This window comes from Cerasicoccus sp. TK19100, assembly GCF_027257155.1.
In the GTDB taxonomy this organism is placed as follows: Bacteria; Verrucomicrobiota; Verrucomicrobiia; order Opitutales; family Cerasicoccaceae; genus Cerasicoccus; species Cerasicoccus fimbriatus.
This window is the reverse complement of record NZ_JAPWDU010000005.1, coordinates 228,645-286,315: the sequence shown is the minus strand read 5'-3', so window position 1 is coordinate 286,315 and position 57,671 is coordinate 228,645. Positions and strand designations below refer to the sequence as shown.

Annotated in this window: 33 protein-coding genes and 1 tRNA gene (1 of these 34 only partly in view); 18 read left to right on the top strand and 16 right to left on the bottom strand. The window is 53.9% G+C overall.

All coding sequences use genetic code 11. The features are described from left to right. The first annotated feature begins 199 nt into the window (after positions 1-199). Positions 200-2,140, top strand: a complete 1,941-nt coding sequence (locus tag O3S85_RS13840; RefSeq protein WP_269541072.1) for a SwmB domain-containing protein — start codon at positions 200-202, stop codon at positions 2,138-2,140. A 507-nt stretch (positions 2,141-2,647) separates the two neighbouring features. On the opposite strand, the gene O3S85_RS13835 is transcribed toward O3S85_RS13840, so the two are convergent. From O3S85_RS13835 to O3S85_RS13825, 3 genes are all read right to left on the bottom strand, one after another. Continuing rightward, on the bottom strand, positions 2,648-3,370 hold the full coding sequence (locus O3S85_RS13835; protein ID WP_269541071.1) for a PEP-CTERM sorting domain-containing protein: 723 nt from the start codon (positions 3,368-3,370) through the stop codon (positions 2,648-2,650). Between the two features lie 176 nt (positions 3,371-3,546). Further along, positions 3,547-5,028, bottom strand: coding sequence for an autotransporter-associated beta strand repeat-containing protein (locus O3S85_RS13830; RefSeq protein ID WP_269541069.1), 1,482 nt, complete (start codon positions 5,026-5,028; stop codon positions 3,547-3,549). Positions 5,029-5,171: 143 nt separating this feature from the next. After that, complete coding sequence (locus tag O3S85_RS13825) at positions 5,172-8,222, bottom strand: glucuronyl esterase domain-containing protein (RefSeq protein ID WP_269541067.1); 3,051 nt, start codon at positions 8,220-8,222, stop codon at positions 5,172-5,174. 145 nt (positions 8,223-8,367) lie between these two features. On the opposite strand from O3S85_RS13825, the gene O3S85_RS13820 reads away from it, so the two are divergent. The 5 genes from O3S85_RS13820 to O3S85_RS13800 all read left to right on the top strand — a co-directional run bounded on the left by O3S85_RS13820 (position 8,368) and on the right by O3S85_RS13800 (position 21,933). Further along, positions 8,368-10,794 (top strand): glycoside hydrolase domain-containing protein, encoded by a 2,427-nt coding sequence (locus O3S85_RS13820; RefSeq protein ID WP_269541065.1) that lies wholly within the window; start codon positions 8,368-8,370, stop codon positions 10,792-10,794. 261 nt (positions 10,795-11,055) lie between these two features. Further along, on the top strand, positions 11,056-12,714 hold the full coding sequence (locus tag O3S85_RS13815; RefSeq protein ID WP_269541063.1) for a carbohydrate-binding protein: 1,659 nt from the start codon (positions 11,056-11,058) through the stop codon (positions 12,712-12,714). A gap of 26 nt (positions 12,715-12,740) precedes the next feature. Further along, positions 12,741-14,282 carry an MFS transporter gene (locus O3S85_RS13810; protein ID WP_269541061.1) on the top strand — a complete coding sequence of 514 codons (1,542 nt, stop codon included), beginning with the start codon at positions 12,741-12,743 and terminating at the stop codon, positions 14,280-14,282. A 515-nt stretch (positions 14,283-14,797) separates the two neighbouring features. Continuing rightward, on the top strand, positions 14,798-17,488 hold the full coding sequence (locus tag O3S85_RS13805) for a carbohydrate-binding protein (RefSeq protein ID WP_269541060.1): 2,691 nt from the start codon (positions 14,798-14,800) through the stop codon (positions 17,486-17,488). 251 nt (positions 17,489-17,739) lie between these two features. After that, positions 17,740-21,933 (top strand): alginate lyase family protein, encoded by a 4,194-nt coding sequence (locus tag O3S85_RS13800; protein ID WP_269541059.1) that lies wholly within the window; start codon positions 17,740-17,742, stop codon positions 21,931-21,933. Positions 21,934-21,999: 66 nt separating this feature from the next. On the opposite strand, the gene O3S85_RS13795 is transcribed toward O3S85_RS13800, so the two are convergent. Beyond that, on the bottom strand, positions 22,000-24,135 hold the full coding sequence (locus O3S85_RS13795) for a TIM-barrel domain-containing protein (RefSeq protein WP_425499855.1): 2,136 nt from the start codon (positions 24,133-24,135) through the stop codon (positions 22,000-22,002). Positions 24,136-24,364: 229 nt separating this feature from the next. Between O3S85_RS13795 and O3S85_RS13790 the strand changes: the two genes are divergently transcribed. After that, complete coding sequence (locus tag O3S85_RS13790) at positions 24,365-25,912, top strand: MGH1-like glycoside hydrolase domain-containing protein (protein WP_269541057.1); 1,548 nt, start codon at positions 24,365-24,367, stop codon at positions 25,910-25,912. A gap of 424 nt (positions 25,913-26,336) precedes the next feature. Here the strand turns inward: O3S85_RS13790 and O3S85_RS13785 are convergent, their stop codons facing one another. Then, positions 26,337-27,473 carry an alginate lyase family protein gene (locus O3S85_RS13785; protein WP_269541056.1) on the bottom strand — a complete coding sequence of 379 codons (1,137 nt, stop codon included), beginning with the start codon at positions 27,471-27,473 and terminating at the stop codon, positions 26,337-26,339. 147 nt (positions 27,474-27,620) lie between these two features. On the opposite strand from O3S85_RS13785, the gene O3S85_RS13780 reads away from it, so the two are divergent. From O3S85_RS13780 to O3S85_RS13760, 5 genes are all read left to right on the top strand, one after another. After that, positions 27,621-29,183 (top strand): GH39 family glycosyl hydrolase, encoded by a 1,563-nt coding sequence (locus O3S85_RS13780; protein ID WP_269541055.1) that lies wholly within the window; start codon positions 27,621-27,623, stop codon positions 29,181-29,183. 413 nt (positions 29,184-29,596) lie between these two features. After that, positions 29,597-33,661: a hypothetical protein gene (locus O3S85_RS13775; protein ID WP_269541054.1), complete on the top strand. Its 4,065-nt coding sequence runs from the start codon at positions 29,597-29,599 to the stop codon at positions 33,659-33,661. A 58-nt stretch (positions 33,662-33,719) separates the two neighbouring features. Continuing rightward, complete coding sequence (locus tag O3S85_RS13770; protein WP_269541053.1) at positions 33,720-34,490, top strand: hypothetical protein; 771 nt, start codon at positions 33,720-33,722, stop codon at positions 34,488-34,490. 398 nt (positions 34,491-34,888) lie between these two features. After that, positions 34,889-35,611: a DOMON domain-containing protein gene (locus O3S85_RS13765; protein ID WP_269541052.1), complete on the top strand. Its 723-nt coding sequence runs from the start codon at positions 34,889-34,891 to the stop codon at positions 35,609-35,611. A 5-nt stretch (positions 35,612-35,616) separates the two neighbouring features. Beyond that, positions 35,617-37,764 (top strand): sodium:solute symporter family protein, encoded by a 2,148-nt coding sequence (locus tag O3S85_RS13760; protein WP_269541051.1) that lies wholly within the window; start codon positions 35,617-35,619, stop codon positions 37,762-37,764. A 198-nt stretch (positions 37,765-37,962) separates the two neighbouring features. Here O3S85_RS13760 and O3S85_RS13755 read toward each other — a convergent pair whose 3' ends face one another. From O3S85_RS13755 to O3S85_RS13715, 9 genes are all read right to left on the bottom strand, one after another. Continuing rightward, on the bottom strand, positions 37,963-39,114 hold the full coding sequence (locus O3S85_RS13755) for a DUF3322 domain-containing protein (protein WP_269541050.1): 1,152 nt from the start codon (positions 39,112-39,114) through the stop codon (positions 37,963-37,965). Then, the gene (locus tag O3S85_RS13750) at positions 39,111-42,458 is read right to left on the bottom strand and encodes an ATP-binding protein (RefSeq protein WP_269541049.1); all 3,348 of its coding nucleotides are present in this window, start codon (positions 42,456-42,458) and stop codon (positions 39,111-39,113) included. The genes O3S85_RS13755 and O3S85_RS13750 overlap by 4 nt, the downstream gene beginning before the upstream one ends. Then, a complete protein-coding gene (locus tag O3S85_RS13745) occupies positions 42,455-43,198 on the bottom strand; it encodes a DUF4194 domain-containing protein (RefSeq protein ID WP_269541048.1) in 744 nt (247 codons plus the stop codon). The genes O3S85_RS13750 and O3S85_RS13745 overlap by 4 nt, the downstream gene beginning before the upstream one ends. Further along, a complete protein-coding gene (locus O3S85_RS13740) occupies positions 43,195-44,703 on the bottom strand; it encodes a DUF3375 domain-containing protein (protein WP_269541046.1) in 1,509 nt (502 codons plus the stop codon). Before O3S85_RS13740 ends, O3S85_RS13745 begins: the two co-directional genes overlap by 4 nt. 286 nt (positions 44,704-44,989) lie before the next feature. Further along, positions 44,990-45,154, bottom strand: a complete 165-nt coding sequence (locus O3S85_RS13735; RefSeq protein ID WP_269541045.1) for a hypothetical protein — start codon at positions 45,152-45,154, stop codon at positions 44,990-44,992. Between the two features lie 997 nt (positions 45,155-46,151). Further along, a tRNA-Arg gene (locus O3S85_RS13730) sits at positions 46,152-46,228 on the bottom strand. Positions 46,229-46,351: 123 nt separating this feature from the next. Beyond that, positions 46,352-47,626, bottom strand: coding sequence for a valine--pyruvate transaminase (locus O3S85_RS13725; protein ID WP_269541043.1), 1,275 nt, complete (start codon positions 47,624-47,626; stop codon positions 46,352-46,354). A gap of 214 nt (positions 47,627-47,840) precedes the next feature. Next, complete coding sequence (locus tag O3S85_RS13720; RefSeq protein ID WP_269541041.1) at positions 47,841-48,674, bottom strand: PP2C family protein-serine/threonine phosphatase; 834 nt, start codon at positions 48,672-48,674, stop codon at positions 47,841-47,843. Then, positions 48,674-49,117: a BUD32 family EKC/KEOPS complex subunit gene (locus tag O3S85_RS13715; RefSeq protein ID WP_269541038.1), complete on the bottom strand. Its 444-nt coding sequence runs from the start codon at positions 49,115-49,117 to the stop codon at positions 48,674-48,676. The genes O3S85_RS13720 and O3S85_RS13715 overlap by 1 nt, the downstream gene beginning before the upstream one ends. A gap of 294 nt (positions 49,118-49,411) precedes the next feature. Between O3S85_RS13715 and O3S85_RS13710 the strand changes: the two genes are divergently transcribed. The 6 genes from O3S85_RS13710 to O3S85_RS13685 all read left to right on the top strand — a co-directional run bounded on the left by O3S85_RS13710 (position 49,412) and on the right by O3S85_RS13685 (position 55,491). Next, on the top strand, positions 49,412-50,434 hold the full coding sequence (locus O3S85_RS13710) for a glutamine synthetase beta-grasp domain-containing protein (protein ID WP_269541035.1): 1,023 nt from the start codon (positions 49,412-49,414) through the stop codon (positions 50,432-50,434). A gap of 192 nt (positions 50,435-50,626) precedes the next feature. Beyond that, on the top strand, positions 50,627-51,670 hold the full coding sequence (locus O3S85_RS13705) for a Gfo/Idh/MocA family protein (RefSeq protein WP_269541032.1): 1,044 nt from the start codon (positions 50,627-50,629) through the stop codon (positions 51,668-51,670). A 97-nt stretch (positions 51,671-51,767) separates the two neighbouring features. Continuing rightward, positions 51,768-53,114 carry a tetraacyldisaccharide 4'-kinase gene (gene lpxK / locus O3S85_RS13700; RefSeq protein ID WP_269541028.1) on the top strand — a complete coding sequence of 449 codons (1,347 nt, stop codon included), beginning with the start codon at positions 51,768-51,770 and terminating at the stop codon, positions 53,112-53,114. Positions 53,115-53,160: 46 nt separating this feature from the next. Continuing rightward, complete coding sequence (locus O3S85_RS13695; protein WP_269541026.1) at positions 53,161-54,282, top strand: calcium:cation antiporter; 1,122 nt, start codon at positions 53,161-53,163, stop codon at positions 54,280-54,282. 80 nt (positions 54,283-54,362) lie between these two features. Continuing rightward, positions 54,363-54,890 carry a gamma carbonic anhydrase family protein gene (locus O3S85_RS13690; protein ID WP_269541023.1) on the top strand — a complete coding sequence of 176 codons (528 nt, stop codon included), beginning with the start codon at positions 54,363-54,365 and terminating at the stop codon, positions 54,888-54,890. Positions 54,891-54,984: 94 nt separating this feature from the next. Beyond that, positions 54,985-55,491: an LURP-one-related/scramblase family protein gene (locus tag O3S85_RS13685; protein ID WP_269541021.1), complete on the top strand. Its 507-nt coding sequence runs from the start codon at positions 54,985-54,987 to the stop codon at positions 55,489-55,491. A gap of 7 nt (positions 55,492-55,498) precedes the next feature. Here the strand turns inward: O3S85_RS13685 and O3S85_RS13680 are convergent, their stop codons facing one another. Together O3S85_RS13680 and O3S85_RS13675 are read right to left on the bottom strand one after the other, a co-directional pair. Continuing rightward, positions 55,499-56,878 (bottom strand): sigma-54 interaction domain-containing protein, encoded by a 1,380-nt coding sequence (locus O3S85_RS13680; protein WP_269541018.1) that lies wholly within the window; start codon positions 56,876-56,878, stop codon positions 55,499-55,501. A gap of 48 nt (positions 56,879-56,926) precedes the next feature. Continuing rightward, positions 56,927-57,671, bottom strand: partial view of a hypothetical protein gene (locus O3S85_RS13675; RefSeq protein WP_269541016.1) — the 3' portion only. Its footprint extends 329 nt past the window's final position; 745 of the gene's 1,074 nt are visible here — the last part of the coding sequence; its start codon lies beyond the right edge, outside the window — the gene reads right to left on this strand; the stop codon is at positions 56,927-56,929.

Below are 57,671 nucleotides of genomic sequence, written 5' to 3'. Positions count from 1 at the left end.
TTTAATGAAACATGAATATATGTTGCATTATTTCCAGCTAGGCTGTTAGATAAAATCTTAACTTCGATTATCGATATTAAGAATAGTCGGCACTGAATTCTCTATTGAAACACAATAGATGAACCCGCCGATACACCTCCAAGCTGGGCCGATGACTCAACCCATCTTCGGGGACTCTAAAATGCAATGCCCCAACGACATGAAAGCGTTATATAACCACCTCGCGACCACGATATTGGCCCTAGTGACACTCACGAACTTTGCTGGTGCAGAAAACAAGGTGTTGTTCCTGGGCAACAGCTTCACACTCGGTAGTGGCGGAGCCCGGAATGTTCCGGACATCTTCGACGCCCTCGCACGAGCGGCGGGGCAGGAAGATCCGACTACTGCGATAGCCGCTGTCCGCGGTAAGGATTTTCAATATCACTACGAAAACCATCAGACCGAAATTGCCTCGCAGCCATGGACCCACGTGGTGATGCAAAATTATTCCACCGAGCCCACCCATATCGGCAATGTCTCGGAGCACATGACTTACGGCACACTGCTGTATGGTTCGATTTTGGCCAACAACCCCGATACGCAAGTGCACCTTTACCAGACTTGGGCACGTGCGGCGATCCACTCCCTGATCACCGGGACATCCACTTCCAGCACCTTTGAGTCGACCGATGAAATGCTCAACGAGTTGGTCACGAATTATCAAGCACTCGCAGACTCACTCAACACTGACAATCCGTCGAACCCGGCAGTCAAGGTCAACCCAGTGGGCCAAGCTTGGGATCATGCGGGCGGCAATCTTCACCCGAGCGATCCCAATTATATCGATCTTTTCGATAGCGACGATTACCATGGCAACTCGCTCGGCTACTATCTTTCCGCCTGCGTGCACTACGCAGCGATCTACCAGGACAGCCCGGTAGATCTCTACAACACTGCAGAAGTTACTGCCCTGAACCTGAATCTCAAACCGTCGGAGGCCGCATTCGTCGAGAACATCGCGTGGCAGACCGTCGTCGCCGCGGGCCTTGCAGAAGACTTATCCGATACGACACCTCCCACATGGACAGGCCTCACCCAAGCTGACGCAAAAACACTGGTTCTCCGATTTGATGATCGACTCGACGAAACCACTGCCCGCGATCCGGCCAACTACACTATCATCAACCGGGGCAACCGCATCGCGATCGAAAGCGTGGCCCTCGCAAACCTGAACAGCAGCGTCACTCTCACGACGGCCACCGAACTCGTCGGCAACGTTCTGGTTGAAGTTTCCGCCGCCCTCCGGGATAACGCCGGCAATACCCAGGTCAGTTCAAGACGCATAAGCCTTCAAGCAACCCAATCGCCACCGAATCTGATCTACGTAGATTTCGGCGGAGCTAACACCGTTTCCGGCTCGAGCGACGTCTGGAACCAAGTGGCGCTGGAAGAATCGGTTCGCAACGCCGTCGGTAATAGCACGGCCACTCCCGCAGAGCTACTCGGCAACTTGCGCGACTCGCGCGGAATGCCAACGGGGATCAGTCTAAGCTTAGCAGACGCGCCCACGGGGACGAATGGCGAGGGTGCCACTTCCGGCCCCTACCCTAGCGGTGCCACAGCGGACAGTCTTTACGGTCAAAATGGCACCTTCGCTGGTTTCACCGATAACGGTAAGGCCGTCTTTCTTTTTTCGAATCTCGATCCCGAAACCGCCTACGACTTCACATTCTACGCCTCCAGAACCTCGGTCTCGGACAACCGCGAAACGAAATACACTTTAACGGGTGCGACTAGTCAATCGGCCACTCTTAATGCGGCCAACAATGTTTCCTCAACAGCGAAGATCACCGACATGCAGCCAAACGCTTCCGGTGAGATTACACTGACCATAAGTAAAGGTGCTAATAACACGAACAGCAATGGTTTTTACTATATCGGCACCGTCGTGATTGGCAACCAGGCGTCCAGGGCACCCGTGCTTTATCGACCAGTCAGCCTCGGCAACGACTACATCATCGACTGGTCAGGTACCGGACAACTATGGACCAGTGAAAATCTCAGTAATTGGTCCCTCGTATCCCCACAACCGATACCTCCGTATGAAGACCCAATTTCTCCCGAAGGGTGCCGCTTCTACCTGATTCAATATGATTGATTCAACGATGACTACATGACGAATAAATCCCGCCCGGGATATCCATAAACATTCGCAGTCGACTCATTTACCAACGTTAAGCTAATCCACGTTAAGCTTCGGCTAAATGGAAAGCTCTTCATAGCACCCTCCTATTGCCCTCATTACTGAGATGCAATTTTCAGCGGACTTTCAACATCCCGCACCCAACAAATGAGGCCCTGCAATAGACACTTGCTCAGAAGAACTGGCGCTCATCGGCTGTCCATATTCGGGCAAGCGCAACGCAGCTTTCCAATCGATTCATATTAGTTGCCAGCGACTCGCAATCTTACCCGCCGAAGTTTCCTGAGAGACGTATTTCCAACCATGCTCGACTCAACAACAAGACTGAGCTGAGCAATACCAGTTAAGATGTCGCGCAACTTTGAGGGGGTATCAATCTGAGCGATTTCCGGCATAGAGTCTAGAATGCAATAAAGGCCGTCGGGGAAACCGACGGCCTTTATGAAAGTTTGTTTTTCTTTATTACCTGCGCATTTTGCGGCGCACAAAAATCAACATCAAACCAATACCTCCAAGGATCATAGCAAACGAGGCCGGCTCAGGAATCACATGAATCTCCATGGCGTTCAGATAAGAAAAATCTGATGGGTTAGTAAAACTAACGGTAATCACGTTGCTTCCATTTGCTGAGATATCGGAGAATACGGCAACGTTACTAATATTATGATTGATACCAGCGCCACCTACATTTGCTCCCGATGTTTGCAAAGATAAAGTGGATCCAGTCCCTGAACCCGTGACCGTGTAATTCGTTGTTCTATTAGTAGTGGTATCGCGGGACGCAAAGAGCGTCAGTGTATAGGTGTCCGTGGGCGACAAATTCCGAAGTTCAAAGGTGGTAATTACACCAGAGCCACCGAAAAGGCCATCATTATAAGCGGCGGACGTGTCAAACGGACTTGGAGCCCCAGTAACGCCCCATAAACCGCTCTCTGATGGCGTACCGGGAGCAGTAAATACCAAGTCAATCCCAGTGGCGTTTCCATTCGAATCCACCATATCAGTGATATTGAAACTGGCGGTGTTGGAAAGATTCCAGTTCGGCGACGCAACGCCACTGTTTTCACTGAAGTCGACCAAAATGGTCTGAGCAGATGCGAGGGTTGCCAGCGAGAGAAATGCAGCGGAGATGCTCACAGCGGTGCGCATCGTGGATTTTGCAAAATAAAGAGTCATTGGCTTCATGTTGTTTTGGGAATTAAGACTTTTGGGTTTAAGTAACAAGAGATATTGTTACTCGAATAGTTGATATGTCAACGATTTTTAGTGCCATATCGTCTTTTACGGCACCAAATATTTGGGGCCCATAAAAAGGCCGCCAGTTTCACTGACGGCCTTGATGAAAGCTTTCATTGCGGTGATTATCCGCGAGCTTTGCGCCGCCGTGCGACGATCAGCGCCAGACTCAATCCTCCGAGGATCATGGCGTAAGAGCTCACCTCGGGGATGACCATGAGTTGACCGGTGCCGCCGAAGTAAGTGTCATTGATGTTGTCTGCGCCACTGCCAGACGCCCCCCAGGTTCCCTGAGCCATGGCGATGCCGTCCAAGTAGAGCCCTGTTATCGTGTCAGTGCCGGCGAAATTCAGATTAAGAAATCCGAATTCCTCGATATACACTTCCGACGAGTCTGCAAGGAACGCGCTATTGATACTGAGCACACTCAGGTTGGCTGCATCAGTGCCGCCAAGAATGGTGGTATTCCCAGTATATGCCTGGACGCCATTAAGCGTCAAAGTGCCAACGCCCTGCTTCGTCAGTCCACCGTCAGCCGTCGCGCCGAGGTTAACATCATGAGTTAAGATTTGATTGATGGTAATACTCTGACCATTGGTATCAATAATCGCGCCGCCTTCCTGAACAACCACATTAGTGATCCCCGATAAATAGTTGGCGGTTATGGCATTCGTTGAAGAAACCTCAAGGACACCACCGTTAAAGTTCAGGGTGCTGGTCACGCCACCATTGTTGTTCTGCGCTCTAACCTGAGGAGCGTAAAGCACGCCGCCGTTGAGATTAATAGTCGCAGATGTGCCGGAAGCTTGGTTATCACCGAGCAAAACGGCAGTATTATAGCTCTCAACTCGACCACCATCGATGTTGACTTCACCACCACCACCAGCGCCGACACCAACGATCAGGCCGCGAAATTGAGTACTTCCCCCGGAAGAATTGCCGACTTGAACACGGCCACCCGAATCGACGTTAAGCGTAGAAAACGAATTCCTGAAAAAGATTTGCGTTCCTCCTTGGGCATCACCGCCCAAAACACCACCATTGATGACATTCACGGTGACATTGCTAAGGTTCAAAACGCTCGAACTGTTCTTAAGAACCGTACCGCCATCAATGTTCAGGATGCTCTGGGCGCTGCTATCCCCTTCGATGTGAAGATTGGTATCGCTACCGGAGAAGATTGCGGTAACCCCACTACCAATAGTCGCCTGATTCCCATCGTTGATGCTAATTCTGTTCGTATACCCCAAATTAACTCCATCAACGACATCACTCGTGAAGACGTAGTTGAGACCGATAGTACCACCGCTTTGACCAATTTCTTGATAATTAGTAGTGAGATCCTCTGTTAAATTGAGATTTCCGCCACTATAATAAAAGAACGTATTGTCACCATTCGTAAAAGTCGTGTCAACACCACCTGGTGAACCCAAGGCCCAGTTTGCGGTTGTGGTGTCCCAGACACCATTACCATTTATGTCGCCGAGCCAGTAAACGTTCTCTGCATGCGCAGCACTACATGCCATCGCAGTAAGGGCACCCAACATCAAGAGTTTGTGCCGGGGTATGAGTCTATTCGACGATGTCGATACTAATAGAGTATTCATTTTCTTGGGTATATTTGTTAGTGGACTGAGAGTTAGGCTAGGTGCACTGATTACGGCTTAACCTAACGGAAAATTATTGTGACATTATCCACCTGCCAGTTATTGTATCCAAACTCCTCAATAGCGTTTCTATAAAATGGACTTCAGAAGGAGTCTCGAAGGATACGGAGACGGTAAAACTTCTTAGCTTCGCTTGCCAGCGGTGCGAGTTGATACGTAATCCGCTCCCAGTTGGCATCGATGGTGACGGCTTGACCTGAAGGTGTCCATGGAGTCCAAAATTTGAGGTCGGGACTTTCTTCGAAGCGATACTCGATCCCGGGATTTGAATCAGGAGACCTGCGCAAATGCTCAAAAGTCAGGTTCCCGCTTTGCGAGGAGAACCGAGGCAAACCAGAGGTGCCTCCTGGCTCCATGACTTGGGCGACTTCGTCCACCGGATAATTGAACGCATACTTAAGCAAATTCGGTGTGCCGTCTCCGGAAAAGTCCTTAAGATCATCCATACCATGGATGTTTAGGCTGTTGTCGCTCCGCCAATTGCGAATTGAACTGCCGTAGTTACTGAGATGCCGATCCGCATAGTCGAGGTATTGATCCCAGTCATACCTCCGGAGGCTGTGTGAGCCACCGGTCCCCGTGTCACCGGGAAACCCCTCGCCGCGGGCATGATAGCCAATATCTCCCGCATGCTTCGGATCATTCGCCCAGGGACGCCAACGGGCATCCACAATGTTCAGCCCAAAGAGATCATAGACTGGCCCCGCGCGAAGCGCCGATTCGAATTCAGCGACCGGATCAGCCCAGTAATCGGTAAAGGAGCTCTGGACATACAGATGCCGCGGGGCGATCAGCGCCATCAACATATGTTGATCGACAGGAAGCTCCGTTTCGCGTTCATTATAATTTTTGTAGTTATCCGCGAACCAGTGGGCGAAGTCATCATTGATCCTCTTGATGCTCTCGCCGCCTTTGGTTCGCGCCATGGCTGCTCCGGTCGAGCCTGAGGAATTACTGATCGTCAAATCCACACGCTCATCCTGAGCGCCAGTCCAGAGCGCCGCCTTGCCGCCACGAGAATGGCCGACAACGGCGATCGGAATATCCTGAAGCAAAGGTACCGATTTGAAGTAATCGATGGATCGGCTTGCACCCCAGGACCATGCGCCAATCGTGCCCCAAGCATTGGAGGGGCGCTCTGGATACCGATCATTCACCGGGCTCCCGGTCGGACCAAAGACCTCGAAGACACCCGAGTTGAAGGCATCATCCTCGTTATCGATCGAAAGGTTGTTTTTATAAAAACTTGCCGCGACATAACCACGGTTAATGATGTCAACGCCTGGAAGTATCCGGCCATTATTCTCCGGATGCGTGGTGTTGCCCTCAGAGTTGATGTTGATCAGCAAGAAAATGCCTTTCGGCTTATCGAGCCAGGTGGGAGTCAGGATATACAATGGGAAACTTCCCTCCTTGCCGTCCTTGCGGTAGGTAATGGTAATTCTGCTTTTGGTCGCCCGCCCTGCTGCGTCGCCACCAACCGACCACGGACCTTCGACAGTGAAGCTAAGATCCTCCGGCCGCTCGACTGCATTGTGCCCATAGACATGCTCACGGAATAATTCCAAAATTTCTCCACGCCGACTTTCCATCCATTGCTCTGCGGAGGTGACAGGTTGGCCGTTTTCCATAACCAGAGGATCGGGAATGGAGGCGACAATTGCCTCATCATATTCACGACCCACGTTCGGGCCTTGCGCAGCCACCAATTCAGGTAGCGCAGGGCCGGCACCAGTGACCTCAAGAATGCCGTTGCCGCTGATCTGCTGTGTGATATGGGTGGCACCGCTATCTACCCCACCCCAAGTGCCGATAGATTGCGGTTTCCCATTGATGTAAAAGGTCGACACGGTCGCCACACCGTCGAAGTTCAGCTCAAGCCGGCCATTCGGCCCGAGTTGCACGCTGCACGAAGCGTCAAAAAAGGCATCGGGCACCACCAGGACCCCGCGCTCGACGACTGTGTCGCCGTTGTAATTCGTCCCGGGAGCCAAAGTGATCGTTCCGAAATCTTGCTTAATCAGCCCTCCATCCTTCTGGCTACCGAGCGCGGGATCGCTCAGAAGGGGCTTCTCGTAGATGGCCGCGTATCCGCCAAAGCCATCCCCTGAACTGACCCGTGCCCCTTGCTGCCCTACGTAAACGGCATCTACGCCGGTGAAAACGTTCAACGAATCATTGATCGTCTGCAAAAGGCCGCCATTAAATCGGAAAATAGCATTCCCCGCCTCGGAGCGGATGCCCGGCGTTTGCAACACGCCGCCGTTGAGGTTGAACTCGACTGTGCCGCTACCGATGTTGGACGCGCCAAGAACGACGCCACTAGTTGCGTTGCTTTTGACTGTGATCATGCCGCTGTTGAGGTTCACCACGGTGCCATCACTATTAGAGGCAGTGCCAAGAACCAGACTGCGATTCTGCGTACCGTTGCCTACGTTTACATCGCCTCCATTCACATTCAGGACGCCAGGTCCATTCGTACCGATAAAGATATTGTTCCCCAAAAAGTCGCCGCCAAGTTTGCCGCCTTCAAGGACATTTATAGTAGTCCCTTCAACAACCCGAAGGACACCGCTGGACGTGCGCCATAACGAGCCAGCCAGTTCCAATGTGCCGCCGCCACTCACCTCGTCGCCCCCGGACAATACATAGTTGATCCCCGAGCCAACCTTAGCAGTCACTCCGGATCGGACTTCGAGGCCGGAGGAAAAATTCATTTCGATGCGCGCGCCATCCAAACTGTCCGAGTACAGTTCATAGCCGCTGGCCCGAAATGAAACAACACCACCAAAAATGCCTTGAGGCCGAATGTCGGTCACATCGCTCACCTCGATCCGCCCGCCGCCTGCGACATCGAAAATAGCCGCATCGCGCCCACCTGAGCCCGGCCCGGTCGCCCCGGTGGTCGCGGTAATGGTTCCACTACCTTGATTAGTCCAGTAGGTGGTGCCACTTTCCCAGTTGGCCGCCCCCGTCCAGGTTCCGCCAGATGGCCAAGAACCACTGTAAGGTTCGCTGTAAATGCCAAGATCCCATACGCCGTCACCGCCCTTCCAAGAGAGATCAGTTGCGTGCAGGGACATATGAGAGAGCGCGAGAAATGTTAGGCTAGCTGTAAACAGTTGTTTTTTCATATGGGGCTAGGGTATGGCTCAGGAAATCTGGTTTAAGTTAACACAATAGTCTTGTAACCTAGAGAGCACAGCTATGTGATGCAACTAGATAATTTGTTACTTTATTGACCGCCTCAAACCCTTCTTTAACAAAGCAAATACACCAATGAAAAGACCCTTACACCTCCTGATGACTCTGGTGTCTGCGTTGGCGACGACCGCTTCCGCAGAATTCCAAATGTATGACTTTGAACCCGAATGGCAGATGGAAGACTGGCGGGTGGACGACCCCGAAACCCAGTCAGTATCCGCGTCCAATCAGTTTGGAACGCAAGGCCCAACCTCCGTTCGGCTGATTGCGGAACCCGGATCCCCCGAGCCTGGCTTCGACCTGCGGTTCTGGGACAACAACTTTGAACCCTACGACCGGGTGGCTTTTGATCTGGTCAACCGCTCACCTGTGGAACTTCGAGTGCGGGTCGGATTTGTCGTCGATCACGAAAACGGGTATCAATTCTTGGTTACCCTCCCCCCTCTTTCGGCCAAAAGAGTCGTGGAGAAGCTAAAACTACCGAAGTTTGTCCGTCACGATAATGTCCACTTCATGACCTTCCACGTGGCAGAAGGCGAACCTGCAGATTTTCATATCGATAATTTTGTAGCCCTCCACAAAGACGACCCTGCACCCGACACCGAGACTCCATTACTGCCGGAGGCGGTCGCAAACATGCGCCGCGACACACAGTTGGCCATGATCGACGAAGTGCGCGCCTCCTCACGCTCATTCGCGACAGACTTACCAGCTGTGCATGAAATGCTCACCGAATGGCTCAACAACATGGCAGAAAAGGCAACCGGCCCGCAACAGGACAAAGATGCCGTCGCCCTTGCGGATGATATCTGGAAAGCTGAACTCACAGTCGAGCGCTTTAAGCAAGTCCGTAACTACTTGTCCGACTATTCACTCACCACCGATGGCGGGTTTCTGGTCGGCTTCTCCTCTCCGATGGTGAAGCTCATGCCCAAGCACATGCCGACGACCAATCTAGAGATGGTCAGCGACTGGCAGCTCAGCCTCGCCGGTGGCGAAACGGAGGCCTTCCAAGTCGCGATTCTGCCCTTCCAGGGCGATGTCAAGGGTGCCACGGTCACTATGTCCGACCTTACCGGCCCCGACGGCGAAACCATCTCCGGCGACAATGTGGATGTGGACCTGATGGCCTACAGCAAGACCGAGCAAAAGACCGAGCCGAACGTCGACTATGTCGGCTGGTGGCCCGAGCCGATCATAGCGACCGATAAACCAATCGACGTGGCCCTGGGCGACCTGCAGTCTTGGTGGGTCCGCATCACCGCACCCCGCGACCAAAAAGCCGGCCTTTATTCCGGCACTCTCACCGTTTCAGCTCAAGGCCAAGACGAGCTGACGTTCCCGGTTTACGTTGAAGTCTATGGATTCAACGTGCCCAAGCACGCGCCGATCCCCACCGCGATCACATATGTCTTCGCCGACAAGGATGCCCCGGAAGGCGACTTCCGGACACCGGAAAGCTGGGAAAAGCATAAGTTCGATCATGTGGATGTCCTCAACGATTACTACATGGGCATGGACAACATTTATCGCTGGGCCGATCCGAACCGACTGGATGCGGTCGACTGGGAACTCATCGACCACCAAGTTAAAAAAGGCACTTTGGTCGCCTTCAACATCAGCCACTTCCACGGTGCGGACGACAAATACATCGAGTCCGTCCGCCCCTACTATGAAGAAGCAAAAAAGCGCGGCCTGCTGGATCATGCCTACATCTATGGCTACGACGAAACGCCCCCCTACTCCTGGGAGAGCATTAACAATGCGGCCAAACGGATCTCCGATGAGTTCCCCGAACTGCTGACCATGACCACTTCCCAAGATCACTCCTATGGTTTAAATTCGCCCATTGAGCATCTGGGCGCTTGGGTTCCAATCATCAGCCGCTACAATCCTACCCTGGCGAAGGAAGCCAACAAGCTGGGACGCAAGGTTTGGTGGTATACCTGCATCTGGCCACCTCGCCCCTACCCCAACATCTTCACTGATTATCCGGCAGTGGACAACCGCGTGCTCACCGGCCTGATGCATATGAAATACAAGCCCGACGGCTTCCTTTACTACCACATGAGCATCTGGGACCAGAACCCTGGCATTGAGGACTTCCCCTATACCAACTGGGACCCCTTCGCCAAGCACATCAACGCCAACGGCGACGGCAGCATCTTCAACATCATGGCCGACGGCACACTGGTCCCCACCATCCGGGCGGAAAACTACCGCGACGGTTTTGAAGACCTGGCCTACTGGATGATTCTCCAACATCAAGTTCGCCAGTATGAGGAAGCTGGCCAAAGCGACGACGAAGCGTGGCTGCGCCAAGCAAAGATCACCCTCGACAAGGTCAACACTTACGTGAGAAGCCGCGAAGACTGGACCGAGAGCTCTGAAGATATCTACAATTATCGCTCCGAGCTGGCTAAGATGATCGAGGCCTCACCCATCGCCGACACCGACCCGTGGAAAGACGGCATGGGCGTCCGCGGAATCGACTGGAACTAATCCCACCAACCTTCACTCAACCAGGCCCGCTGTTTCAAACAGCGGGTCTTTTTTTATGGCGTGTTTGCCATACGAACACGGAAGAACCTTAAAGCGACTAGCCCTGGAATGCTCCAGAAATGAGAAGGTGCGCACCAACCAGACTGCGGACTGAAGCAACGCAAGCCTTAGCAATGCCCTCTGCTCCCCTATAGCCAATAATTTCGCTTGATTTCCTAGCATACCGGCCTACGTTTCTGGCTTATTGTGAAAAATATATTTTTGTTACTATACCTCGTTTTTGTTGCCTCACTCATAACCTCGAACCTGCATGCGGAAGACACGGTGCAAGCGATCTGGCCATCTTATCCTTATCGTGTGTGGTATGGGGCCGATCTTAAAAACAAGCCGGAGCTCTATCCGAATCTCAACGTGGTTACCAGCGGTGACGCCTACGACGCACATGAAGCGGGCAAAACAAATCTCGCTTGGATCTTCGGCAGCAACTGGAAGATGGACTACGGCACCGGTCCCGACTACTGGGAGCAGCGGTTCCAGTTGGGCCGCCTCACTGAAAAGGCCGAAGACGGGCGCCCCTACGCAATCCGTCGCGCCGGATTGGGTATGGATGAATGGACGGGCACCAAGCACAAGGAGTTCTACGATTGGATCACGGAAGGCACCCGCCTCGGCAAGGCAAACCAACCCGACACCTTTGTGGCCGTCTGGCTTTCCGGCGGTGCCACACAGCTCTATGACATGGGCTATGATGGCACCATCGACCTATTCCTCGTTCAAGGCTATGAACTAACCAAAGATCGCGGATTGGGCGTTCCCTGGACCGTGGCAATTGAGCGTCTCGAAGAATTCAATCAACGGGGACTAATGCGCAAAACGCTTTACAGCTTGGGCCACGTCACGGACTACGCGAACTGGAAAGATGACAAGGTATGGAACGAGGCGTATCTGCGAGAGCGGTTTGAGGACCTGAAGCGGCGCTACCCGGACATGCCAGGCATCTCATTTTTCAACGCCGGAGCCAAGAACCAGCGGAAATATGACGAGTTGGTGCAACTGGTCGACCGGCTGAGCGGGGAGTATTGGCCGGCCCTACCGCTCGCCGAAGGTCTATACACCCTCGTCTCCCAAGAAGATTTTCAATACCGGATGGAGGCGGCGAATGCCAGTGAAACACCCGGGACGACAGTTCAACTCGGAAGATCCCCGTATCCAGCACCTGCTGAGAATCAAAAATGGCGCTTCAAGAGCCTGAATAATGGGAACTATCGCATTCAGCCGGCTTATTCAGACAAGCTATCCCTGGCCCTGGATGGGAACCAAGTAATTCTCGCCGAAACGGACAAAGTCACCGAGCAAGTTTGGCGGCTGGAGCACACCAACCAGGGGTATCGAGTCATTCCATTCAATCAGCAAACGCTGCGGCTGTCCTTTCCTAATGCGGAAGAAGGCAGCCCACTTACTGTCGTTCCTCCAACAAATGACGAATCAACCATCTGGGCGTTCAACCCGGAGGTCAGCGTACTTGATCCGGTGCCGCCCTACTACCAGGCGGAAAAAGCGACTTTGAATGGCAACGCCAGCGAATCTTCCAGTAACCCTGGAAGCATGGGAGGCTATGTTTCCCTTCACTCGCCGGAAGATGAAATTGAATTCCGGAATATTGACGGCGGAGCCGGTGGGCCTGCAGTTATCGGCATTCGCTATGCCAACGGACAAAAGGACGAATGCACCCTCCAGATAGAGGTCAATGGCACGCTTGAAAGCGTGGACATACCACCAACCGAAGATTGGCGCACTTGGAGGACGATCCGGGTGCCGGTGAATCTGCGCGCAGGAGAAACCAACGAAGTAATCCTTCATGGTCCTAAAGAAGCCAAGCTGAGTGTGGACAAAATAACCATCTATCCCGCGAAGGGATAACCAATCAACTCTCTTAATATTCCTGGATGAGCACTCCAACAACAAACAAGCTGCCTTTGCATGAAAAGATCGGCTATGCATTGGGCGACGCGGGCGGAAACTTAGTTTGGCGCGGCGCGTTAGCCTATTTGGCCGTTTTTTATACCGATACTTTTGGCATTTCTGCGGCCGCTGCAGCCATACTTTTTCTGGTGGTCAGGCTATCTGATGGCGTAACCGACATCATCATGGGCATGATTGCCGACCGCACACAAACCAAGTACGGCAAATTCAGGCCTTGGATCTTATGGTCCACCCCATTCTTGGCCATATTCATGGTGCTGTGCTTCACGACTCCAGACATAAGCCCAACCGCAAAATTAGTTTATGCTTATTTCACCTATATCGGGCTAACCTTAGCTTATACAGCAAATAATGTCCCATACTCCGCCTTAATGGGCGTGATGACCAGCGATGATTTGGAACGCACACGGCTCTCCGGCTTTCGCTTTGCGGGCGCATTTGCGGGCGGTCTACTGGTGATGGGATTCTTACCGGATTTAGTCGCTCATTTTGGCCAAGGCGACAGTGCGCGTGGGTATCAATACACCATGTATGTGTTTGCCGGATTACTCGCAGTGCTGATGCTCATAACATTTCTCACCACAAAAGAACGGGTGACTCCTCATTTGTCGAACGAAAGCGGATTGAAAGCGGGACTTGTGGATTTGATGAAAAACTTACCATATATCACACTGCCCTTATTATCCATTACCCTGTTTTTCCATTTTCGCGATGTATACTCAGGCATATTTTTCGTTATCGTGATGACATCGATGGGCTTTTTCATCAAGCGTCTACTCGCACAGGACCATAGCCAGTTGTCCGACTCAAAGCGCGATATGGTCGATTTACTGACCAATAAACCCTGGCTGATCTTACTCGGCATGGGTTTTTTGATGATGATGTTTAACGGCATAAAATATGGCGTTATCGCCTATTATTTCAAATATTACGTCGGCAATGAATTGATGGCCGGCCAATATTTCATCCTCCTTTTAGTCGTCTCGATCTTGGGCGCCCTGTGTACCGGAAAACTGGCTGAATACTTTGGAAAACGTAATCTATTTATTATCTCTTTCTTGGGTAGCGCGTTGTTCACTGCAGTCTTTTTCTGGCTACCGAGTGACAACGTCGTGCTGATATTTACCATGGGCTGTCTTTCAGAGCTATTTGCAGCGATGTTGCCCACCTTATTTTTCACCATGCTTGGCGATGCCGCAGATTATTCGGAATGGAAACACAAACGCAGAGCCACGGGACTCATTTATTCAGCGGGCACATTCGTGCAAAAAACCGGTGGCGGATTTGCCGGCGCGTTAGTGTTGGTAGTTCTGGCCGGGTATGGCTATGACGGGATGGATCCATCAACGATCACACAAACTCTTCCCGGCATGAAATTATTGATGAGCTGGATCCCCGCCGCCTTTGCAATTGCAGGTGCTGTGCTGATGCTCGCTTATCCATTAACTCCACAGATGGTACAGCAAATCACGAAAGACTTGGCAATTAGCCGTTCGAGTTCGTAAGTGCCCCATTGCAGGCATTCTGCCTCATTATTACACACCCCCAGGACAGACGTAGTTCTCGAGTGTATGGCGTAGTAATGACCTAACGCCGAGCCAGTCGAAAGCGGTTTCCGATTCCATAATCTACAAATAATAATGGAACAGAATCCCCGTGCTATTATTCCAATAAACCCTTACTGATAAAGCAGGCGTTTTAATTCTTTACAGTTAAGAATTAGAGCGATAAGAGTCATTTGTGTTACATTAGTCATATGTTACATATAAGGCATTACCCCGCCTTAACAACACACAACCCATCATATCCCATGGCTCTATCCCCAAACGCAATCAGTTCTCGCCTACTTCTACAAATCTCATCCCTGTCGCTCGTTCGAAAGGGTCTCTGCGTTCTCGGTGCCTTAGCGCTAGGCTCTCCCGCAATCGCTCAAACCGTCGAAGCCTGGAAACCCGGTTACCCTTACCGGGTTTGGTATGGAGCCGGCCATTTTGAATCCGATCCCAGTTTGTTTCCGAACATGACCATTGCCACGGCTGGGGGATCCAGTGATGCGCCCAAGATCACCGAGGAATATGGGGTCACCTATCTCAATTGGATATTTGGTAGCAACACCACCTATAGCAACATCCCCGATCCGTCCGTTCAGGACAGCTACTACGAGTCACGGACCAACCCGTCTGTTCGTTCCTCCGCCCCTAGTACGGAATACCCCTTCACCTTCATCTCAGCTGGAGTCGCCATGGATGAATGGATTTACAACAGCACGCACCCAGAGGTTTATGACTGGATCCAAACCGGTCTCACAGCAGGCAAGACTCAGAACAAAGAAGTCTTTGTAGCCAATTGGCTCGCCCACGTCGATGCCGATCAGGTATACGACATGACTCAAGACGGAACCATCGACCTCAACATGGTTCAGGTTTATGAACTGACGGTTCAGCAAGGAATCGGACTCAACTGGAATCACGGACTTTCCCGCCTAGAGGAATTCCAACAGCGCGGCCTGATCCGAAAAACAGTGCTCGGTTTTGGCCACATAACCGATCAAGCTGGTTGGAACAACGTCGAGTGGACCGAAAGCCTTCTGCGTTCACGAATGGAGGAACTTAAGCGAAAGTTTCCCGAGATGCCCGGAGTCGCCTTCTTCTCCTATCCAGCAGGCAATCAATCCGACATGGACAACTTGGTCTCGCTCGTCGACGAATTGAGTGGCGAATACTGGCCCGAACTTCCGATACCGGACGGGCTCTATTCAATGACCCCACAGGTAGACACCCAGCAACGTGTAGATGCCTACGACTCAGGCACGAGCAATGGCACGGATGTAGTTGCTCAGGTCTTCGAATACCCAAACCTTTCCCCAAACCAATTTTGGCGGTTCACTCACCTCGGCGACAGTGTGTATAAAATTCAGCCAGCGTATGCCGACCACCTGGCTCTGGATGTGAGTGGTGCGAGTAACTCCAATGGTGCGAATGTGCAACTCTGGACCGACAATGGATCGAATGCTCAAAAATGGAAACTATCCAAAATCGTAGGGGGATTTCAATTACGCCCTTTATGCTCACCCGATAAGTTCCTGATGTTCCATACGACCACAAACGGCACACAGGCACAAATCTGGACTCAGCTCACAAATTACAAGCAGGCATTTGCCATCACACCAGAGGTGTTGCCGACGGATCATGTTCCTCCCTACTATCAGATGGAGAACGCAACGCTCTCCGGTGGAGCCTATACTTCCAGCACGAACGTAGGCAGTATGGGTGGCTATATCGGAATGCCTGCCACAGGAGCCTCAGCCAGCCTGAATAATGTGGACGGAGGCCGCGGTGGCCTGCGTGCGTTACGATTCCGATATGCCAGTGGATTCTCGGACGCACGAACCATGAACCTTTCGGTGAATGGAAATGCCCAAACGCTTACACTCCCTCCAACTGGCAGTTGGCAGGACTGGGAAACCCAAGCCATCAACATTCCACTCAATGCCGGAACAGATAATACCATCATTCTGTCCAGTTCAGGTGTCAACCCACCTGCCATCGATAAACTGACCATCGGCCTACCGGTCTACCAATGTGAGGATGCCGCTCTAAGCGGTGGCGCATACGTCAGCTCATCCAATCCCGGCAGCGACGGTGCAGCAGTCGGCATGCCCGCCACGGGAGCCGCCCTGACCTGGAGCAATGTCGAGGGCGGATCCGGAGGAGTCAAAGGCTTGAAAATCCGCTACCTCAGCGGGTTCACCGATAACCGAGTGGTGAACTTAACCGTAAACGGTGCCACCACCCAGGTGACCTTCCCTCCGACAGGGGACTGGAGCACATGGCATGAACTGACCGTATACCGCACTTTGAACGCTGGAACCTCCAATACGATCGCCATTGGCAGCGCTGGAACAAACACGCCAGGGTTTGATCGCATGAAGGTCGACATCAACCCTGATATTCCAAAATACCAGTGGGAGTACTCAACCCTATCCGGAGGCACTTACAGTTCCAACGCGAACTCGGGTGCCATGGGAGACGGGTATATCGGCATGCCGACAACGGGAACACCCTCTGCTAGCCTGAGTTTCGTCGATGGTGGAAGTGGTGGCCTGCGTGAGTTTCGCTTCAGATATGCCAGCGGATATTCGGACACACGTACCATGAACGTTTCAGTGAATGGAAATGTCCATACGCTCACACTCCCCCCAACTGGCGGCTGGCAAAACTGGGAAACCCAAACCTTGAACATTCCACTCAACGCTGGAACCAACAATACCATCATTCTGACCAGTGCAGGGGCCAAACCACCTGCGATGGATGAACTGACCTTCGGTATACCTGTCTACCAGTGCGAGGATGCCGCTCTAAGCGGTGGCGCATACGTCAGCTCATCCAATTCCGGCAGCGACGGTGCAGCAGTCGGCATGCCCGCAACGGGAGCCGCCCTGACCTGGAGTCAAGTCGAGGGTGGAACCGGTGGCTTAAAAGGACTGAAGATTCGCTATGTCAATGGGTTCACAGATGGCCGCGTCGTGAATCTAACAATCAACGGTGCCACAACCCAGATCACCTTACCACCGACAGGCGACTGGAATACTTGGCATGAATACACAACGTTTCAGTCTCTGAATTCCGGAGCCACTAATACGATCGCAATTGGCAGTGCCGGAACCAACACGCCAGGATTTGATCGAATGAAGGTCAACATACAGCTCTAAAGACTCACACGACGCTCCCAATCCCATGGCTCTGTTCAGGCACCGAATCATACTGAATATGGCGCGCATTGAACAGATGCCATGGGGCTGTTTTATATCAAAAGAACAGAAGGAGCACCGTGGTCTATCGTGCTGTGCATGAGACCTATGATTCCAAGAAATTAAAGAAGAGGCTCAAGAACGACTTCTTCCAATAAACACTCATGGCAATTCCATCCCTCCTCTCCTTTTCACGTGGCTTTGCCATAGTTATGATCGGACTACTTGGGCTGCTAAGAATTCAGGCGGCGAACCTCGGCGAGTTAGGTATCTTCCTCTCCCAGGACCGTATCGACCAGATCAAGCAGCGCATCCAAGCAGAGCAGGAGCCTACCTATCAAGCTTACCTACAACTGGAGCAGGATGCAATCGCGGCTGCGGCGGGTAAACCAAGGCCACCGACCATTTGGTATGTGCCAGGGTATTACAGTGACCCCGATGGGCACCAAGCGGCAAAGCTCGCCCTCCATGATGACGCCAATTCCGTTTATGCCTTGGCCTTGATGTACAAATTGACTGGGAATGACGAGTTTGCCGAAGAAGCGGCGCGCTACATCGACGCCTGGGTTGAAACGGTCGAGGAGATGAGGACGCACGACGATTCCCGACTGAGTTTCAGCTATCATTTTCCGCCCTTTATTTTTGCGGCGGATCTGATTGAGGACAACACCCACATCTGGCCAGAAGCCGAGCAACAGGCATTCCGCGATTTCGTCCGGAACAAGGCGCTCCCCATGAACACCATGCATGTGGCCAACAATTGGGGCAATTGGGGTGGCGTATTGGTATTTGCCAGCGCGGTATATCTGCAGGATGAGGACTTGTTCGACGAGGCGGTCGCACGGTGGAAGGCGCTTACGCGAGATCAGATCGCCGATGATGGACATCTACGGCATGAGGTCCGTCGCCAGACTCTTGGCGACCGAGGGATTTGGTATTCCCATTTCAGCCTGATGCCACAGACGATCAGCGCGGAAATCGCACGCTTACAGGGGCTCGATCTATTTAATTGGAAGTCCCCGGAGGGACGCTGCCTCGAGCTGGCCTATGAGACACTCGTGCCGTGGACTGTCGATCCCTCCACCTTTCCCTATTACACCGGAACCTCCGGACAAAAACTGACCGACTACATCAGCTACTGGGAGATCCTCAACATGCACTGGCCCAACGATCTCGCGGCTGGGATGATCGAGGAGATGCGGCCGCTGACCGCAGATCATTCCGCGCCCTATCTGACGCTGACCCATGGATCCTTGCCCCCCACCCGTCCGGAGAATCTCTTCGGGCCGGAAATCCAGAGACTCCATGACCTGGACAACACCACGATTCAAATCGTTTTTTCTGAACCTATGTCTCCGACGGAGGCCAGCAATCCGTCCAACTATCGGATCATCAATCAGGGCCGGCGCATCCGCGTCACGGAAGCGTCCCTGTCCTCCGACGGCACCACGGTCGAGCTAACACTGGCCGCCTCCCCCTCCGGCAACATTGTTGTGGATGTCTCTTCCAATCTCACGGATTTTTCAGGAGATCCGCTACCCACTCCAAGCACCCGCATTACCACCCGTGGTGCCTCCACCAAAGACCTCGAAATTCTGATCGACTTCGGCGCCAATGCCTCCTCCACCACTAAGGAAACCTGGAATCGATTGTCACTCGATCCGTCGACCCGAGACGCCGTCGGGAACGGAAGCGGAACGCCACACCAGTATTCGAACGACTTGTTGGATTCGGGCGGCAACTCAACAGGGATCGGTCTGACCATGACAGACGCCATGACCGGAATCGGTTCCCACGGCACCACCACTGGACCCTTCCCTTCCGGCAGCACCAGCGACTATATGCTCGGCAGCACCGTCCCCTCATGGGGATTTATCGATAACCAAAAAGGTGTCTTTGTTTTTTCAAATCTCGACCCCGGCAAATCCTATGACTTCACCTTTTTCGCCTCCCGAGCCGGCGTGACCGACAACCGGGAAACCAAATATGAACTGACCGGCGCCTCCACCCATTCCACCCTCCTGGACGCCGCCAACAACACCAGCAGCATCGCCAGTATTAACGGTGTCGTTCCGAGCGCTTCCGGCGCCATCACGCTCACCGTTTCCCCCGGAAGTCGCAACAACAACCCAGACAAGGCTTATTATCTAAATTTCATGAAAATAGCAAGTCAGGGCGCACCGCCCCAGATCTATCCGCCGGTCCCGCTCGAATCCGGTTTTGTAGTTGACTGGAGTGGCAGTGGAACGCTTGTAACCACCGACGACCTCTCGGGAAACTGGTATCCGATTGACCTCACTCCCTCCGACCCGGAAGTAGTCGCGCCCTCTGCCCCCTACATCGACACCGCGCCCTATTCAGGAAAGCGGTTTTACCGTCTCGGCAGTCCGTCAGTTGCCGCTTGGCGTCCTGGGTATCCCTATCGACTATGGTACGACGCCGGTAATTTCGAATCCGACCCAACCCGCTACCAGAACATCACGATCGCCACGGGCGGAGGATCGGGGGATGCAGCCAAAATCACTGAGCAATATGGCGTCACCTATCTCAATCGAATATCCGGCTCCAATCTCAGCGACTCCAACATTCTCGATCCAAGTGTAGAGGACGACTATTGGACATCGCAGGTCTCCCGCGCGGAGCGAATTGACGGCTCGAGCTCGCAGCTCCCATTCGACTTTGTCGCGGCAGGAGTAGCCATGGACGAATGGGTTGCCAACAGCAGCGATCCAGAGGCCTACGATTGGATCCAAACCGGTCTGCGCGCGGGCAAGTCTCTCAACCCGGAAGTGTTCGTCGCCAACTGGCTTTCCTATCTGGGTGCGGATCAGCTCTACGACATGACCGAAGGCGGAACCATCGACCTCAATATGCTGCAAGGCTACGAGCTGACCATTCAAGAGGATAACGGAGTCGACTGGAGCGAGGGCATCGCCCACCTGGAGGAGTTCCAACAGCGCGGGCTGATCCGAAAAGTCGTCTATGGAATGGGATACATCACCGACCAGGCCGGCTGGAACGGTTTCGAATGGACGGAAAATCGTCTGCGTTCTCGCATGGACGAACTAAAACGGAAATTCCCCGATATGCCCGGCATCGCCTTTCATGCCTCTCCAGCAGGAAACCAATCCGACCAGGACGCACTGATTTCATTGGTCGATCAACTGAGCGGAGAATACTGGCCCGACCTTCCGATACCAGACGGACTATATTCGATGACACCGCAGGTCGACACCCGCCAGCGGATTGACGTATCCGATGGGGGAAGCAGCAATGGAACACCGGTGATTACCTGGAGAGGCAAGTATCCAGACGTTTCTGCGAACCAACTCTGGCGATTTACCCATCTCGGCGACAGTGTTTATAAGATACAACCCGTTCATGCGTCCCACCTGGCTCTGGATGTGGACGGAGCCGCCAATTCCAACGGAGCAAAAGTTCAACTTTGGGCCGATAACGGAAGCGTCGCTCAACAATGGCAATTATCCAAAGTCGTCGGCGGATACCAGCTACGGCCCCTGTGCTCACCCGATAAATATTTGACCTTTGCGAACACCGCCAACGATACCCAGGCGGAGATTTGGACTCAGCTTACCAATGATAAACAGGTCTTTGCCCTCGCGCCCGAGGTCTTGCCCAACGACCACGTGCCGCCCTACTACCAGTTGGAGGCGGCGCTCCTCTCCGGCGGGTCCACCACGTCCAGCACACACTTGGGCAGCATGGGTGGATACATCAACATGCCTGCATGGGGAGGTTCGGCCAGACTGAATGACGTGGATGGAGGCAGCGGAGGTTTGCGCGCACTGTGCATACGGTATGCCAGCGGATTTCCGGACACGCGCAGCATCAACCTCACAGTCAATGGGAATGTCCATACACTCTCACTGCTCCCGACCGGCAGTTGGCAAAATTGGGAAAACCGCTCTCTCAATGCTCACCTCAATGCCGGAACCAACAACACCATCATTCTGGCCAGCACGGGCTCGAACCCTCCGGCAATGGACAAGCTGACCATCGATCTTCCAGTCTACCAATGCGAGGATGCGACTCTCAGCGGTGGCGCGTTCATCAGCTCGAGCAATCCGGGAAGCGACGGTCAATCAGTCGGCATGCCCGCCAACGGGGCCGCCCTGACATGGCGTAATATCGAAGGCGGTTCCGGAGGCGCCAAAGGATTGAAAATCCGATATATCAATGGATTTGATGATGATCGAGTGGTGAATTTAACCGTAAACGGCGCAACCACCCAGGTGACCTTTCCTCCGACAGGGGACTGGAGCACATGGCATGAATTGACGGTATTCCGCACTTTGAATGCGAGCGCCACCAATAGAATCGCGATCGGAAGCGCCGGTAGCAACACGCCGGGATTTGATCGAATGATTATTGGCATTGCCCCCTAGGGCTCCAAACGAGAAGAAGGAACATCTCGCCAGTCACAAAAACTGCGTCGACGAGCGCCTCTGTAATCAGAGTTCGACCGTGAGGCCTTCGCCAAGTCTTCCGCTCGCCTTCTTAACGCCGTCACTCATAATAAGTTCGACATGGAGCGGGCGATTTTCGTCCACCGTCCGCTTGCCGGCCTTGCGTTTATAATCGATATGCACGCGATTTCCTTCTTGAGTTGCAGTGAACTCAAGCTGCGCAAAGTCCCCCTCGCGATACTCGTAGCCATCACCAGCATCTTCATAAAGCGTGCCCGAAGCACGTCCTTTATCATCCAGCGCGACAACCAGAGTCAGCTCGTCCATATAAGGCTCCGACGTGCTTTGCACAACCTGCCCCATGGGAATAATGGCACCCGGGCGAATACGAACATCAGCTTGGATGGGATCCTCCTGATCGGCTGGCACGATCGAAAATGAGGGCCAAGTTGTTTTAGGCAACTCAGGATCAACCGCCCAGTTCGGGATCACCATCAAATCACTTCCCACGAGGTATGCCTGTTCCTCGGCCCGAAGATCAACGTCCTGAATGTCCGCGAAAAAGACAGGTTGCATCACCGGAAGCCCCTCGACCGACGCACGCTGGAAAGCGGTGTAAATGTAGGGAAGCAGACGGTAGCGTCGTTCAATCGCAATTCTAGACGTGTTTTCTGTTTCAGGTCCGAAGGCCCATGGCTCTTTCTGAGGCGTTCCGCGCTCTGCATGACCGCGTGCAAACGGGAAAAATATCCCGGAAGCGATCCACTCGGAGAAAAGCTCCGGCGTGCAGTTTCCGCCGAATCCGCCCAGATCCGGACCACTGAACGGCTGGCCCGACAGCCCAAGGGTGAGGCTCATCGGCACTGCCAGTTTCATGTGTTCCTCCGTCGAAGCGTTATCTCCGGTCCAGGCTGCGGCATAACGGTGACCACCGAGGAGATTTGCGCGACTCAGAATAAAAGGTCGACGGTCCGGACGGACGGCCATAATGCCTTCGCGCGTCGCCTTGACCATCAGCATTCCATAGGCGTTATGATAAAGAAGGTGCGGGCCCGCAGGAAGATCACCACCACCACGGTGCCAATTCGTCGATGGCATCGTCTTGTGGTCATTAAAGACAGCCGGTTCGTTCATGTCGTTCCAGACACCATCCATTCCGAGCGTCACAAACCCATCGTAAAGCTTGGACCACCACTCGCGGGTCTCCGGCATTGTATAGTCAGGAAAAACACAGAGACCAGGCCACACCGGCCCCTCATACGCTTTTCCGTCGGCGGTTTTGATCCAAAGGTCTTTCGCGGTCCCAGAGTCGTAAACCTCGTACCCCTCCTCCAACTTCACACCCGGATCGATCATCCAGACAGAGCGAAAGCCATTGTCGTGGAGATAGTCGTTGAGTCCCTCCGGATCCGGAAACGCATTCTTATCAAACGTGAACACACGGTATCCATCCATATAATCGATGTCCATCCAGATGACATCACACGGGATCTGGCGGTCTCGAAATTCGGTGGCAATCTCCCGAACAACCTCGGCGGTTTTATAGGACCAACGGCTTTGCTGATAACCCAGTGTCCAGACCGGCGGCAAGTCCATCCGTCCCGTCAGCTCAGCGAGGCCTGCCAGAACGCTCTGCGGTGAATCCCGCTCGATCAAAAATACCCGGAACGGAGCTCCTTGAGTCTGAAACGAAATTTGCTCGTCTTCGGTGGCCAGTGTCGCTCGCCAGGTCGAATCGAAAATCACTCCGAAAGCAGTGCCATCAGGATTCACACCCAACACCCAAGGGTGGGACTGGTAGAGGCGCTTCTGGTCAAAAAGCTTGTATTTGTAGTTGTCGGTGTTCCATAACTCGATCGTTTTACCATTCCGGCGCAACGGCCCCATGACCTCGCCGCCGCCATATAGATCAACGTTCCCGGAAAGGGCGATCGTCGCACCAGCCTTACCATTGACCAACGTAAATTCTGGCTGGAGAGAGGAGGGACTCGCCATTTCACCCTGCGGTTCCACCGGCTTCTCCAGAATGAGCGAAGGGGTCTTTTGGGGATCATATCCCTTCGGAACGAAGCAGGTAATGCCCTCACCGACGCGGAAGATTTGTGCCGCAGGCTCAGCAAAAGAAGACGACGCGGTCACGAGAATGGCAAACGGGATCACATACCCCATCCTTGTTCTCATGAGTTGCTTTTTTACGAAACTCAAAGGCCGGTAAAAAGAATGCAGTGAAATGGAAGACATAGGATACATGGCTACTACGAAACAATAATGAAACAAGTAAAATCGTTTCATTGTTGATTTTCACCGGTGCCCACTCAAAGATTCAAAACTAGCCTTTTAAACCTACCAGAGCACGAAGCACGAGAGGGTTGCCTCCGAACTAAGAGTTATCGGCGTCAAGAAATTCAGCATGAATAATCAATCACGTGGACGTTATTTTTCAAAGAAGCACTATCAGCCTGAGGAACTGCCCAAATTCTCCGAGGAGCGCCACCGGCTACCGTCGCCCACCCTGGAGGGAAATCCAGAGTGGGTGGCGATGTATTGGAAAGCCTGGGAGATCGCCTTTACCCGGCTAAAGAAACCGAAGCCTTGCTCACCCTTCGTATCGAACTGGATCGACGAAGGACTGTCCGTCGATGGGGTCGATGAATGCCTGTATCAATGGGACACCATTTTCATGGTGATGTTTGCGCGGTACGGACACTCGGTCTTTCCGGCCATCCAATCGATGGATAACTTTTATTGCCGCCAACACGACGACGGGCTGATCTGGCGAGTAATCCGCGAAGACGACGGCAGTGATCACTGGTGGGGAGGCGGAGAAAACTTCGCCCGGGCAATCAACCCGCCGCTCTTTGCGTGGGCCGAGGTGGAGTCATTCAAACTGACCGGGGACAAATCCCGCTTTGAAATGGTAATCCCGGTATTGGAAAAATACGCGGAGTGGATCGAGGCGCACCGGAAAAGCGACGTCCACGGACTGTATTGGAACAACGGCCAAGGCTGTGGCTACGATAACACTCCACGGGACGAAGGACGCATCGGTGACCCGAATCAGCATTCAGCGACTGACCCACAGGGCTGGGTGGATTTTTCCGCACAGATGGTGATCCAATACAACGAACTCGCCGCGATGTGCGATGAGCTCGACCGAGACGAGCAAGCAAAAAACTTTCGGAAGCTCGCCAGACAGATTGCTGATAAGATCAATCAATGGTGCTGGAACCCCGAGACCGGTCTCTATCACGACGTCGATGTGGAAGGAAAGCAGACCTCTTGGAAAACGATCGCCGCCTTCTGGCCATTGTTGGCTCGAATCGCCGATTCGGAAAAACAGGAAGCACTGATTAAGAACCTGCGCGATCCGGGTCAATTCTGGCGCCCCACCATCTTTCCGAGTCTCGCAGCCGACCAACCCTATTACGATCCAACCGGAAATTATTGGCGCGGCGGCGTATGGGCACCCACGAACTACATGGTCATAAAAGGGCTGGAAGCCTGCGGTCACGAGTCGTTTGCACGCGAATGTTCGATCCGGTATTTGGAGACGCTATCTACGGTCTTTCAGGAAACCGGGACGCTATGGGAAATGTATGCACCGGATGCCCACGCCCCCGGAACAACCGAGAAAAAAGGGAAGATCTGTTGTCCTGATTTTGTCGGATGGACGGGTTGCGGGCCGATTGCACTGCTTATCGAAAATGTATTAGGACTCCGTGCGGATGGAGTGCGGCGAACGCTGACCTGGCACCTGAACCGCGAGGACCGTCACGGTATCGACGAACTTCCAGTCGGATCGAGCAACGTATCCGTGATGTGCGAGGCCGCAGACAATTCTGACCGTCGCAAACTGACGGTCTGCTGCACCGACCAACTGACCTTGGCGGTCAAGGCATCGGACAGAGAACAGACCTTCGACCTAAAGGCCGGAAACCACGAAATAATTTTTAATTAATCGCAGCATCTCCTAGTGGTCAAATGACGTAAAACCCTTGCTTCAATAAGTCTGAATCGCGAATGCTGAAGCCCCGCTTCAACTCGAATTCATCAGCTTCGAAAATCCGCTTTCCGTCTGCGTTGAACATGCTGCAGGCTGAGATAGGAATCGATATTTTGTCTTCCTTCTCTTCGTCGGGATTCAAGTCAACTTGCTGATAGGCCTTGTGGTCCTGATTGACTCATGTGGCTGAAGTGACCCAGTCGACAACCTAGGCTTTAATGGTTTCTCGGCCTGCAATTGGCCCGCATAACGCCTATTGAACAAGCTTATGTTACCTCGATAAAAGAAATGCCTGGCGCGATCCCCCAACCGCGCCAGGCACTATTTTATAGATCAACGAGATCTAGTTGAAAATTCTGCTGAGAAGCTTGAAGCCGAATCAAAGCGAGGGAGACAGAGATCCGTGCGTGAGGGTTAGATACGGCGCTGAATGATCCGCGGTGAGTGGCCGCATCTTTTCAATCATCCCCTGTGCTTTTCGCTGAGGCCAATGCATGTTAAGGATTTCCCAGTAACTGATGTAATCCGTCAATTTTTGTCCCGAGGGCTTGCCCTTGTAGTAAGGAAACGTTGAAGGATCCACTGTCCAGGGCACAAGCGTTTCGTATGCCAGCTCCAGACTCCGGCCCTCTTCTGATTTCCAATTATAAAGATCCACACCTTGTAGTCGCGCGATCTCCGCAGTGATCGTCTGAGGGAACAAGCTGAAGTGGGAATACCAAATTCCACGGTCGCCCCGGACGTGACGATTCACCTCATGCCGCAAATGACCGTCATCCGCAACCTGATCGCGCGTCAGTGCCTTCCACCGCTCGACGACCTTATCAAACATCACCCGATCGTCCAAATACACCGCTCCGGACATCACCAAAACCGCTCCCCAATTCCCCCAGTTATTGGGCGTCTTCATCGTGTTGAGGGGGATTGCTTTATTGCGGAGAAAATCACTGAAGGCCCGCTGCTTGGTTATCGGCCAAATGGTTGTATCGTCGCGAATCATATCGGCCGCAAAGATGAAAGGCGGGAAGTGATAGCTAAAGCTAAGCATCGAGTCATCCTTCGTTTCGGTCTTTTCAACAGTCTCTACCCAGGCATCAATGTAACGGGCGGCTGCAAGGCCGTACTCGTCCCTTCCTGACAGCTTATACATCAACGCCAAGGCATATACGGAGTTGGCGTCGTCATGAAGGGCAAGCTTTGCCGCCTGGTGCCCATCGGCATCCTTATAGTATCCGGGAACGTACCATACGGTCGGCGGATTTGGTTCCCCCTCCATGGCGGCATTCGCGTCTTCTTTCAATTGCAGGAACGCCTCATACGTCGGATAAACCTGCCCGTAAATATTATCCCGGATTTTATCAATACGCTGATCCGTCAGGAATATCCCCTTCTCGCCGAGCCTCTCGCCATATGCGGACATCATACTGCATAAGCCTAAAAGCATGAAGACAAGGACCGTAAGAGGTCTGGTATGAACAAGAGGGAAACTGAAGTGTGTCTGGGATTTGTTATTCATAAAGTAATTTTTAAGTCGGTGCAATGGAACGCTAAGGGTAGGCAAGCCCTCTCGCCTGGCGTAAAACTGAACTCGATTGCAACGCACCACCCCACAAATAGGTGTTGGAGCTTGACGTTTTTAGTAACGAGTTAATTCTGTTACTATATGACGAATAAAAGTCAAGCCCCATTGGCGATTAAAACAGTCTCAAAATTCAAAATCGCGAGTACCCTCCAGATTAGCAGGCAGCATCAGCATCCTATCTGTGCCACCCGCAAGAAGTCGGCAGATTACCACGGACTTGCGAAGCATTGTGCCTTGAGTATCGTTTTCTTGGCTCTATTCATCTTCGCCGCTCCCTTGAAAGGAAGGGTCCCCGATGTACTAAGCGAAACAGATACAGCGAGATCCCTCGAGCTGGTGGTGGACTTCTCAAAACCGGCAGGACAATTCCGCGCATTGCACGGTGTAAACAACGGCCCGGTCAACACTTACGGAGGCCCGGATCTGACGCAGTTCTTCATCGAAGCGGGCATCCCCTCCTGCCGCCTGCACGATGTGCCGCATTCCGGTTCCTATGCGGTGGATATTCCCACGATTTTCCCACTTGCCCATGCTGACCCCGACGATCCGCTCAACTACAACTTCGAGCGGACCGATGATTATATTCAGGGCGTTCTCGACGCCGGAGCCAAAGTCGTATTCCGGCTGGGCACCAGCATTGAACATTCACCCCGCAAATATAACGTCCACCCTCCCGAGGATTACGATAGATGGGCGCGAGTGTGCGTGAATATCATCCGCCATTACAACGAAGGCTGGGCGAACGGCTTCCACCACGACATCCAGCACTGGGAAATATGGAATGAGCCGGATCTCAGCTCAGCGACCTGGACAGGCACCCCGGAGGAATACTATAAACTGTATGCGGTCACAGCGAAAGCCATCAAACAGCATGATCCCGGGCTCAAGGTCGGTGGGCCGGCTCTGGCCAAGAACAAGTCGTTCCTGAAAGACTTTCTAGCAGCCTGCCGCGAACAAGAGGCTCCCCTAGACTTTATGTCCTGGCACCTCTACACCAGCAATCCAAACGCCGTTGCCGAATCGGCACGAGACATGCGCGAAATACTCGACGAACAGGGTTTCACTGAGACAACGACCGATTTAAACGAATGGCACTATTTTAATGGCGACTGGAAACGCCTCCGCTCGGAGCCTGGCTATGCAAAATCTTTGTTCGAAGACCTCAACGGAGCGCCGGGAGCCGCCTTTATCGCAGCGACACTAATGACACTGCAGGATCAGCCGGTCGATGCGGCACATTATTATACCGGGGACATGTCCCGCTGGGGCTTATTCAGCCCGGCTGGGACCCCCAATACCACCTATTTTGCCTTCAAAGCTTTCAATGAACTGCTCAAGACACCGAACCGGATCACATGCTCGATCAATGGCGAAGCTAACAATCTTTTCGCGGAATCCGGCGTTTCGGAAGACGGTGAAACCGCACAGATTCTAATCAGCAATGTGGGGCCCAAAGCCGTGGACCTTTACATCCAACTGCAAAACCATTCGGGAAAAGAGCCCCTGAACCTGGAAATCTATGCCGTAGATACCGAACATAGGTTCACTCGCTTGTCGCGAGAAGTGCTACCGCCCGGAACTGAGAAAATAGAAGTCAACTGCCCCAGCCAAGGCATCCGGCTAATCCGTCTGGAACCCATCTAACGAAAAACTCCGCTCAACTTTTGGGAGCCTCCTGGTCGAAAATCAATCAGATCGGTCCTCACAGGACTAAGCAGGGGACTGTGAACGGCAAATTTCTGGGCACACACCACCGTTGCTCGGACTTTCATACAGTTTCCGCAAAATGCCTCCAATCAGTAATTTGACATTATTAAACGCCCAAGAATGACGATATTCTGTAAATTACCAAAATCCATTATTGCCAAAAATTAGCACAAGAGCCTGTTAATAAAAAAACAAAATGATTTGTTGCATTATTACTCAAATCAGTCACATTATAAATCAATATTTGACGAAATCGCAGCACCATCGAGACCGCCTTTGTAAATCCATGGGCACTACCCCGCCCCCCTCGATGTGCTAAAAATTATTAGACCTCAAACCGTCAACCTCATATGTGTGACACGACCTCGCCAAACACATCACGTCGCCGAAAGTCCGGCTTTGCTCTTGTTATTGCCTTATCCTTGATGGCTTTCGTTGTCGTGCTTATGCTCTCCATGACGACGTTGGTCCAAGTAGAAATAAGCGTATCGACGAGCGAGATCAAGAAGGCTGAAGCCGACCAGAATGCACTGCTGGGTCTTTACCAGGCTATTGGCATGTTGCAGAAAGAAATGGGGCCCGACCAAAGAATATCTGCAAATGCTGACATCCTAAACCACCCTGGAAACGATCATTCCATTACCGTCGAAAATCCTTACTTAGTCGGCGTATGGGATAGCTCGGGGAATCGTGCGAACACGACAGTCGATGATCGAAACTCCGATCTTTGGGAGATGGGAGACACCATCGATTACGCCGAAAGAACACAGAACGGCTTCCGTCGCTGGCTCATATCGACCCCCGCAAGTGCGCCCGGAACCTCGTTAGATCCCGAGCAGCTAGCGACAGCTGGTAACGATTACCGTAATACGTTGAGCCCGGAAGAGGTGGTCAAACTCTTAGGCGGAGGCACTTTACAGCCAGACGATCCAAGCAACGTCACTACCCCCCTGGATGAAAAAGAAATTTGGGCACCGTTGGTGGAAATAGATGCCACAAACGGCTTGGCAAGCAATGGACGCATGGGATGGGCTGTACTGGATGAGGGAGTCAAAGCACGACTAAATTTGAGCCAAAGAGATGCCCCAACAGATTATACCGACGCACTCACCTACTGGGATAGCCCGGGCGCAATCGGCATAGAAGCCATGGGAGCCAGCAATGAATTTGCCGCTTTCCCGCGAAACAGCTCCTCTCCGGACAAAGTTGTCGATTTCGAACACGTTGGGTTCCTCTTCAACGGCACGCCCACACAGAATGACTTGGGCCCCTATGTCCATGACGTATCCCTTTACTCCACGTCTATTTTGAGCAACGTCGTCGACGGCGGTTTAAAACGCGACCTTAGCACCCTGGCGAGCTTGAACAGCAACCCACAAGCCGGACAAGACAATACCAGGTGGCCAACAGAATACCGCAGTCGTCGCCTTTACTCGGACAGCGACACAGCCTCCGCGATCAACACCGAGGCCGATCCCCATTGGTCTGCCCTACTCGACTACATAAATCTCTACACAGATGGCAATCGACTAACAAGCACCACTAGCGGGTTACCGCGCGCGCAAGCCTCCCTAAGTGAATGGAAAGGCAATCCGAGCGCTCCGGGAGACGGTGATCGTGCCTCCGTCGACCTCCCCCTACCCGCTCCCGACACCTACCGTTTAGCTCCGGCCATCACTAAGATTGAAATCTATCTCTCTTTGATCTGCCTGCCGCCTCATGACACTTATGAACCAAGCCTTTTCAAGGGGAATAAAAATGACATTACCAACTTTTACATGCACCTCAATCTCGACCAGAAAAGTGATGTAAATAAGGAAACAAACATAACCGATCCTAGTTACAATTACGTGCGTCAAGTGTATGTTGTCGCGACTCCCGTCATAACATTCCAAAACCCCTACAATGTACCCCTGGACTTAGATCAGATGTGGTTGGTTCTTCGTGACCCTCCAATTGGCCTTAAGTTTTATATGTATAACCATGAAGGTCTCCCCAACGCCGATGTGGCGGTTCCCATGACAGAAGACTTTGTTGCGCTCTCCGAGATGGTTGAAAGGGGTTGGGCTCAAACAAATAACGGTGACATTGAACAGTTACGATTTGGAATGAGCTTAAGCGGCCTGCAACTGGGCCCAGGAGAAAGTAAAGTATACTCACCCAGATTTGATCCCGGCAGCACGATCGCAGATACCCTATGGAACTCCACCGCTGATTTACAGCGCAACCTTCCCCTCTCGCCCGGATATGATTTAGGAGTCGGTTTAATATGGGATCAGATCAGCCCATCTTCCGCAACTTGGCACAACGGCACGATATCTGTGAAAGGCTATGCCTACGACCGTAGAGCCCCCGGCAATGGAATTACGTCTCAAGTTAGACAGATCAAGCCGCACCAAGGTATTTTTTCGATGCTCGTTATCAATGGCGATCGCATCAAAGTGGAGGTCGATCTAGTCGATGGCACCCAAAACCCGGCGGACTTCGGCGCAACCAGCTCACCAAGCAACTCAATACTTCCCGACACGTATAACGGAGTTTTCGCAGTCGAACTCTACGGAGACGATCCAAACCTCCAAGGAAACCAAAAGGAAGACACAGATACTGTGAGTTTGATTGGGCGTTACGTTTTTGACTATAACGAGGGCACGATCACCAATTCCAATAAGGGCACCAGCGAGAATGAAAGAGAGAAGTTGCTCGCGAAAAGTGCTAGCAAAAAAAATGAGCCCTACAGCACTGGCATCATTGCCGTAGACGAGCTAGGACACACTGCCGGCTCTCAGCAATTACCGATTTTTGAAGACAAGGGAACCGCAAAAACGGATGCCAGAGCTGACGATCTAATTCCCTATACATTTGCTGTGCTTCGAATCGGCGGAAAAGTCACTCAAGAGGAAAGCACGATAGCCTATCATCCCGCAGTGCCACACCTGCAGACCAATTTATCGCAATTTAACGGTCATTACGACATCGGTGAAGAAGCATCGGCCTTTCAATCTTACGACCTATCCATTGAAACGCCCCCTGAGGGCGCAGGTGGATTTGCCGTTGCACCTGCGATCGGCAGTGATAACGAGGGCTACCACCACACCGCCCAAACAGCGACATGGGGCAAGTCTCGGGCCACTCAGTACGAGATACCAGTCTCCCCACTCCAATCGATTGCCAGCCTTCAACATGCCGACATCTTCGGGGGTGGCTACCTGCCCAAGGTAAGATACGCAACCGGCAACTCCTTTGCACATCCATTGATCCCTGAAAATTCGGCCACCCTAGCAACAACCGCTCTCGGATATGGCTTCTACGACCACACGTATCTGAGCAACCATCGCTTGTGGGATCGCTACTATTTCTCCACCATCGCGGATCTACGATCCGTTTTGGATCCGACGGCCCCGACGATCGATACTGTTTTCGACGATTGGATGAGCGGTGGCAAAGCCCCGAATGCCGCACTGACAGCATATGTTCCCAACGGTAGCACCCAGGAGGACGTTCGCAGTGATGTGATCAACGGCACGGATCCTCAGGCGGACGCTTACCTGAAGATGGCGGGATACCAAACACTCGAAGGCGGCTTCAATGTGAATTCGACTTCGGTAGAGGCTTGGAAAGCCATGCTGGCCACTTCCAACCTCGCAGGTAGCCCGATGAAAATTCCGACTTATACTGATTCGATCTTTAACCTCACCGATGAAGCTGGAAATGGATCCATCCAAGCTGCCTTCTCTCGGTTTAGGATTCCCAACTTTGACAGTCCCCTTGAAGCCTCTACCAATGAAGAGCGTTCGCTTTGGCAGGGGTACAGGGAACTCAATGAAGCTGAAGTGGATGCCTTGGCACAAGCCATCGTCGATCAGGTTCGCTACAGGGGACCGTTCCTCTCTCTCGCGGAATTTGTCAATCGGCGCCTGACCACCGGTGATCCTCGCTCCCAAATGGGGGTCATCGACGCGGCCATCGAAGCTGCTGGGCTCAATCAATTAATCGATGATAATGCCGGTCGCGACCTCGATAATAGCGATGAAACTTACATAAATGACAACAGCTACGGCATGATTCAGAACCCGCAAGCATTGGGAACAGGAACCTACACCGCTCGTGGGATCCCATCGTTCTTAACGCAAGCAGACATCCTTCAAAGCATCGGATCAAAATTAAGTGCTCGCTCCGACACATTTGTGATTCGCAGCTACGGAGATGTTCGCGACATCGCAGGAAATGTAGTCGCTAAAAGCTTTTGTGAGGCGGTGGTGCAACGTGTCCCCGATTACGTCGACGCCTCACAGTTACCATATCACGATGATAACGATGCTACGCCTACACCTGAAGGACTCAGTGACATCAACCAGACATGGGGACGAAAATTCAAAATTATTAATTTCCGCTGGCTTTCAGAAAATGAGATCTAATACAGCTCAAATATCCAGACAAGCTCCGAGGCCCTAAAATACTTATACGTAAATTACGATGCTCACCCAAAAACATATCCTGTCGAACATCAAGGCCTGCGTCCTGTCCCTAGCCGCTTTATGCATCATATCGACAACGATTGTTGCGCAGAGTCCGAAAACGGATGCCAATGCACCCAGTTCATCAATGACACCCCCAATCCGCGCCCTCGCAGTGGGCTTCGAGGACGAGCAGCGTGAATATCATATCCTAGACCAAGATAATCGATCGACGGGAACCATACGACTAAATCTACGCGGCTACACGAGTGAGTTCATGTGCCCAATTGTAGAAGGTTCCATCCGATTTGGCCTGGAGAGTGGGCAAGACGAGGACGGCAACATTCTCTATACCCCAGAGGTGATTGTCCCCTGGAAAACAAATTATAAGAAAGTATGCTTAGTCTTCATCCCTAAGAGCTTTACGGGAAAGAAAGACTTAAAGCAGCCTTACGTAGTCAGCTTCATGGATATGAGTGAAGAAGGCTTTGAGACTGGAACCACCAAAGTAGTGAATCTTGCACCGGTGACTGCATACGTCAGGTTTGGCGAACACCAAAAGGCAGTTGAGACCGGACGAGTCGTGGTGATCCCTAAAATCGAAGAGGTGAAACGTGCAAACATGGTGCAGTTAAGCGTTTACCACATGGTCGACGATGCCCCACATCGTGTCCAAGAAACACGTGTGCGCTACTTGGATCGTATCCGCTACCTCATCGTGCTCTACCCGGATTTTGTCAACCGGCGCATGGGGGTCGCCTCCATCCTGGATTACGGCAACCTTTTCTAAAGCTTCAGAACTCGGTTACTGAAGATCGACCCTCTGCGGGACCTCAAATAAACGCAGAGCCTAGTCATCATCGACTTCTAAATTAACAGCAAAAGGTACCCTAATTCAATTATGTAACAGATTTTTACGTTGCACTAAGAGTCACTCCCGTAATGCTGCATCATTCATTGCCCAAAGGAAACCATGTGATGTGTCCGCGACACCAAGCGCAGGGACTCGATACGAATTGAAATCCAATAGCGTATGCAATTCTTCCACCTTCATACCGAAACATTCGTCCCCGATGGACTCTCCACTAAAAAGGTCCTGAGCCGATGCACTCCACGTGCAATCAGCATTCATTGGGATGTGTGCGGACACATGGCTTTCGCAGTAGCATGCATAACGATTCTTGTATCATGACCGCTCGATGGGACACTCTCCTACTGCTAGTGGTAGGACTAATTCTGGGCGGTTGCGCCGTCTTCGACCCCGCAGGCGACTTTCAACCCGCTCAACAAATCCAATGCCCACCGGTTGACGCCCCTGACCTTGCGGCATGGCGTGAATTGGAGAAACTGGGATTACCGACCTTACCCATGGGGCAGCGATGGATCGGACGGTCTGGAAAAGTTTCGGGCCTAGTGCAGGTCGCACACAATGGAAGCGACTTACTCGTGCTGGCACGACTACCGGATGAGGATATTTTCAACCCAGTGAGCGGATTCAATGAGGAATCTTGGAATCAGGGCGATATCTTCGAGATCTTCATCCGCCCGGAAGGCCAAGCCTCTTACTACGAGTTTCACATATCTCCGCGCAATCAGCGTTACCAGCTATACTTCAGCAAACAGCCCCCATCGTCGGAGAGCTATACACGCAAGCTCTCGACGATTCCTGTCGATAGTTCCGTCTCCATTCATAACGACTCGGGCTACTGGTTGGTCTATGCAGTCATTCCCCTGCAAGACTTGGTCGAACCGAGCGAGCGGTCGATACCCGATACCTATCAGGTTTCCTTCTCCCGTTACGACTACACGCGCGGACCGGATCTCGACACACCTTCCCTCTTTTCCACCTCTCCCCATCGCAAACTTTCGTTCCACCGCCAACACGAGTGGACGACTCTCAAACTGAAGTAGATCGAATGCACTTAATTGATTGGCTTATCGTCGCCCTCCCGGTTCTTGTCCTCCTCTTCATAGGTTACAGAGTACAATCCCATGTCAAAGGGGTAGCGGACTTCTTGGCAGGCGGACGCGTGGCCGGACGCTATGTGCTCTGTGTGTCCGCTGGTGAAGCTGCAATCGGCCTAATTTCCGTTGTCGGCATGTTCGAGTTTTATTTCCGCACCGGAGTCGCACTCTACTTCTGGCAACACCTTTCAGAGCTGGCAGGTCTCATCATGGCACTGACGGGCTTCATGATCTATCGCTATCGTGAGACACGTGCTTTAACCATGGCTCAGTTCTTTGAAGTACGCTATTCACGTAATTTCCGTATCTTCACCGGCATCCTTGCCTTTATGACCGGGGTGGTCAATTACGCCTTGTTCCCAGCGGTGGGCGGTCGCTTCCTCATGTATTTTTGCGGCCTACCAGACACATTTCCCTTTCTGGGATTTGATGTCGATACCTTCGGATTTCTCATGGCCTTTTTCCTATGCGTCGCTCTCTTTATCGTATTATTGGGAGGCCAACTGACCACCATGGTCACCGACTGTGTCCAAGGCTTATTCGGTTACATCGGCTTTGGCATTATCACCGTTTGTATTTTTTCGATTTTCTCTTACGACCAAATTGGCGAAGCCATGCTGGATCGCCCTGAAGGTGAATCCTTCCTCAATCCATTCGATATCGGAAACTTCACCGACTTTAACTTTCTCTATGTCTTCATCGGACTCATTGGGCTGGTCTATGGACGAATGTCCTGGCAAGGCACGCAAGGCTTCAACTCTGCAGCCACCTCACCGCACGAACAAAAGATGGCCGCCGTACTCGGCACATGGCGCTCTGGCTTTACTTATATCACCATCATTCTGATGGCTCTGGCAGCCTACACCTTCTTAAATCACCCAGACTTCAGTGCAGGGGCCAGTAATGTCCACCAGGAATTGACCAGTCGCATAAATTTCGACAACCCGACGACCACCGAAACCATCCGGAACCAGATGATGGTTCCTGTCGCGCTACGCGAAATCTTCCCAATTGGCGTGACCGGTGTCTTCGTGGCTATGATGATATTTCTCTTGATCAGCACGGATACCAGCTACCTCCACTCTTGGGGCAGTATCTTCATTCAAGACGTGGTCATGCCGCTGCGCAAAAAACCAATCACTCCTGAAAGGCAAATCCTCTTCCTTCGGCTGGCTATTCTCGGAATCGCAATTTTTGCCTGGTTCTTCAGTATGTATTTCGGTCAGGTCACCTACATTTTGATGTTCTTTGCCCTGACTGGATCGATCTATGTTGGTGGTGCGGGCATTGTCATTATCGGCGGGCTCTACAGTCGGCGAGGCACTACAATTGGTGCTTGGGCCGCCATGATCACTGGTGCCACACTCGGCGTCACTGGCTTTTTGGGGCAAAAGTTCTGGTCCACCCACGTCTATCCCTGGCTTGATAAGACATCTCCAAACTTCCTAGTCTCACTCAAGTCTGGCCTGGAAGGACTGGGCAGCAAGCTTCCTTTCGTCAATTGGGAAGTCAACGAGATCAATTTCCCGATCACCGGACAGGAAGTCATGCTCATCACGATTGTTAGTTCAACCATCGTCTATTTTGTGGTTTCACTGCTCACTTGCCGTGAACCCTACAATTTAGATAAGATGCTACACCGCGGTGAATACAACCGCGAACACAAACAGGTTTCAAGGCCCACCACGAAACGTAGCTTGATCGGACGTATCGTCAGCATTGATGAGGAATACACACGTGGCGACCGCATACTGGCATGGTCAGTATTCGGATACACCATATTTAAGCTCCTCACCTTTGCCTTTGTCGCGATCTGGAACCTCGCCTTTGGTATCTGGTCCGATCAGGCATGGCTGAATTATTTCAAGTATTTCACCATTCCCGTCTTACTCGGTATCGGCGCAATCACTTCGGTCTGGTTTTTCATCGGTGGCACTTGGGATTTGAGGCGCTTGTTTAAAAATCTGAAAAACATCAAACGGAACATCTATGACAATGGTCAAGTCATCGGAGACCAGAATGCCGAGGACATCTGTTTCGCCGATGTTGAGACAACTGAAAAGCCTGCCGAGAGAATCATTAACAAAGACAATCGCTAGAAAGTGCTTGGAAAATAGGTTTATATAGGTCTTTTCCACACTTAAAAATAGCAATAACTTGTGCGGTTTAAAGCCATAAAGGCGAGTTAACTGATGCAGACTTTGAGCCTCTCAAGGAATTAACGATTGGCATTCGGTACGGTTGAGTTAAAATGTGCAATGTAAGACATCACACCCCCCTAAGCCTCATACTATTTTTCAAGACTTGAGTTCAATCCACGCATGCAGCACATCAGCCACGTTTTCAGCAGACAAAAACTCCTGCTCCAAACGGGCATTCTCATGCGCCTGAAGAAAAGCAAAGAGCTCCACCTCCTGATCCGTCAACATATGGGTATCCGGCAACCGTGCTTTGACCGGCTCTTGAACGGCTCGATCCACATACTGATCAAACACCGCGCGGGTCATCATCAGCGCTTCAATATGCGCCTGATGGCTACGGGCTAGACTGAGCATCACAAGGCCCCAGGTGTCCAAGTCGCCCCAGTAAGCCATAGGCTTATCGACAAAGGCTGACGCGGACAACCAGCTCAAGTTCAAACCCGCTCCGAGAATTACCAGCGTATCGGGTAACTTCGGCAGTAGATAGAGACAGCGCTCATTCTCCACGACCAAGATCCGTTTCCCCGGCAAGCTTACGCGCTCGGCTAATTCCGATGCGCGCACCCGCAATTGTTCAAAAGACAATAAGCTTCCGTCGAGATCCGCCAACAGCAGCCATTGCTCACCTTCTAGCATCGCACCAAGAAAAGACTCCAAGCCCATCCGACCCGCCTCGCCTTTGAAACTAACATCCAACAACGCAATCAACAACGCACGATTACGCTCAAAAAACTTAGTGTCGTTGCCAGCGGCGGACAGTGTTCTGAGCGGCGCGCCATTAGCGCAACCAGGAGTCAGTTTATCGGCGATAGCAGCCGAGAGTATTGCATCCTCCAGAGGCTTCTCCCGCCACAGTGAACGCTGGCGAATCCAAAGTCGATGATACCGCACATTCGTTTCAGCACATAGTTTTTTCATCGCGGTATACTCTCTGGATACTCCTTCAGCGCCAGCAGCTGCAACCCATTCCGAAGGACTTCTCACGCGCCAAGCGCGCGGTATTTCCACCGTCTCCGCCGTGTCACGGTAACGTTCACTGCGCCACTCGACTTCACCGATGGATATCTTTTTCCACATTTGAATGTGTTGGCGCACTCCGTCCAGGTCTTCACGAATCTCCGACGCAGTGGGCCGGCCAATGGAAATCTCCACCGGCCAAGCTTCACGCTGAGTCAAACGCTGCTCACGCAAATCGGAGTTTTCCCATTGTCGGGCCAGCTTCGCGGCAAGCTCGTCAGGAGATTTCATGGCGCAACTGGTTCGTTGTTCCAACTCGTTTCATCGCCGCTGCGGTTTTCAACGCGCGATTCCAGCTCTCGCCAACTGATCGACGCCAGCGTGGCCCGCGCACCTTTACGATGGACGTAAACCACCGACCGTGTGTGCTGACGCAAAAGACGCATCTCTTTATTTGGCGTCACAAAGATCGGGTGCAGCTTAAACTCCCGCAGCGCGTTGACAATGCGGTTCGCCACCGCGCGTGAGCTTTTCGAAAAAGCTTCATCCAGCACTATCGTGCTGTGCAGTGGGAACCGTCCCCCTTCCGGACTCAACGCATAACACAAGGAAGCCGTCAAAATGTAGCTCGCGATGATTTCCTTTTCGCCACCAGAGCCACCCTGCGATCCCTTAAAGCGCTCCACCACGGCGTCGCTTTCACGATCGACTTCCAAGCCGTGAAACTCCAACCGGAAGCGTGGATCGAGCAAAGCCCGTGCGCCGACTGTGTGCTTCTTGTCCACGGCATCACGGAGCAACTGCACGATGTGCTGCAAGGCCTTGAAATGCCCTTCGTGATCATCGTGGCGCAGCGCCGCTGCACGCAGTTGCTTGTGCGCACGCTCAAACCCACGAAGGTTATCGTGCAGCACATTCTGAGTAGTCAGTCGCAGGTAACGCCCCTGTTTGAAATCCACGCTTTCCAGGCTTTCATTCAAATCGTCAATGCGTTCCTTGATTCGCGTAACCTCTTCATTCACCGCCGCCAGCAGCTGAGTGACCCCTTGGTCCGAGGATTTCGTAAGGTATTCCAGGAAGCGTTTGCGCTTGTCCGGCAAAGCCTCATGGGTGAGCACACGCAATCGCTCCAGATAGGCCGGAATGTCCGCCAACTCGGTTCCCACTTCGGCCAAGGCTCCGGTATCCTGTAGCTTGGCGTGTTCCATCGCCCGCACCAAATTAGCATGCCGATTGGTTAGGTTGATCTGCCCGGCCTCGATCGCCTTCGCCAGTTCGGCGACACGCCGACGCTCTTCCTCAGCAAGGCCCTCCGCTTTCAACTGTGCGTCAACCGCCAGGTGCTCTTCGGCGAAACGCTGATCTTCAAAAGACAGACCATCCCCCGCACTTTTATTGCAAGCTTCGATGCGTTGCTGCGCACTTTTCAGCAAGCCTTCAGCCGCTACCGCTGCACCAAGACACACCTTGGCTTTTGCCTCCAGTTTTTCCTTTCTCTTTTTCGCTTCTTCGTAAACTTGCAGCGCCTTTCCTGCGTCGGACTCCGGGTCGGTCAACTCCCGGAGCTTACTTTCGTTGCGCAGGATTTCCGCCTCCTGCGACGGGTAATCGACCGCTTCAAATTCCAACTTACGCAAGCCCTCCACCAGGCGCGTTTGTTCCTCCAAACGCACATGATGCTCACGCGCAGCTTGGAACGCCTTCGCTGCTTCGTCATGCTTCGCGCTAGCTTCTTCCAGTTGTTTGGTTAAGTCGGCAAGACGATCACGATTGCTGAAGCCCGTGCACCAATCCTGCTCTAACCGCCGTTGATCTTTCTTCTCAAACAACCCTCGCTTGCCGGACATCAACCCTTCCCGCGTAAGCCCATGCGGAGTATGCTCCAGCGCATCCGTCGAATCGACGCAGTGCAAATCATACGAGGCCAGAAATGCCTTCATCGCCTCGCGCAGAGGATGCAGCTTAAACTCCAGCTTGCGCAAATAGCCATCGGCAAAAAAATCCGCATTCGGTGCCTGCTCCGGATCCGCTTCCAACAGGCGAATATGCAGCCCATGCTGATGCGCGTTCACCCAACGCAGCGCAGCCCGCAAGCAAACTTTCGGCACGAGTAAACGCAGCCGATTGCCACCCAGCGCACGCTCGATCGCGCCACGCCAGGGTTGCTCCTGTTCCAAGACTTGCACCAGTTCGCCCACAAAGGGCAGGGCGTCCGGGCTCAGTTCCAATTCACTCGCCAACAAATCACGAAAACGCTGAAAGGTGCCAGGAATATTCGAAGCCGGCCTATCCTTCGCCGCATCATACTCCGCTTTCAGCTCCTTCACATTGGCTTCGATCTGCGATACCGCCGCGCCTCGCCGATATGTCAATTCGCCCGACGCTTCCTTATCCTGCATCAAGTGCTTCAAGACCGCTTCAGCTCGCCGCTGGGTCTCGGCAAATGTCTCAGTTTCGATCTCGGCCGGCAAGTCAAACAACCGACAAGTCGCTTGATACCCGGACGCCTGATCCCGTCGCCGCGCCGCTTCCTTCCGGTTGACCTCGATCAATTTGCGCAGCGATTCCACATCCCCACCACCGGCATGGACGTATTTTTCGTAAAGCGTTTCGACTTCGCTGCCGGCGTGCTTCACCTGCTCTTCGGCTTCGAGCAAAGCCTTGTCCCGCGCACGAAAATCCGTCTCCAGCTCCACCGCTCGCGTTTGCCACCGTCGCTTGCCTTCCAACGCAAACCACACAGGCAGCAAGCCCACCAACCGACGCTTGCGCTCCAGTTCGGCGCGATGCTGCTCGTAGGCGTCGAACTGCTTTTCCACCGGCCAAAGCGATTGCTGCTGACGCTGCGCGGTCTCCAACTCTGCGTGGATTTCGGCAAGGTTATCAAACTCACTCGCAACCTCCGCCGCGCGGTCAAACTGCGCATGGTCATCCAGCACCAGATTCCGAAAAATGTCGTCAATGCTGTTGAGCTGCTTGAGCCCCGCCGCACGGTTTAACAGGGCAAACGCATTGTCGGCCACCTCGAAGAAGCTCCGCACCCGGGCAAGGTAAGCGCGTTTGCCCCCCGTGGATGCGTCAAAGATTTGCGCTTCGTTATCATCGCGCAATTGCTGCTTGAGCAGACGCAACCCGCCCTGACTGTGAATCGCCAACCACTGCTCCAGCGAGTGGCGCGGGTCCCGCGAAAACATCCAGGCTCGCTTTAAGTCACTGGGCGAAAAGCTCCCGCCATCGATCCACATAATCGCGCCCAACCGCAGCTCGTCTTGGCCGTCGCTGTAGGTTGCACAGATCCCGGTAGTCGTCTTGCCCTTGCGCGAAATGTGCGCCGCGTCGCCGCTGTCGTTGCCCGAGCCCACGACACCGCGCACGTAGGAGATCAGGCTGCGGTCGCTTTCGTGGCCGCCAGTCGAGGCCAGGTTGTATTTCGGCTGCTCGGCGATCAGCGTCACAAAGCCATCGACCAGCGTCGTCTTGCCACTACCGGTCATCCCGATAATCGCCGTGCCGTGCGCATCAATCTCCGCCGCGTGCATTCCCGAAAACGGCCCCCAGTTAAACACCTCTAAGCGCTGTAATCGGAACGCTGCACGCTCCAAGTTAAACAACATATCCTCACCGCCCGATCTCATTCGCCCTCCTCCGTTTCGGATTCCTCGTCTGCGTCAACCCGCTTCGTTTTCTCTGCCAAATCACGAAAATGAGCCAGCAGGATTGCCAAGTGCTCGGGGTTCGCCAAGTGCACAATGATCGGCCGTATCGTCACCTGATTCTCTTTATCTGGCTCGCTCACCACCCCGTGCGCCGCCAACTGAGTGATGACGCGGCGCAGGCGCTCGACGTCGGATTTATCGCTGCCCGAGTTCCCTAGGTATACATCGAACTGCGCCTGCAACTCTTCCAAGTCGATGCGAGCATCTGAGGCGCCGATGCCATGCGTCTGCTCGTAAGCGACAAAGTTTTGCCGCAGGATCGCCACTAGCAGGGATTGATCAGTTGTCAGTCGTTGACGCCGCACGAGAGGATGTTGCCATGGATCATCATCATCGGCTTCCTCATCCGTCGGCACGGCCAGAAACGCAATCCCGCGCACGTCATCCAATTCCATCACCAAGTCGAACGGTTCCAGAATGCGCTGGAGCTCATTTGGATTCTGCCGCAGTTCGCGGTAGAGATTCGGCTTCGCGGCCTGCTCCACCAAACCATATTTCAGCAATTCCTGAGCAGCGACCTTGATCGGTCCGCTCGTGCCCGGTGCCGCGCCTTCCTCAGTCGTGGGCTCAATTGAGCCCGGCGATCCATCCTCAGTAGGAGGAGCCGAATCATCCGCCTCTGGCGGCGGCCGCAATTGTTCGTCGAAGTAGTCACTCATGCCAAATGCTCCGGATCAATGGTTGCAACTGCTTCAGGATCGAGCGCAATCACCGGCACCACGAAGGCCGACTCCACATTTGCTTTGTCCCGCAAAGTAAACGCCTCAGAATCCGGCCCGACCACACACTCCGTCTCCCGCGCCAGAGACAACCAATAAACCAGCGTCTCAACATCATACTCCGGTGGTAATGCTTCGGCCAATTCCCCAAGTCGGTGCGCATGCCCCCTTTCACGCAGGCGCTCAAGTGTTTTCCCATAAAGCGCCAGCGTGTCCAGCTCGTCGTCACACGCGATAAAGTCCGCTTCCAGATCGTTCAGGCTGCCTTGTTGCTGCTCCAGAATCAGCGCACCCTCCAGTGCTTCCGCTATATCCTTGTAGCACAGCCGCTCAGGAAGCGGCAGGCTTGGCAGAGACGGTGCCACTGGTGGTAGCGGGGATGGCGTCCGCCGGATGGATTGCTGCCGCCAGTCAATGTCCAAAGCGGATTCCAAAATTTGTTGCAGCAATTGGCCGACCCGGTGATTCTCCGCCGCCAAGCCTGACTTGATAAAGCCCTTCACGTCGCGCTCTCCCTGCGAACGGGCACGCAAGACGCTCTCCGACTCAGTGATCAGCCGCGACACCAACAGCCGCAAGTCCTGCGCTTGACGACGATCCAGCGCCTGAGCGGACGCCTCGTTGCCGAGGATTTCCCGCAAGCGCGCCCGCATCACCTCCAAATCCGTCCCGTGCTGAACCTGCCGGTAGAAGCCGTCAAATACACGTCCCTCCGGCGTTTCCAGCAGGGCGTCATCGGTCGACAACAGCTTCTGCACAACTTCGCCACGGTTCTGTTCATCGCCAATGATCGCCTGCCGCAACGCGCGATCCGCCTCTCGATACGAATCGCCGACTCGCTGAAAATCTGACCGCAAGCTCATTGCCAAACTGTAGAGTTCGCGAATCTCTTCAGTCGCCCGATCACCGTCGAGCACTTCAAATTCGCCTTCCTCCACGCGCGCCAATTCAGCTTCAAGAGCGGCAATCTTACCCCGGATGAAAGCCGCGCGGCTTTCGCGGTCGGGGTTCAAGTTCGCTTGCAAGGTTTCAATTTTCTGCTGGACCGTGGCCAGACGCGAAGCCGTTGTCGTCATCACCCGTCCCGTGATGCTCTCCAAAAAACCAAAGGCTGCCTGCAAGGAGTCCGTAGCCAGAATGGAGCCGCCGCGCTCCACCAGTAAGTCGCGCTTAATCCACTCCCGCAGCTCCTTGCGGGCCAACGCACGAAAGTCGTCGGTGTCGATTTCGAACGCCGGGTCGTTCGCATACTCCGTGAGTATCCGGGCGAGTTGCTCGCGCGCATCTTCCTGCGGAATTTCCGCCACGCCGCGCTCAAACAACGGCTTCAAACTGGCAAGCATCAACGGACCACGCCGCGCCGACAACAGCAGCCACGCAGCATTGTTCTGGCGCGCCAAAATCAAGTTACGAGCAAGCACCGGGTCCAACTCCATATCGTCCATACAATGCATCCGTTTTCAGTTAATAAAGATAAATCGCACATGTATTTTAACACCAGGGATCGGACATACAGGGACCATGTCTACTAATAAAAACGAACCATGCCGTGATGGAGGTCCAATGCCGTTTAAACCACTAAGAGCGCGAAGCAACGATACAGGGCATTTCCTGCCTTCTGTTCAAATGCGGTTGCCGCTTCGCTTCCTGTTCTTCCCCATCTTCCTGTTAAAAAGCATCCCCAGTACAAGCGCCTCAGTTTAGCATTGTTCCCTTGCGTTTGATCGGAAATTATCTCCCCGCGACCACTGCGATGCCCACGACCTCGGGCGCGGCGAGCTGCGCACCTTCGTGTTGAACCGCATTCAAGGACAACCCTAGACGGGCAAACGCTTTCGCCGCCCCAAAGATTTTTCCATTTCCAAATTGCTCGTCGACAGCTTTGGCGTCTTCCAAGGAAATCTTCGCCATCATCCCCACCGACTTGCCTGCGGGTACCTACCTCCTCGAAGTTCGCACCCGCGCCCAACGACTTGCCGTGGGACGCTTGGACCATTTCCTCACCATTCACCCGCGCCCCCACACACGTGAGCGACACCGCTGCCTAGCGGCAACCCGGGAGCCGTCGACTCCCACTCCCGCCTCCTTCATCCCCAACTCCCTCACCACGTGTCGGAGATTCCTTTGTCGATGCACGGCAATGACACCGCCCCTGTCACGGTTAAACATCGGTAGTGTTTCAATTAGACATCGCCCGAGCAAGCAGAACTATCTTAGCGTTTGGTCAGATAGCTTGGCACTATACGAGTTTTAACCACGAAAGCACGAAGAGTACGGAGCCCTGTAAAGCTTTGGATATTATGGAATTTCTCATTAGCGGGATTCAACGTTACTTTAATTCAGCCTTCGTGCTCTTCGTGTCCTTCGTGGTTAAATAATAGCGTATCGAACTACGCTAAGCCTCCAACAAAAGCCTTCCTCAAGACAGTCTCATCAAACTTCAGACGCCTTCTGGGTAATGGATGAGGTGCAGTTGATGGCGTCGGCGTAGAGACCACCGCGCAACTGACAGCATTTCGCAGCCGGTTCCGGTTATTCACGAAATATGCCTGCTTCTCTGAGTGGATGAGCACCACCATCTCCGGCGACCGCCTAGGCACTGTCGATCACCGCGATGCGGCGGCCCAACTACCCGCCGTTGCCACTCACTCCGCAAGAGCAGAAAAGCGGTCATACACATGATCTAACAGATGACGCCAAGTCTATCCCTTTGCTCCTATCTAACTTAACAACGACATCAAGATAAATCAAAGCAACTAACCCAATAGGCATATCCGAGATCAGTGCCGAGCAACATATGTTCGCGGGACTTATAAAGCTTTAACCCTTGGCACTGCGCGACCCTCTGTCTAACAAGGAATTATTTAAGTGCCTGCGATTCAAAAACCTCAAATGGCACGGGGCAAGGGAGTCGAACCCCTAACCTCCTGATCCGTAGTCAGGTGCTCTATCCAATTGAGCTAGCCCCGCTTGAGGTGAGAAAGCCGAGAATAAAGCCACTCACGCGTCGCATTGGCAAGTGTTTTTTCAAATAATTTTGCAGATTCTTTTTAGAACGGAAACGGACCATGCAATTCTTTTTGCGGGTGTCAGCTAGTCGCGCTCAAAGCGCGCACGGACAACGACCGCCATGATCCGCATGGCTTCCGGGAAGGCATCGATATTCATCGCGTAATTGATGCGAATGCACTCCTCGGCATGCGGCCAAGGCTCAGGCAAAGCATGAAAAAAGAAATGCCCGGGCACGACGAGCACACCCGCCTCTTTCAAATCCTCATAAAGCGCATCCGCACCACCCGGTAGGCCCGGAAACCACAGCCATAGAAACAGCGCGCCCTCCGAAACGTGCACGCGGCACGGCACGCCGTCCATCGCCTCATGCACCATCTGGACCGCGCGCTGGCTACGCTCCTGATAGTAGGGGCGAATTTCATCATGCGCCACCGTCATGATTTCTCCAGACTCAAACAACGGCAGGGTCAACGACTGCCCCACATTGCCATTGGCGAGCCCGGCAACGGCGTTCATCGACGAAATGGCGCGGCAAATTTCCGGCGGCCCGATTAATATGCCCGTTCGCGTGCCCGGCAGACCAAGCTTGGAAAGGCTGTATGTCAGCACGGTGTTCTCGCCCCAAAATGGCTGAACATCCGTGAAGATCATGTCGGGGAACGGTGCTCCGTAGGCATTGTCGATGATCAGGTAGGCACCGCGCTCAGTGCATAGCTGATGCAGACGCTGGACCTCGGCATCGGTCAGCACATTGCCAGTCGGATTCGTGGGACGCGAAACACAGACCGCGGCGATGGACTCATCCCAGGGCAGATTGTCGAAATCGACTCTATACTTAAAGAGATTGCCCGGTAGCTCCTCAATAATGGATTGGGCGGCGATAAACGACTCCGGATGCAGCCCTTGTTCGGCATAGCCGATGTATTCCGGCATCAGCGGAAAAAGGATTCGCTGCAAGCCCTCCTCGCCCTCGCCTGCGAGCAAATTAAAGAGGTAAAAATACGCCGTCTGCCCACCATTAGTGATGACAATATTGTCCTCGGTCAGCCCCCATCCGTAGGCGTCGTTAAACAGTTTGGCCACGGCTCGAATAAAACGGCCGTTCCCCTGCTGGGGGTCATAGACGCCGAGCATGCGGTCGAAGCGCTCGGGCGCGCTGTCGAGCATCTCCCGCATGAGTGTGCGCCAGCGCTGGGCAACCTCCGGGATGGGTGCAGGATTGCCGCCGCCGAGCATGTGCACGTGCCCGGCTCCTTCCGCCAAGGCGCGACCGAGGTCGTCCATCAGGCGCTCGATGCCACTGCCCTTGGCGAGCTTGGCTTGCAGACGGGTTTGTTTTCGCTTCCGCTGATTCATGGAGAAAGCCTCCACCATGAGCGAGGAGCGCTTTACTGATCAAGCCCGAAGGCGGTCACCTCGGCTACTTGCCATAGATAAGTTTCCGCGCGGGCACGGGTATCATCAGTAAATCATCCAGCGAAAAATCGACGCCATGAGCCGCCTTCTCTGCAAATGGTGAAACCAACCCGCGCTCAGGCTTGGCAATTCCAGCGTGGCGCGGGCAGCGACATTAAAAGACCTCCACCACGACTGCCGTCATGTTGTCGCGGGAGGAATCCCACGCCTCCTTGATCAGGCGCTCTGCGGGAGGGTATTTAATCGCCACCTGCGAGGGCGTGCGAATGAGGTCCTCAATCTTGCGTGAGCTGACGCCGTCAGAGATGCCGTCCGAACAGAAGACGAACCAGTCACCCGGCTCATAAATGACTGAGCCCAAGTGCGGGTCGACGTTGTCCACCTTGCCCCCGAGGGCCATCTGGAGCATTGATTTAGCCGGATGCATACGCGCCTGCAGCTCAGTCAACTGGCCCGAGCGAACCAGCGAACCGACGTGCGTATGGTCGTGGGTAATCTGCGTGTAGCCGCCGTCCTTGGGCAGGTGGTAAATCCGGCTATCGCCGACGTGAGCAAAATAGGCCTTCTCGGGCGTGAACCAAGACATACTCAACGTGGCTCCCATCCCGGAGGTTTCCTCGTATGCCCGGCCCTGCCATCGCATTTCAGCATGAATCTGGTCGATGACCTCGGCCAGGAAATCTGTGCCGCCGCGACGAAATCCCGTCGCCCGCAAGCGAAAGGCCGACGGCAAGAGCTGCGTAATTTTCTCCACGGCAATGCGGCTGGCGAACTCCCCCGCATTGGCTCCGCCCATCCCATCGCTGACGGCAAAGATGAAGTCGCCCTGCTCAAATTTGGCTTCACCGACTTTGCCCAGCCGGAAGACCTCGCGGCCGTCGAGCTCAAGCCCCAGGAAAGCGTCTTCGTTATTTTGGCGGAAACGGCCCTTGTCAGTCATTCCCCACCAGCGCAGGCCGGTCGGCTCGGTTGGATTCTGCGCGCCCATTAGTCGGCCTGCCTGCGTTGTTGTTCGAGGCGATATTCAGTCACCTCTTCCACGGTTAGCCCCTCGCCAGTCTCCAGAATGGTGGCGAACTCGAAATCGATCAGGCAAAACCGGCCCAACTGCGCGCTGTAGGTCACGTTGCGCGCAAATCGGTCCTCGTGGCGCACGCCGTAGGTTTCCAACTCGTCGAAAATCTGCTTCAGCTTAGAGTCGCTGATCTTCTCGACGACTTTGCCGCAATTGGTCGTGACCATGAACAACGTCTCGGCCTTGTAATCGACCACACGCGGCACGAACTCGCAGCCTTTCTCTTCGAGGTATTTCAGCACGCGCAGTTCGTTCTCAAACCGCTCTTTGGCCATGGGGCCGAGGAAATTTTTGCGCACCAGGCCATCGTAACCGATGCGCACCTTGGCCTGCTTAGTGTCTTTATTACCCTGCATTGGCTGAAGTTATACAAAACCCGTGCAGCAATTCCAGAGAGAAAGCACGGTGTGTTAACTTGATTTCGATCTGATACTAGGCCATACATCCATGAGCAAAATTCATCACCTCGGCCAAAAGTGGTAAAATTCGCTCACAATAATGCAAAATGAACGCCTCTCAGGGAAAAATTACCTATTTGGCACATGAGGTGCTTTTCGACGTGCCTTTTCATATAAAAACCCGATAGTCGGGAACGCAGTCCTTAAACGGACCGCATTTCTGCCATATCTATCTAACCAACAACACTGATTATGCCTATCAAGTATAAGCTCGAGTATATCTGGCTCGACGGTTACACCCCCGTGCCAAATCTCCGTGGTAAAACCCGCCTCGCCTCCGAGGAGCCCAAGTCCATCGACGACCTCCCTATGTGGGGATTCGACGGTAGCTCCACCCAACAGGCTGAAGGTAAGAGCTCCGACTGCGTGCTGAAGCCCGTCAAGCTGTATCCGGACATCGACCGCGGCGAAGGTTGCTTCATCGTGCTGTGCGAAGTCATGATGCCAGACGGCGAAACGCCGCACCCATCCAACTACCGCGCTACGATCGTTGACGATCCGGACACCTGGTTTGGCCTCGAGCAAGAGTATTTCCTTTACCAAGACAAGCGCCCGCTGGGCTGGCCAACCGATGGCTATCCCGCACCGCAAGGCGAATACTACACCGGCGTCGGCTATGCCAACGTTGGCAACATCGCCCGCGAAATTGTCGACAAGCACCTCGACCTCTGCCTCGCAGCCGGCATCAACCACGAAGGCATCAACGCCGAAGTGGCCAAGGGCCAGTGGGAATTCCAGGTCTTCGCCAAGGGCTCCAAGGAGTGCGCTGACGATATCTGGGTAGCCCGCTACCTGCTCCTGCGCCTCTGCGAAAAGTACAGCGTAGACGTCGAGTGGCACTGCAAGCCCTTCCTCGGTGACTGGAACGGCTCCGGTATGCACTGCAACTTCTCCACAAAGTACATGCGCGAAGTTGGCGGCAAGGACTACTTCCTCAAGCTCATGGACGCGTTCGAAAAGAACAAGGACGAGCACATCGCTGCTTACGGTCCGGACAACCACCTGCGCCTCACCGGCCTCCACGAAACTCAGTCCATCGACAAGTTCTCCTGGGGTGTTGCCGACCGCGGTGCTTCCATCCGCGTGCCGCACAGCTTCGTCAAGGGCGACAAGTATCAGGGCTACCTGGAAGACCGCCGTCCGAACTCGCAGGGCGACCCCTACCAGATCTGCTCGCGCGTTCTCAAGACGATCGCCGAAGTTCCCACTTCGTAAGGGATTTTATAACACCACTACTATTACGCGACGGCGTCCTGTTAGCAGGGCGCCGTTTTTCTTTTCTCATTTAGAAACGCGTGTCCACCTAACCTGCGTCCTCAAAGACGATTACGGCACAAGGGAACCAAACGAATCAAATTCAGTATTGCATTGCTTGCGACGAGCTAGATTCGGTAAGCCAGTATCCCAATGAAACTTGCAATCATTGGGACTGGCGGCATGGCGAACAGCCACGCCTTGAATTTTGCCAAAATACCAGGCGTGGAAATCGTGGCCGGCGTCGATCTCGACGAACAGCGGGCAAGCGCTTACTGCCAGAAGCACGGCATAGCCAAGGCTTACACGAGCACAGAAGCACTTTACAGTAAGGAGCAGGTCGACGCGGTAAGCATCGTCACCCCGGATAATTCCCACTGCCCGCTTTCGCTGGAGGCGCTGGCTGCAGGTAAGCATGTGCTCTGCGAAAAACCACTGGCCACCAGCTACTCCGATGCGCAAAAGATGGCCGACGCGGCAAAGTCCGCTGGCGTGATTAACATGGTCAACTTCAGCTACCGCAATAGCTCCGCGATTCAGCTCGCAGCACAGTGGGTCGCCGATGGTAAACTGGGCCGCATCCGCCACGTGCAGGGCAATTACTTGCAGAGCTGGCTGACGACTAATGAATGGGGCGTCTGGTCCGAAGAGCCCGGCTGGCTTTGGCGTCTCTCGCAAGCACACGGCAGTAAGGGCGTCCTCGGGGATGTCGGCGTGCACATTTTGGATTTCGCCACTCTGCCCGTGGGTCCCATTGCCGAAATGCAGGCCATGCTGCCCACGCTCGACAAGGCTGAGGGCGGCAAGATTGGCGACTACACTCTCGATGCCAACGACACCGCGATCCTCAACGTTCGCTTTGCCAATGGAGCCGCCGGAGTCATCACCGCCACACGCTTCGCCACCGGCCACCTGAACTCCGTCAGCGTATCGATCCACGGCGACCGAGGTGCCCTGCGCATCGACCTCGATAAAAGTTACGAAATGCTGGAATTCTGCGAAATCCAGGACGGCAAAACCACCCCTTGGCAAAGCCTCTACACCGGCAAAACGCCTAATATCTACGAGCGCTTCGCCAAGGCAGTCGAGACCGGTGTTCAGGACATGCCCGACTTCGCCCGTGGTGCCGAAATCCAGCGCTACCTCGATGGCGCGGAAGAGGCAGCCGCCAAGCAAGGCATTGTCCGTTTCTCTTAAAGAAAGACTAACCAACGCATGCTCACACAGCGAGCCTGCACCTCAAACGATCGCCGCGGGAGGCCATGACATCCAGGGCCATGCACAATGTGCGAGCATGCCGGTTTTATTGCGCCCCGCTGATCCGGGCGAGCCTCCGCAGAGAAATTCCTTGGCGGATTCCTCTTTTCTTCGCGGCGAGAACCTTCATGGTAGGCGGGATAACCTGATGGACCTGAGCTTTAAAGAACGCTGGAAGCACCGCATGGAGCGACTGGAAGAATTCATGATCGACGTCGCTTTCGACCGTCGGCATGGGCGCATTGAGTCCATGGTGGGCGGCTTTCTGCGCGGGCTGTCCATGGTCTTCAGCGGCATCGTTCAGACTCGATTTTTCCTCTACAATAAGCGCGTCCTGCGTGACCAGCCACTGGGCTGCCTCGTCGTCGTCGTCGGGAACCTCACCGTTGGCGGCACCGGCAAAACACCCGTCGTGGAAAAATTCGCCAAGTCACTCACCGAGCGTGGCCGCAAAGTGGCGATCCTTAGCCGCGGCTACGGTAGCAAGAAAGAGCCCGGCTACAAGCGTTTCATGCGCTGGATTACCCATCGCAAGGCACCGCCACCCAAGATCGTCAGCGACGGCGAAAATATTTTGCTCGATTCCCACACTGCTGGCGACGAGCCCTACATGCTCGCCCGCAATTGCCCGGGCGTCGTCGTGCTCGTCGACAAAAACCGTGTCAAAGCCGGCGAATATGCAATCCGCCAATTTGGCGCAGACACCCTCCTCCTCGACGATGGTTTTCAATACCTGCCTCTGCGCGGTATGATCAACTTGTTGCTCGTCGATAAGAACAATCCCTTCGGCAACCAGAACCTGCTCCCGCGCGGTATTCTCCGCGAACCGGTGAAGCACATCCAGCGCGCCAGCTACGTCTTTCTGACCAAGAGCGACGGCACGCCCTCCCCCGAGCTCGAAGACCTCATCCACCAACACAAACCGGATGCCGAACTCATCGAATGCACGCACCAGCCCAAATATATTCAGACGGTGTTCGGCGATGAGCAAAATCCACTCACCTGGCTCAAAGGAAAACGTGTCGCGGCTTTCAGTGGCATTGCCACCCCCGAAAGCTTTGAGGCATTTCTGACCAACCTTGGCGCGACAATCGTCTTTAACCGCCGGTTCCTCGACCACCACATGTTCACCGCCTGGGAAATCGAGCAATACTTCGACGAGGCCAATGAAGCTCAGGTCGATCTCGTGATCACCACGGAAAAGGACGCCGTCCGCATCAAGCGGGATTGGGTCCCCGAACAAGCCCCGTTTTACTTCCTCCGTCTGGAAGTTGAAATCCTTCGCGGCGTCAAGGACTTCGACGAAGCCGTCTCCCGCATCTGTTTCCCTAAGAAGGCCATGCACACCGGCACACGCTCGCCGTTTAATCGCAAGGCCAGTTAAAAAGGCCTTCCCTCCGAAGGGCTGCTCTGATAACCGTTGATACCCAATGGCTGCTACCACCAAACCTTTCTACCGCGCTGAGCTAAGCCTGATTATCGGCCTCGTCTCGGCGGCGCTGTTTCTCATGTTCGGTAAGGCCTGGTTGGCGGACCTCACCAATACGCCGAAGATTATCGCCCTATTCGTTTGGCTGTTTGCGGTGATGCTCTGGTCGAGCTTTGGCGTCGTTAAACATGCGGACTGCCTGGCAATCAAACTCGGCGAGCCCTACGGAACCTTAATCCTCACCCTCTCGGTGATTACGATTGAGGTCATTATGGTCTCCGCCGTGATGCTCACTGGTGCGGAAAACCCCACGTTGGGCCGCGACATGATGTTCGCCGTGGTCATGATTGTGCTGAACTGCCTCGTCGGGCTGTCGCTGTTCATCGGCGGCATCAAGCACCACCAGCAGGAGTTCAATCTTCAGGGCGCAAACTCCTTCCTCACCGTGCTCATCCCGCTTTCGGTGCTCGGTCTGCTCCTGCCCAACTTCACGCAAGCCTCGGCGGAGGGAACATTTTCGATGTCGCAATCGATCTTCGTCATTTTGGCGACCATTGCGCTTTACGGGACATTTCTGGCAATTCAGACCATGCGGCACCAGCCGTTCTTCATGTCGCCCGCCGCCATTCGCGGCGATGAAGACGACGGTCACGACCATGGCGAACTCGAAATTCGCAGTGTGCCCTACCACATCGTGTTGCTCATCCTGTCGATGCTACCCATCGTGCTTTTGTCGAAGAAAATTGCGGTCATCATCGACTATGGCATTGCCGAGGCCGGCGCGCCAGCGGAGCTGGGTGGCTTCCTGGTGGCAATTCTCGTGCTCGCACCCGAAGGCATGGCCGCGCTCCAAGCAGCCGCGCACAATAAGCTTCAACGCTCGATGAATATCTGCCTCGGCTCCGCGCTGGCGACTATTGGCCTCACGGTTCCCGCCGTGCTGATCATCGGCATGGTCACGGGTAAGTCGGTCGTGCTCGGCCTCTCACCGGTGGGCGAAATCATGCTGCTCCTGACCCTGGCAGTTTCGGCAATCAATTTCTCCATTCCCAAGACCAACGTCGTCCAGGGTCTGGTGCACATCATCCTGTTCGCCACGTATTGCCTGCTGATTTTTGATTAGGCCAAGAACGGGTGCTAATGTCGCCCGCACGTTGTCTGTTTAGGCTTTCGCGACTTCCGGCAGCGCGCTAAGTTACCAGAATGACGACTGAGGAGCGACTTGCCAAACACCTCGATAAAACACCCGACATCCATGCCGACGCCTACGTCTCGCCGCATGCCACGATCATCGGCGATGTCACGCTAAAAGCCCTGAGCAGCGTCTGGCCAGGCGCGGTCTTACGGGGCGACATCAACTCCATTGTCATCGGCGAAGGCTCTAACGTGCAGGACGGCAGTATCGTCCATCTGGCCGACGATTACGGCGTCGAGGTCGGCGATTATGTGACCATTGGCCACTTGGCGATGATACACGCCTGCTCTATTGGCGACGAGTCGCTGATCGGCATGAGCAGCACCGTGCTCGATGGGGCGGAGATCGGCCCGCGCTGTGTGGTCGGTGCAAACGCGCTTGTCACGAAAGGCTTCGTGGCACCGGAGGGCTCAGTGATCATGGGCGTGCCGGGTAAGATCGTTAAAACGATGACGCCTGCGGAAATGGCTGGGCTCAAAGCCTGGGCAGAGAAATACGTGCAGGTCAGTGCCGGTTTTAAAGCACGTGGTTTGTAGCCCTACAAATTAAGGCAAAAAGTGTAATCGCCCCGCCTTAGTGGATGTGGTAAATTACCCAGAATAACCCAAACATACACTGCCTATGCGATACATGATGAAAGAAAAATTCTGGAGTTTCAGCGACGACTTCAGCATTAAAGACGCCAACGGTCAGCCGATCTTTTTCGTGAAAGGAAAAGCCTTTAGCTGGGGAGACAAGCTGTCGTTTCAAGACCTGCAGGGCAACGAATTGGCCTTCATCAGCCAGAAGCTGCTATCCTTCAAACCACGCTTTGAAATATTCCGCAATGGCGAGCTGTTCGCAGAAGTTACGAAGGAATTTTCCTGGTTTAAGAAGGAATTCCTGCTCGATGTGCCTGGCCCGAACGACTACTCGATCAACGGTAGCTTCTGGCAGCGCAATTACACTTTCGAGCGCTCCGGCCGAGTCGTCGCCCAGGTCTCACGCGAGTATTTCACTTGGACGGATACCTATGGCGTGGACATCGTCGACGGCGAAGACGACGTGGCGATTCTGGCAGCGGTCATCGTCATCGACCAAGTCCTGCACGACGACCGCCACGACGGCGGCGGCATAAGCGTGAATTTCGGCAGCTAAGGTTGGCCTAGACCTTGCCCTCTTTGCGCCAGCGGTAAAGCGTCGTCGGGTGGATGCCCAACTGCGAGGCAGTCCAGGACAAATCGCCGCCGCTCTCTTCCAGCAAACGTTTCGCGTAGGTGAACTTCTCGCGCCGATTGAGCGCGCGGTTTGGGAAAGCGGTATGCGGCGCGGTCGGGAATGGCTGCGGCGTCGGTTTGCGGTCGCGGCTCACGTTGACAAACGGTGCCTGCGTGACGGACTTCTGATCAGGCGGCGTCGGCTCAGTCCACCAAGTGCTGCGCATGACCGGGCCATCGTAGTAAATCGCCATGCGCTCGATGGTTTGCCGCAGCTCACGGACATTGCCAGGCCAATTGTAGTTCTGCATCCGAAAGATCAAATCCGGCTCCAGCGACTCGAAATTTTTACCCAGGCGTACGGCAGCCTTCTCCAGAAACAACAACGACAAATCCGGGATATCCTCCGGTCGGTTGCGCAGCGGCGTGGGGTTGAGAATTACCTCGGACAAGCGGTAGAAGAGATCCAGACGAAACTCGCCTTTCTGCGACTCTGCGCGGAGGTCGCGATTGGTCGCAGAGACCACGCGCACCTCGGAAACGTATTCCTTCGTGCTGCCTACCCGACGCGCGCGACGCGTTTCGAGGAAGCGCAACAGCTTCGGCTGGAGCGTGAGCCCGAGCTCGCCAATTTCATCAAGAAACAAAGTGCCGCCCGCAGCTTCTTCAACCAAGCCAGGCTTATCACGCGTGGCACCCGTAAACGCGCCCTTTTGCGCGCCAAAGAGCTCGCTCTCCATCAACTCAGCAGGAATCGCGGCACAGTTAACCGTCACAAACGGCGCGCGCCCCGAGGCATCATGGAGGGACTCAGCCACGAGCTCCTTACCCGTGCCAGACTCGCCCATAATCAGCACCGTAGCGTCAGTCGGCCCAATGCGCTGTATAGACTCCCGCAGCGATTGCATCGATGTCGAGCGGCCAACCATCTTGCGCTGATCCACCTCCCCCTGCGCGCCATAAAGCTGCCACCAGAGTTCCTGTGATTGTGCCGCCGATTCCAGCGCCTGCTTCCAGCGATCGCTTTCCTCGGTCAGGTCGACCACGTCGTGGGCTCCGTCACGCACGGCGTCAACGATCTGGCGCGTCCCGAGGTTGAATCCATAAACCAGGTAAAACCGACTCGCCCGCGACAGGCGCACACGATTTTCCGGCCAGTCCTCGTGCTTAAATTCATCACTGGAGATCAGGTGAACCAAATCCAGCGAACCGGCGTCCAGCGCGCGTATGCGGTCAAATGTCTCCAGTTGCAGGTGAAAGCCCAACGCCTGCAGGTGCTGCAATAAGCTGACAGGAATTTCGCCAGTGGATAAAACCGAGAGCCGCATGTTTACGTGACCAGACTGCCACTTACCGCAAGAGAAGCAAAGGACAAATTACTTGGGCGGTGGTGGCGGCCGCTTGGGGCGGCGCGGCTTGGTTGGGCCGGACTCGGCCTTTTCTTTGGGCGCGGCCCCTGCTCCTGCTGGTTCTTTGGCCGATGGTGGCTTCGACACCGGCTTGGGTGCCGACTTGGGCTTGGCAGGCATAGCCGACTTGCTTGGCTTAAGCACAAACATGTAGAACGCCACGCCGCCCACTAAAAACGCCACGATGCCAAGTGCAATAATGCCCAATACGAGCGGGGATGACTCCTCTTCGCTAGCGGGCGCATCAGTCGGTTCGCCGGGATCGGCAGAAGGCGCGCTGCTCGTTTCGCTAGGCGGGGCGCTTTCAGCAACCTCGACCTTCGGCGCGACAGCAACAACATCCCAAGTGGAACCGATCCGCAGTTCGTCAAAAAGCAAGCTGCCGGAATCACCACCATACAGCGCGAGCGCGACATCGGTGACCAGGAAATCGGTCCACTCGCGAACTTCCACATCCCACTTGATACTTGAATCGGAGCTCGGGATCGCGTCGCCCGGGCCAAATACCTTGAGCTGCACGGAATCAGCGCGATTTTGGGCGGTGGTTATTTTACCCACGAGGAAATAGGTCGTGCCTTCCTTAAACTCCTTGCTGCTGTATTCCCGAGTCGGTTGCGGGCTGGCAGCACAGGCAAAAAAGCGTGGTTTGCCAGAGACCGATGAGTCGTCCACACCGAACTGCAGGCGGTGGCTGCCCCCATTACTGTAGGCA

What these genes read in the sequence shown, in the direction of transcription:
- O3S85_RS13685 (WP_269541021.1), top strand. Translation starts at nt 54,985, where the DNA reads ATGATGAAAGAAAAATTCTGGAGTTTCAGCGACGACTTCAGCATTAAA.
- O3S85_RS13765 (WP_269541052.1), top strand. Translation starts at nt 34,889, where the DNA reads ATGACCGCTCGATGGGACACTCTCCTACTGCTAGTGGTAGGACTAATT.
- O3S85_RS13830 (WP_269541069.1), bottom strand. Translation starts at nt 5,028, where the DNA reads ATGAATACTCTATTAGTATCGACATCGTCGAATAGACTCATACCCCGG.
- O3S85_RS13740 (WP_269541046.1), bottom strand. Translation starts at nt 44,703, where the DNA reads ATGGACGATATGGAGTTGGACCCGGTGCTTGCTCGTAACTTGATTTTG.
- O3S85_RS13680 (WP_269541018.1), bottom strand. Translation starts at nt 56,878, where the DNA reads ATGCGGCTCTCGGTTTTATCCACTGGCGAAATTCCTGTCAGCTTATTG.
- O3S85_RS13720 (WP_269541041.1), bottom strand. Translation starts at nt 48,674, where the DNA reads ATGGGCGCGCAGAATCCAACCGAGCCGACCGGCCTGCGCTGGTGGGGA.
- O3S85_RS13695 (WP_269541026.1), top strand. Translation starts at nt 53,161, where the DNA reads ATGGCTGCTACCACCAAACCTTTCTACCGCGCTGAGCTAAGCCTGATT.
- O3S85_RS13820 (WP_269541065.1), top strand. Translation starts at nt 8,368, where the DNA reads ATGAAAAGACCCTTACACCTCCTGATGACTCTGGTGTCTGCGTTGGCG.
- O3S85_RS13785 (WP_269541056.1), bottom strand. Translation starts at nt 27,473, where the DNA reads ATGAATAACAAATCCCAGACACACTTCAGTTTCCCTCTTGTTCATACC.
- O3S85_RS13760 (WP_269541051.1), top strand. Translation starts at nt 35,617, where the DNA reads ATGCACTTAATTGATTGGCTTATCGTCGCCCTCCCGGTTCTTGTCCTC.
- O3S85_RS13800 (WP_269541059.1), top strand. Translation starts at nt 17,740, where the DNA reads ATGATCGGACTACTTGGGCTGCTAAGAATTCAGGCGGCGAACCTCGGC.
- O3S85_RS13825 (WP_269541067.1), bottom strand. Translation starts at nt 8,222, where the DNA reads ATGAAAAAACAACTGTTTACAGCTAGCCTAACATTTCTCGCGCTCTCT.
- O3S85_RS13775 (WP_269541054.1), top strand. Translation starts at nt 29,597, where the DNA reads ATGTGTGACACGACCTCGCCAAACACATCACGTCGCCGAAAGTCCGGC.
- O3S85_RS13805 (WP_269541060.1), top strand. Translation starts at nt 14,798, where the DNA reads ATGACCATTGCCACGGCTGGGGGATCCAGTGATGCGCCCAAGATCACC.
- O3S85_RS13715 (WP_269541038.1), bottom strand. Translation starts at nt 49,117, where the DNA reads ATGCAGGGTAATAAAGACACTAAGCAGGCCAAGGTGCGCATCGGTTAC.
- O3S85_RS13690 (WP_269541023.1), top strand. Translation starts at nt 54,363, where the DNA reads ATGACGACTGAGGAGCGACTTGCCAAACACCTCGATAAAACACCCGAC.
- O3S85_RS13710 (WP_269541035.1), top strand. Translation starts at nt 49,412, where the DNA reads ATGCCTATCAAGTATAAGCTCGAGTATATCTGGCTCGACGGTTACACC.
- O3S85_RS13770 (WP_269541053.1), top strand. Translation starts at nt 33,720, where the DNA reads ATGCTCACCCAAAAACATATCCTGTCGAACATCAAGGCCTGCGTCCTG.
- O3S85_RS13755 (WP_269541050.1), bottom strand. Translation starts at nt 39,114, where the DNA reads ATGAAATCTCCTGACGAGCTTGCCGCGAAGCTGGCCCGACAATGGGAA.
- O3S85_RS13810 (WP_269541061.1), top strand. Translation starts at nt 12,741, where the DNA reads ATGAGCACTCCAACAACAAACAAGCTGCCTTTGCATGAAAAGATCGGC.
- O3S85_RS13745 (WP_269541048.1), bottom strand. Translation starts at nt 43,198, where the DNA reads ATGAGTGACTACTTCGACGAACAATTGCGGCCGCCGCCAGAGGCGGAT.
- O3S85_RS13835 (WP_269541071.1), bottom strand. Translation starts at nt 3,370, where the DNA reads ATGAAGCCAATGACTCTTTATTTTGCAAAATCCACGATGCGCACCGCT.
- O3S85_RS13705 (WP_269541032.1), top strand. Translation starts at nt 50,627, where the DNA reads ATGAAACTTGCAATCATTGGGACTGGCGGCATGGCGAACAGCCACGCC.
- O3S85_RS13790 (WP_269541057.1), top strand. Translation starts at nt 24,365, where the DNA reads ATGAATAATCAATCACGTGGACGTTATTTTTCAAAGAAGCACTATCAG.
- O3S85_RS13780 (WP_269541055.1), top strand. Translation starts at nt 27,621, where the DNA reads ATGACGAATAAAAGTCAAGCCCCATTGGCGATTAAAACAGTCTCAAAA.
- O3S85_RS13725 (WP_269541043.1), bottom strand. Translation starts at nt 47,626, where the DNA reads ATGAATCAGCGGAAGCGAAAACAAACCCGTCTGCAAGCCAAGCTCGCC.
- O3S85_RS13840 (WP_269541072.1), top strand. Translation starts at nt 200, where the DNA reads ATGAAAGCGTTATATAACCACCTCGCGACCACGATATTGGCCCTAGTG.
- O3S85_RS13750 (WP_269541049.1), bottom strand. Translation starts at nt 42,458, where the DNA reads ATGAGATCGGGCGGTGAGGATATGTTGTTTAACTTGGAGCGTGCAGCG.
- lpxK (WP_269541028.1), top strand. Translation starts at nt 51,768, where the DNA reads ATGCCGGTTTTATTGCGCCCCGCTGATCCGGGCGAGCCTCCGCAGAGA.
- O3S85_RS13795 (WP_425499855.1), bottom strand. Translation starts at nt 24,135, where the DNA reads ATGAGAACAAGGATGGGGTATGTGATCCCGTTTGCCATTCTCGTGACC.